The 55,775-nt window shown below is 67.0% G+C and carries 55 protein-coding genes (1 of these 55 running past the window's edge); 37 read left to right on the top strand and 18 right to left on the bottom strand.

Annotation, left to right across the window (positions count from 1 at the left end):
• A protein-coding gene (locus N8A90_RS14060; protein ID WP_262075544.1) for a catalase crosses the window boundary here: on the bottom strand, positions 1-1,460 show its 5' portion. The gene continues 982 nt to the left of window position 1, outside the view; the window shows 1,460 of its 2,442 coding nt (coding positions 1-1,460); its start codon is at positions 1,458-1,460; its stop codon lies off the left edge, out of view.
• Between the two features lie 137 nt (positions 1,461-1,597).
• Between N8A90_RS14060 and N8A90_RS14055 the strand changes: the two genes are divergently transcribed.
• The 4 genes from N8A90_RS14055 (at position 1,598) to N8A90_RS14040 (ending at position 7,225) form a co-directional block, all read left to right on the top strand.
• The gene (locus N8A90_RS14055; RefSeq protein ID WP_262075543.1) at positions 1,598-2,923 is read left to right on the top strand and encodes an Nramp family divalent metal transporter; all 1,326 of its coding nucleotides are present in this window, start codon (positions 1,598-1,600) and stop codon (positions 2,921-2,923) included.
• Positions 2,924-3,165: 242 nt separating this feature from the next.
• A complete protein-coding gene (locus N8A90_RS14050; protein WP_262075542.1) occupies positions 3,166-3,669 on the top strand; it encodes a (2Fe-2S)-binding protein in 504 nt (167 codons plus the stop codon).
• The gene (locus N8A90_RS14045; protein ID WP_262075541.1) at positions 3,666-5,921 is read left to right on the top strand and encodes a xanthine dehydrogenase family protein molybdopterin-binding subunit; all 2,256 of its coding nucleotides are present in this window, start codon (positions 3,666-3,668) and stop codon (positions 5,919-5,921) included. Before N8A90_RS14050 ends, N8A90_RS14045 begins: the two co-directional genes overlap by 4 nt.
• Positions 5,918-7,225 (top strand): c-type cytochrome, encoded by a 1,308-nt coding sequence (locus N8A90_RS14040; RefSeq protein WP_262075540.1) that lies wholly within the window; start codon positions 5,918-5,920, stop codon positions 7,223-7,225. The genes N8A90_RS14045 and N8A90_RS14040 overlap by 4 nt, the downstream gene beginning before the upstream one ends.
• Before the next feature lie 48 nt (positions 7,226-7,273).
• Here the strand turns inward: N8A90_RS14040 and N8A90_RS14035 are convergent, their stop codons facing one another.
• The 10 genes from N8A90_RS14035 to N8A90_RS13990 form a co-directional block, all read right to left on the bottom strand.
• Positions 7,274-8,473, bottom strand: a complete 1,200-nt coding sequence (locus tag N8A90_RS14035) for an ABC transporter substrate-binding protein (protein ID WP_262075539.1) — start codon at positions 8,471-8,473, stop codon at positions 7,274-7,276.
• Positions 8,474-8,510: 37 nt separating this feature from the next.
• Complete coding sequence (locus tag N8A90_RS14030; RefSeq protein ID WP_262075538.1) at positions 8,511-9,218, bottom strand: ABC transporter ATP-binding protein; 708 nt, start codon at positions 9,216-9,218, stop codon at positions 8,511-8,513.
• Positions 9,205-9,993 (bottom strand): ABC transporter ATP-binding protein, encoded by a 789-nt coding sequence (locus N8A90_RS14025; protein WP_262075537.1) that lies wholly within the window; start codon positions 9,991-9,993, stop codon positions 9,205-9,207. The genes N8A90_RS14030 and N8A90_RS14025 overlap by 14 nt, the downstream gene beginning before the upstream one ends.
• Positions 9,986-11,002 carry a branched-chain amino acid ABC transporter permease gene (locus tag N8A90_RS14020; protein WP_262075536.1) on the bottom strand — a complete coding sequence of 339 codons (1,017 nt, stop codon included), beginning with the start codon at positions 11,000-11,002 and terminating at the stop codon, positions 9,986-9,988. Before N8A90_RS14020 ends, N8A90_RS14025 begins: the two co-directional genes overlap by 8 nt.
• A complete protein-coding gene (locus N8A90_RS14015; RefSeq protein ID WP_262075535.1) occupies positions 10,999-11,868 on the bottom strand; it encodes a branched-chain amino acid ABC transporter permease in 870 nt (289 codons plus the stop codon). Before N8A90_RS14015 ends, N8A90_RS14020 begins: the two co-directional genes overlap by 4 nt.
• Positions 11,869-12,115: 247 nt before the next feature.
• Positions 12,116-12,286 (bottom strand): hypothetical protein, encoded by a 171-nt coding sequence (locus tag N8A90_RS14010; RefSeq protein ID WP_262075534.1) that lies wholly within the window; start codon positions 12,284-12,286, stop codon positions 12,116-12,118.
• A gap of 35 nt (positions 12,287-12,321) precedes the next feature.
• Positions 12,322-13,719 (bottom strand): ATP-dependent RNA helicase DbpA, encoded by a 1,398-nt coding sequence (dbpA, locus tag N8A90_RS14005; RefSeq protein WP_262075533.1) that lies wholly within the window; start codon positions 13,717-13,719, stop codon positions 12,322-12,324.
• Positions 13,720-13,738: 19 nt separating this feature from the next.
• The gene (infA, locus tag N8A90_RS14000) at positions 13,739-14,002 is read right to left on the bottom strand and encodes a translation initiation factor IF-1 (RefSeq protein WP_068631262.1); all 264 of its coding nucleotides are present in this window, start codon (positions 14,000-14,002) and stop codon (positions 13,739-13,741) included.
• Positions 14,003-14,052: 50 nt separating this feature from the next.
• On the bottom strand, positions 14,053-14,454 hold the full coding sequence (locus tag N8A90_RS25495) for a hypothetical protein (RefSeq protein ID WP_410087682.1): 402 nt from the start codon (positions 14,452-14,454) through the stop codon (positions 14,053-14,055).
• A gap of 216 nt (positions 14,455-14,670) precedes the next feature.
• Positions 14,671-15,726, bottom strand: a complete 1,056-nt coding sequence (locus N8A90_RS13990) for a sugar phosphate isomerase/epimerase family protein (RefSeq protein ID WP_262075532.1) — start codon at positions 15,724-15,726, stop codon at positions 14,671-14,673.
• Between the two features lie 224 nt (positions 15,727-15,950).
• Between N8A90_RS13990 and N8A90_RS13985 the strand changes: the two genes are divergently transcribed.
• A complete protein-coding gene (locus N8A90_RS13985; RefSeq protein WP_262075531.1) occupies positions 15,951-16,838 on the top strand; it encodes a gamma-glutamyl-gamma-aminobutyrate hydrolase family protein in 888 nt (295 codons plus the stop codon).
• A 3-nt stretch (positions 16,839-16,841) separates the two neighbouring features.
• Here the strand turns inward: N8A90_RS13985 and N8A90_RS13980 are convergent, their stop codons facing one another.
• Positions 16,842-17,015, bottom strand: coding sequence for a hypothetical protein (locus tag N8A90_RS13980; protein ID WP_262075530.1), 174 nt, complete (start codon positions 17,013-17,015; stop codon positions 16,842-16,844).
• Between the two features lie 17 nt (positions 17,016-17,032).
• Entirely contained in the window at positions 17,033-19,963 is a 2,931-nt protein-coding gene (locus tag N8A90_RS13975) for a DNA topoisomerase III (protein WP_262075529.1), read from the bottom strand.
• Positions 19,964-20,051: 88 nt separating this feature from the next.
• On the opposite strand from N8A90_RS13975, the gene N8A90_RS13970 reads away from it, so the two are divergent.
• Genes N8A90_RS13970 through N8A90_RS13960 form a run of 3 tightly spaced genes read left to right on the top strand, consistent with a single transcriptional unit; the run spans position 20,052 to position 21,675 of the window.
• On the top strand, positions 20,052-20,687 hold the full coding sequence (locus tag N8A90_RS13970; protein ID WP_262075701.1) for an SET domain-containing protein: 636 nt from the start codon (positions 20,052-20,054) through the stop codon (positions 20,685-20,687).
• Entirely contained in the window at positions 20,684-21,496 is an 813-nt protein-coding gene (locus N8A90_RS13965; RefSeq protein WP_262075528.1) for a biotin--[acetyl-CoA-carboxylase] ligase, read from the top strand. The genes N8A90_RS13970 and N8A90_RS13965 overlap by 4 nt, the downstream gene beginning before the upstream one ends.
• Positions 21,493-21,675, top strand: a complete 183-nt coding sequence (locus N8A90_RS13960) for a sporulation protein (RefSeq protein ID WP_262075527.1) — start codon at positions 21,493-21,495, stop codon at positions 21,673-21,675. The genes N8A90_RS13965 and N8A90_RS13960 overlap by 4 nt, the downstream gene beginning before the upstream one ends.
• A gap of 15 nt (positions 21,676-21,690) precedes the next feature.
• Here N8A90_RS13960 and N8A90_RS13955 read toward each other — a convergent pair whose 3' ends face one another.
• The 3 genes from N8A90_RS13955 to N8A90_RS13945 form a co-directional block, all read right to left on the bottom strand.
• The gene (locus N8A90_RS13955; protein ID WP_262075526.1) at positions 21,691-23,127 is read right to left on the bottom strand and encodes a sensor histidine kinase; all 1,437 of its coding nucleotides are present in this window, start codon (positions 23,125-23,127) and stop codon (positions 21,691-21,693) included.
• Between the two features lie 15 nt (positions 23,128-23,142).
• Complete coding sequence (locus N8A90_RS13950) at positions 23,143-23,817, bottom strand: response regulator transcription factor (RefSeq protein ID WP_262075525.1); 675 nt, start codon at positions 23,815-23,817, stop codon at positions 23,143-23,145.
• A 107-nt stretch (positions 23,818-23,924) separates the two neighbouring features.
• Positions 23,925-24,407: a MarR family winged helix-turn-helix transcriptional regulator gene (locus tag N8A90_RS13945; RefSeq protein ID WP_262075524.1), complete on the bottom strand. Its 483-nt coding sequence runs from the start codon at positions 24,405-24,407 to the stop codon at positions 23,925-23,927.
• Positions 24,408-24,553: 146 nt separating this feature from the next.
• Here N8A90_RS13945 and recA point away from each other — a divergent pair, with 146 nt between their 5' ends.
• The 14 genes from recA to N8A90_RS13875 all read left to right on the top strand — a co-directional run bounded on the left by recA (position 24,554) and on the right by N8A90_RS13875 (position 38,615).
• A complete protein-coding gene (recA, locus tag N8A90_RS13940) occupies positions 24,554-25,678 on the top strand; it encodes a recombinase RecA (RefSeq protein ID WP_262075523.1) in 1,125 nt (374 codons plus the stop codon).
• A 15-nt stretch (positions 25,679-25,693) separates the two neighbouring features.
• The gene (gene recX, locus N8A90_RS13935; RefSeq protein ID WP_262075522.1) at positions 25,694-26,158 is read left to right on the top strand and encodes a recombination regulator RecX; all 465 of its coding nucleotides are present in this window, start codon (positions 25,694-25,696) and stop codon (positions 26,156-26,158) included.
• Positions 26,159-26,266: 108 nt separating this feature from the next.
• The gene (locus N8A90_RS13930) at positions 26,267-27,217 is read left to right on the top strand and encodes a bestrophin family protein (RefSeq protein WP_262075521.1); all 951 of its coding nucleotides are present in this window, start codon (positions 26,267-26,269) and stop codon (positions 27,215-27,217) included.
• 64 nt (positions 27,218-27,281) lie between these two features.
• The gene (locus tag N8A90_RS13925) at positions 27,282-28,778 is read left to right on the top strand and encodes an acetyl-CoA hydrolase/transferase family protein (protein WP_262075520.1); all 1,497 of its coding nucleotides are present in this window, start codon (positions 27,282-27,284) and stop codon (positions 28,776-28,778) included.
• A gap of 144 nt (positions 28,779-28,922) precedes the next feature.
• Complete coding sequence (locus N8A90_RS13920) at positions 28,923-29,882, top strand: MurR/RpiR family transcriptional regulator (protein WP_262075519.1); 960 nt, start codon at positions 28,923-28,925, stop codon at positions 29,880-29,882.
• On the top strand, positions 29,879-30,820 hold the full coding sequence (locus N8A90_RS13915) for an isoaspartyl peptidase/L-asparaginase family protein (protein ID WP_262075518.1): 942 nt from the start codon (positions 29,879-29,881) through the stop codon (positions 30,818-30,820). The genes N8A90_RS13920 and N8A90_RS13915 overlap by 4 nt, the downstream gene beginning before the upstream one ends.
• Before the next feature lie 11 nt (positions 30,821-30,831).
• Complete coding sequence (locus tag N8A90_RS13910; RefSeq protein WP_262075517.1) at positions 30,832-32,727, top strand: dipeptide ABC transporter ATP-binding protein; 1,896 nt, start codon at positions 30,832-30,834, stop codon at positions 32,725-32,727.
• Positions 32,728-32,782: 55 nt separating this feature from the next.
• On the top strand, positions 32,783-34,321 hold the full coding sequence (gene gsiB / locus N8A90_RS13905; RefSeq protein ID WP_262075516.1) for a glutathione ABC transporter substrate-binding protein GsiB: 1,539 nt from the start codon (positions 32,783-32,785) through the stop codon (positions 34,319-34,321).
• A 25-nt stretch (positions 34,322-34,346) separates the two neighbouring features.
• Positions 34,347-35,267: a glutathione ABC transporter permease GsiC gene (gene gsiC / locus N8A90_RS13900; RefSeq protein ID WP_262075515.1), complete on the top strand. Its 921-nt coding sequence runs from the start codon at positions 34,347-34,349 to the stop codon at positions 35,265-35,267.
• A 10-nt stretch (positions 35,268-35,277) separates the two neighbouring features.
• A complete protein-coding gene (gsiD, locus tag N8A90_RS13895; RefSeq protein ID WP_262075514.1) occupies positions 35,278-36,162 on the top strand; it encodes a glutathione ABC transporter permease GsiD in 885 nt (294 codons plus the stop codon).
• Between the two features lie 2 nt (positions 36,163-36,164).
• Positions 36,165-37,226, top strand: a complete 1,062-nt coding sequence (locus tag N8A90_RS13890) for a P1 family peptidase (protein ID WP_262075513.1) — start codon at positions 36,165-36,167, stop codon at positions 37,224-37,226.
• Positions 37,223-38,041: a M55 family metallopeptidase gene (locus tag N8A90_RS13885; RefSeq protein ID WP_262075512.1), complete on the top strand. Its 819-nt coding sequence runs from the start codon at positions 37,223-37,225 to the stop codon at positions 38,039-38,041. Before N8A90_RS13890 ends, N8A90_RS13885 begins: the two co-directional genes overlap by 4 nt.
• A 66-nt stretch (positions 38,042-38,107) precedes the next feature.
• Complete coding sequence (locus N8A90_RS13880) at positions 38,108-38,383, top strand: BrnT family toxin (protein ID WP_262075511.1); 276 nt, start codon at positions 38,108-38,110, stop codon at positions 38,381-38,383.
• Between the two features lie 10 nt (positions 38,384-38,393).
• Positions 38,394-38,615 carry a BrnA antitoxin family protein gene (locus N8A90_RS13875; protein WP_262075510.1) on the top strand — a complete coding sequence of 74 codons (222 nt, stop codon included), beginning with the start codon at positions 38,394-38,396 and terminating at the stop codon, positions 38,613-38,615.
• 9 nt (positions 38,616-38,624) lie between these two features.
• Here the strand turns inward: N8A90_RS13875 and argC are convergent, their stop codons facing one another.
• Complete coding sequence (gene argC, locus N8A90_RS13870; protein WP_262075509.1) at positions 38,625-39,548, bottom strand: N-acetyl-gamma-glutamyl-phosphate reductase; 924 nt, start codon at positions 39,546-39,548, stop codon at positions 38,625-38,627.
• Positions 39,549-39,724: 176 nt separating this feature from the next.
• Between argC and sucC the strand changes: the two genes are divergently transcribed.
• The 11 genes from sucC to istB all read left to right on the top strand — a co-directional run bounded on the left by sucC (position 39,725) and on the right by istB (position 50,661).
• Positions 39,725-40,888, top strand: coding sequence for an ADP-forming succinate--CoA ligase subunit beta (gene sucC / locus N8A90_RS13865; protein WP_262075508.1), 1,164 nt, complete (start codon positions 39,725-39,727; stop codon positions 40,886-40,888).
• Positions 40,889-40,898: 10 nt separating this feature from the next.
• Positions 40,899-41,792, top strand: coding sequence for a succinate--CoA ligase subunit alpha (gene sucD, locus N8A90_RS13860; RefSeq protein ID WP_262075507.1), 894 nt, complete (start codon positions 40,899-40,901; stop codon positions 41,790-41,792).
• An 87-nt stretch (positions 41,793-41,879) separates the two neighbouring features.
• The gene (locus N8A90_RS13855) at positions 41,880-42,566 is read left to right on the top strand and encodes a TerC family protein (RefSeq protein WP_262075506.1); all 687 of its coding nucleotides are present in this window, start codon (positions 41,880-41,882) and stop codon (positions 42,564-42,566) included.
• 29 nt (positions 42,567-42,595) lie between these two features.
• On the top strand, positions 42,596-43,408 hold the full coding sequence (locus tag N8A90_RS13850; protein ID WP_262075505.1) for a Stp1/IreP family PP2C-type Ser/Thr phosphatase: 813 nt from the start codon (positions 42,596-42,598) through the stop codon (positions 43,406-43,408).
• Positions 43,409-43,472: 64 nt separating this feature from the next.
• Positions 43,473-44,126 (top strand): FHA domain-containing protein, encoded by a 654-nt coding sequence (locus tag N8A90_RS13845; RefSeq protein ID WP_262075504.1) that lies wholly within the window; start codon positions 43,473-43,475, stop codon positions 44,124-44,126.
• 36 nt (positions 44,127-44,162) lie between these two features.
• Positions 44,163-46,433, top strand: coding sequence for a CHASE2 domain-containing protein (locus N8A90_RS13840; RefSeq protein WP_262075503.1), 2,271 nt, complete (start codon positions 44,163-44,165; stop codon positions 46,431-46,433).
• Positions 46,434-46,449: 16 nt separating this feature from the next.
• Positions 46,450-47,259: a 3',5'-cyclic-nucleotide phosphodiesterase gene (locus tag N8A90_RS13835; protein ID WP_262075502.1), complete on the top strand. Its 810-nt coding sequence runs from the start codon at positions 46,450-46,452 to the stop codon at positions 47,257-47,259.
• A gap of 232 nt (positions 47,260-47,491) precedes the next feature.
• The gene (locus N8A90_RS13830) at positions 47,492-48,001 is read left to right on the top strand and encodes a pilin (protein ID WP_262075501.1); all 510 of its coding nucleotides are present in this window, start codon (positions 47,492-47,494) and stop codon (positions 47,999-48,001) included.
• 86 nt (positions 48,002-48,087) lie between these two features.
• On the top strand, positions 48,088-48,246 hold the full coding sequence (locus N8A90_RS13825; RefSeq protein ID WP_262075500.1) for a hypothetical protein: 159 nt from the start codon (positions 48,088-48,090) through the stop codon (positions 48,244-48,246).
• Between the two features lie 95 nt (positions 48,247-48,341).
• Positions 48,342-49,865 (top strand): IS21 family transposase, encoded by a 1,524-nt coding sequence (gene istA, locus N8A90_RS13820; protein ID WP_262075499.1) that lies wholly within the window; start codon positions 48,342-48,344, stop codon positions 49,863-49,865.
• Entirely contained in the window at positions 49,858-50,661 is an 804-nt protein-coding gene (gene istB, locus N8A90_RS13815) for an IS21-like element helper ATPase IstB (RefSeq protein ID WP_262075497.1), read from the top strand. The genes istA and istB overlap by 8 nt, the downstream gene beginning before the upstream one ends.
• A 309-nt stretch (positions 50,662-50,970) precedes the next feature.
• Here the strand turns inward: istB and N8A90_RS13810 are convergent, their stop codons facing one another.
• Positions 50,971-51,210 (bottom strand): plasmid stabilization protein, encoded by a 240-nt coding sequence (locus N8A90_RS13810; RefSeq protein ID WP_262075496.1) that lies wholly within the window; start codon positions 51,208-51,210, stop codon positions 50,971-50,973.
• Positions 51,211-51,639: 429 nt separating this feature from the next.
• Between N8A90_RS13810 and N8A90_RS13805 the strand changes: the two genes are divergently transcribed.
• The 4 genes from N8A90_RS13805 to N8A90_RS13790 all read left to right on the top strand — a co-directional run bounded on the left by N8A90_RS13805 (position 51,640) and on the right by N8A90_RS13790 (position 55,622).
• Complete coding sequence (locus N8A90_RS13805; protein ID WP_262075495.1) at positions 51,640-52,620, top strand: hypothetical protein; 981 nt, start codon at positions 51,640-51,642, stop codon at positions 52,618-52,620.
• Positions 52,621-52,850: 230 nt separating this feature from the next.
• On the top strand, positions 52,851-53,987 hold the full coding sequence (locus tag N8A90_RS13800) for a tetratricopeptide repeat protein (protein ID WP_262075494.1): 1,137 nt from the start codon (positions 52,851-52,853) through the stop codon (positions 53,985-53,987).
• A gap of 24 nt (positions 53,988-54,011) precedes the next feature.
• Positions 54,012-54,455: a hypothetical protein gene (locus tag N8A90_RS13795; RefSeq protein WP_262075493.1), complete on the top strand. Its 444-nt coding sequence runs from the start codon at positions 54,012-54,014 to the stop codon at positions 54,453-54,455.
• A gap of 36 nt (positions 54,456-54,491) precedes the next feature.
• On the top strand, positions 54,492-55,622 hold the full coding sequence (locus N8A90_RS13790; protein WP_262075492.1) for a hypothetical protein: 1,131 nt from the start codon (positions 54,492-54,494) through the stop codon (positions 55,620-55,622).
• Positions 55,623-55,775: the final 153 nt, after the last annotated feature.

Genomic DNA, 55,775 nt, shown 5'->3' with positions numbered 1-55,775 from the left:
GCGTTGATCGGCAGCTCGTGGAAGTTCGGCCCGCCCAGACGGCTGATCTGCGTGTCGGCGTAGGAATGGATGCGGCCGGCCAGCAGCGGGTCGTTCGTGAAGTCGATGCCCGGCACGACGTGTGCGGTGCAGAAGGCCACCTGTTCGGTCTCGGCGAAGAAGTTGTCGGGGTTGCGGTTGAGCACCATGCGCCCGACGATCTGCACCGGCACCAGTTCTTCCGGCACGATCTTGGTGGCGTCCAGCACGTCGAAGCTGAAGCGCTCGGCCTGTTCTTCGCTGAAGATCTGCAGGCCCAGTTCCCATTCGGGGTACTCGCCCGCATCGATGGCTTCCCACAGGTCGCGGCGGTGGTAGTCCGGATCGGCGCCGGAGATCTTCACCGCCTCGTCCCACACCAGCGAATGCGTGCCCAGCTTGGGTTGCCAGTGGAACTTGACGAAGACCGAGTCGCCGGCCTCGTTCACCAGGCGGAAGGTGTGCACGCCGAAGCCCTGCATCATCCGGTAGCTGCGCGGGATCGCGCGGTCGCTCATCTGCCACATCAGCATGTGGGTCGACTCGGGCATCAGCGAGACGAAGTCCCAGAAGGTGTCGTGGGCCGACGCGGCCTGCGGCATGGCGTGGTGCGGCTCGGGCTTGACGGCATGGACCAGGTCGGGGAACTTGATCGCGTCCTGGATGAAGAAGACGGGCATGTTGTTGCCCACCAGGTCCCAGTTGCCTTCGTCGGTGTAGAACTTGACGGCGAAGCCGCGCACGTCGCGCGCCGTGTCCTTGGAGCCGCGCTCGCCGGCCACGGTGGAGAAGCGCACGAACACCGGCGTGACCTTGCCGGCTTCCTGGAACGGTGCCGCCTTGGTGTATTTCGTGAGCGGCTCGTAGGCCTCGAAGAAGCCATGCGCGCCCGAACCCCGGGCGTGCACGATGCGCTCGGGGATGCGCTCGTGGTCGAAGTGCGTGATCTTCTCGCGCAGGATGAAGTCTTCCAGCAGCACCGGGCCGCGGGCGCCGGCCTTCAGCGAGTTCTGGTTGTCGGCGACGGGCACACCCTGGTTGGTCGTCAGGCGCTGGCCGCTCGAATCGACGCGCACGCGGTCGAGCGTGTCGATGGTGGCGTTCACGCCTTCGGCGGCCACGGTGCCGGTCTTGTCCGATGCGTTGGCCTCCGACAGCGTGCTGCCGCCCGGCAGGCGCGAGGACGGCGTGGCCGTGAGGCCCGGCGGCGCCTTCAGCGCATTCGCCTCGCCATGCTCCAGCGCCTTGTTGGTGTTGGCCGGCATCGCGGCGGCGAGCGCCTGCGTGTCGGCAGCCTTCTGCGCAGGCAGGTCGCCCGGCGCGGCGCCCGGCGGTGCCGGGTGGGCGGGGCCGCTGTCGGTGTTGCGGGCGGCGGCCTTGGCGGTGTGGGCGGTGACGGGATCGACGGGCGATCGAGACGGAGCGCGAGGGGTTTTGGCCATGGTGGGGTTCTCTGGAAATGGCGTGCGGTTCAGGGGTCGTTCGGCGTGAGCGGCCCCGAAAAATAGGCAAACCCCTGCGGCCTCCGCGTAGGACGCCGCGCCTGCTTTGCCGACGTGCGCACCTATCATCGGGCGCCATGTTTTCGCTGCCTCGCACCGCCACCGCGCCCTTCTGCCCCTCCGAAGTCAAAGGCAGCATCGCCGTCGACGCCGGGCTGCCTTTCCACAAGAAGCTCTGGCGCTACGCCGGCCCCGGCCTGCTGGTGTCGGTCGGCTACATGGACCCGGGTAACTGGGCCACCGACATCGAGGCGGGCTCGAAGTTCGGCTACGGCCTGCTCTTCGTCGTGCTGCTCGCGAGCCTCGCGGCGATGCTGCTGCAGACGCTGTGCGTGCGGCTCGGCCTGGTGGCGCAGAAGGACCTGGCACGCGCCTGCCGCGAGCGCTATTCGCCGCGGGTCAACCGCTTCCTGTGGCTGGGCGCGGAACTCGCCATCGTGGCCTGCGACCTGGCCGAGGTGCTGGGCAGCGCGCTGGCGCTGCACCTGCTGTTCGGCGTGTCGATCCCGGTCGGCATCGGCATCACCGCCTTCGACACGCTGCTGGTGCTGGGCCTGCAGGGCGCGGGCTTTCGCCGCGTGGAGGCGATCGTGCTGGGCCTGGTGACGACCATCGCCGGTTGCTTCGCGGTCGAGCTTTTCATGTCGCAGCCCAACTGGTTCGGCGTGGCGATGGGCTTCGCGCCCAGCCTGGAGCGGCTGCAGCAGCCCGGTGCGCTGTACCTGGCGATCGGCATCGTGGGCGCGACCGTGATGCCGCACAACCTGTACCTGCACTCGTCGATCGTGCAGACGCGGCTGGTGGCGAAGACGGATGCCGCGCGGCGCGAGGCGGTGCGCTTCTGCACGCTCGACGCGGTGGTGTCGCTGTCGTTGGCGCTGCTCGTCAACGCCGCGATCATGGTGCTGGCGGCCAGCGCGTTCAACGCGAACGGCCACCGCGAGGTCGCGGACATCGAGGACGCGTATCACCTGATCGAACCGCTGGTCGGCAGCGCGCTCGCCGCCACGCTCTTCGGCATCGCGCTGCTCGCCTCGGGCCAGAGCTCGACCTTCACCGGCACCATCGCCGGCCAGATCATCATGGAGGGCTTCCTCGACCTGAAGATCCCGTGCTGGCAGCGCCGCCTGATCACGCGCGCGCTGGCGCTGGTGCCCGCCTTCGTCGGCGTCTGGTGGCTCGGCGACGGGGCCATCGGCAAGATGCTGGTGGCGAGCCAGGTGGTGTTGAGCTTCCAGCTGCCCTTCGCGATCTGGCCGCTGGTGCGCTTCACCAGCGACCGCGCGCTGATGGGCGAGTACGCCAACGGGCCGTGGCTCAAGACCGTGGCCTGGGGCCTGTTCGGGGTGATCGCCGTGGCCAACGTGTGGCTGGTGGTCTCGGTGGTGGGCGGCCTGGGCTGACGCACCGTCGGCGCCTTCTACCAGCTTTGCCCTGCCTCCGACGGGGCAGCCGTGCATCGCCCGATGGAGGTTCTGCGGCTCTCTCGGGCGTCGTGCGCCGTCCGGCGGAAAAAGCGCGAAACTGCAACGGCCGCTTCGCGGCATTCGACGGGTGTCTCGAGGAGGCCTGTCGCAGCGAACGGCGCCACCATAAATACAAGCGAGCGCATCACCCGACCGCGCCCACCACACGAGGAAACCCCATGATCGATCTGAACATCAACGGCAAGCCCCATGCCGTGAACGTCCCCCAGGACATGCCGCTGCTCTGGGTCCTGCGCGACGTCGTCGGCCTGACCGGCACCAAGTTCGGCTGCGGCATCGCGCAGTGCGGCGCCTGCACGGTGCACCTCGACGGGCAGCCGGTCCGCTCGTGCGTGCTGCCGGTCGGTGCGGTCGGCACGAAGCCCATCACCACCATCGAGGGCGTGGCCGAGACGGCCAGCGGCCGGCAGGTGCAGAAGGCCTGGCTCGACGTCGACGTGGTGCAGTGCGGCTACTGCCAGTCGGGCCAGATCATGTCGGCGGCAGCGCTGCTCAAGCGCGTGCCGAACCCGAGCGATGCCGACATCGACCTGGCCATGGCGGGCAACGTCTGCCGCTGCGCGACCTACGTGCGCATCCGCGCGGCCATCAAGCAGGCGGCCACGGGCAAGCCCGAACTGCTGCAGTCGATCGTCACCGCACCGGCCGGGAGCGCATCGTGAACGCGCCCGCCACCGTCGATCGTCGGACCCTGCTCCAGGCCGGCGGCCTGGCCATCGCCTTCACCTGGCTCGGCGGTGCCGGCAAGGCTGCGGCGGCGATCAACGCCCGGCAGCAGCCCGGCGATGCCGCCGCCGCTTTGGCCGACGGCAACCCACCCTTTGCGCCCAATGCCTTCATCCGCGTGGACGCCGACGGCGGCGTGCGCCTGGTCATGCCCATGGTCGAGATGGGGCAGGGCATCTACACCGGCTCGGCCATGATGATCGCCGAGGAGCTGGGCGTGGAACTCGACCAGGTGCGCGTGGAGCATTCGCCGCCCAACGAGGCGCTCTATGGCATGCCGCTGCTGGGCGGCCAGATCACCGGCGGCTCGACCAGCACGCGCGGCACCTACGGCGTGCTGCGTGAAGCGGGCGCGGTGGCGCGCACGCTGCTGGTGGCGGCCGCTGCTGCGCAATGGAAGGTGGACCCGGCGAGCTGCACCGTCGCCCGCGGCGTGGTGCGCCATGCACCCTCGGGCCGGCAGGCGGGCTTCGGCGCCCTGGCGGCGAACGCGGCCAGGCTGCCGATGCCGGGCAAGGTCGCGCTCAAGGACCCCAAGGACTTCACCGTGATCGGCAAGCCCTTGCGGCGGGTCGATTCACCCGACAAGGTGAACGGCACGTCGCAGTTCGGCATCGACATCCGGCTGCCCGGCATGAAGGTCGCGACGGTCCAGGCCTGTCCGACGCTCGGCGGCGTGCTGGCGTCGGTCGACGACAAGGCGGCGCGCGCGGTGCCGGGGGTGATCGACGTCCTGCGCATCGCGAACGCGGTGGCCGTGGTCGGCGAGCACTTCTGGGCGGCCAAGCAGGGGCTCGATGCGCTGAAGATCCAGTGGACGCCGGGCGCGAACGCCGGACTCACCACCCAAAAGCTGCGCGACGCGCTGGCCGACAGCCTGGCCAAGGGCCAGGCCATTCTCGGCCGCGAGGTCGGCCAGCGGCCCGAGGGCACCCTGGTCGAGGCGACCTACCAGCTGCCGATGCTGGCGCATGCCACGATGGAGCCGCTGAACACGACGGTGCACGTCACACCCGGCCAGTGCGAGATCTGGGTCGGCACGCAGGTGCCCGCGCGCTGCGTGGCCGTCGCGGCCAAGATCACCGGCCTGCCCGAAGCCAAGGTCGTGCTGCACAACCAGTACCTGGGTGGCGGCTTCGGCCGCCGGCTGGAGACCGATTCGGTGGAGCAGGCCGTGGCCTTCGCCAGGCAGGTGCCGTATCCGCTCAAGGTGGTCTGGACCCGCGAGGAAGACATCCGCCACGACATCGTGCGGCCGATGTACCACGACCACATCTCGGCCGTGGTGGACGCCAACGGCAAGCTGCTCTGGTTCGGTGACCGCATCAGCGGCGGCACCGTGCTCGGCCGCTGGGCGCCGGCGTTCATGGGCAAGGACGGCATGGACAGCGACCTGATCGAATGCGTTGCCGAGCCCGCCTACGACTTCCCGAACCTGAAGGTCGAATGGGTGCGCCACGACATGCCGCCGGGCCTGGATGTGGGCTGGTGGCGCGGCGTGGGGCCGACACACAACCTCTTCGTGCTCGAGGGCTTCATCGACGAACTGGCGCAGCGCGCCAAGCAGGACCCGGTGGCCTACCGCCGCGCCATGCTGCAGAAGAACCCGCGCACGCTGGCGGTGCTCGATCTGGCGGCCAGCAAGATGGGCTGGGGCCAGGGCACGCTGCCGGCGCGCGTCGGCCGGGGCGTGGCCGTGGGCGATCCGTTCGGCAGCCGGGTCTGCGCGATGGTCGAGGTCGAGGTCACGCCGCAGGGCGAGGTGCGGCTGCGGCGCGCCGTGGTGGCGCTCGACTGCGGCATCGCCATCAACCTGGGCTCGATCGAGGCGCAGGTGCAGGGTGGCCTGCTCTTCGGGCTGAGCGCGGCGCTCTTCAACGAGATCACGATCGAGAACGGCGCGATCCAGCAGAGCAACTTCCACGACTACCGGAGCTTGCGGATCAACGAGACGCCGCCCGTCGAGGTCCATACCGTCAAGAGCGGCGAAGCGCCCGGCGGGCTCGGCGAGGTCGGCACGGCCATCGCGGCACCAGCGCTGGCCAACGCCATCTTCGCCGCCACGGGCGTCCGTTTGCGTGAACTGCCGGTGAACCGTGCGCTGCTGGTGCAGGACAAGGCGGCACTCAAGAAGAAGGTCGCCGATGCGCGGACGAACGACATGACGATCGAAGGGAGCGCAGCATGAAGCGGCTCGCCATGGTGATCGCCGCGCTGCTGGTCGCAGGCGCCGCGCTCTATGTGTTCCTGAACCGTACCGATCCGTCGGCGGGCCAGGCCCCGGTGCTGGCCGGCGCGCCGGCCGATGCGTCGGTGCTGGTGCGCGGCGAATACCTCATGAAGGCGGCGGACTGCATCGCCTGCCACACGGTCCCCGGCGGCAAGGGGCAGCCCTTCGCGGGCGGCGTGCCCTTCAAGCTGCCCTTCGGCACGATCTATTCGTCCAACATCACGGCCGACCCGGACACCGGCATCGGCCGGTGGACCGACGACCAGTTCGTGCGCGCGGTGCACGACGGCGTGCGCAGCGACGGCCAGCGGCTGTACCCGGCGTTCCCGTACACCTCGTACACGCAGTTGAGCCGCAGCGACGTGCTGGCGATCAAGGCCTACCTCTTCAGCCTGCCGACGGTGAGCCAGCCGAACCAGCCCGCCGACCTGAGCTTTCCGTTCAACCAGCGCTGGGCCATGGGCTTCTGGAACGCGGCGTTCTTCAAGAGCGAGCGCTTCGCGGCCGACCCGGCCAAGCCGGCCGAGTGGAACAAGGGCGCGTACCTGGCGACCGCGCTGGGGCATTGCGCCGAATGCCACACGCCGCGCAATCTGGCCTTTGCGATGGACAAGGGCAACGACCTGGCGGGCGCCGAGCTTCAGGGCTGGCGGGCCTACAACATCACCTCGGACCCGAAGGCCGGCATCGGCGCGTGGAGCGACGCGCAACTCGCCGGCTACCTGTCGAGCGGCCACGCCGACGCACGCGGCTCGGCCGGCGGACCGATGGGCGAAGCCGTCGAGCACAGCCTGCGGCACCTCAAGCCCGAAGACGTAGCGGCGCTGGTGACCTACCTGCGCAGCGTGCCGGCCCGGCAAGGCCAATCACCGATCGACATCGACCCCAAGGCCCCGTGGGCCGTGTCGGCCAGCGCCGCGGCGCCGGCCAGCAACACGGCCGAAGGCCATGAGATGGGCTTGAGGCTGTTCGCGGCGGCGTGCGCCAGTTGCCACCAGTGGAACGGCCAGGGGCAGCAGACACCCTATGCCGCGCTGCTCGGTACGCGCGGCGTGAACGACCCCGAGGGCTCGAACGTCACGCAGATGATTTTGCAGGGCGTGAACATGCACGTGGGCGACAACCACGTGTACATGCCGGCCTTCGGGAAGGCCTACACCGACACCGAAGTCGCCGCGCTGGCGAACTACGTGATGGCGCAGTTCGGCAACAAGGCGGGGCGGGTGACGCCGGAAAAGGTGGCGGCGCAGCGCACGAAGTGACCGGCCGCGGCGAGGGCCGTATGGCCCCGCCGCCGTCGCCGTCACTTGTCACTTCATCAGGTCGCTCAGGTTCACCGGCTTGATCTTGCCGCCCTCGATGGTGGCGACCAGCGGGTCGAGCAGCGTGCCGCCGGTGGGGTCGACGCCGCGGAAGTCGCCGGCGTTGGTTTCCTTCGGCAGCTTGGCCAGCGCGTCGCCGATCTTGGCGCGGATGGCGGCGGCGTCGGTGGTGGTGCCGGCCATCTTCATCGCGCTGGCGAGCGCGTGGGTCAGCGTGTAGTTGTACGAAGACTCGGTGGTGGGCGACTTGTCCTCACCGTAGGCCTTGCGGTAGGCCGCGGCAAAGGTCTTGGCGCCGATGCGCACGTCGTCGGACACCGGCAGCACGCCGATCGAGCCTTCGAGCATCGCCAGCCCTCCGGTGACCTTGGCCATCTCGTCGAACTTGGCCTGGTCCATGATCAGGAAGCCGCCCTTGAAGCCGAGCTCGCGCGCCTGCTTGGCGACCAGCGCGGTCGGCTCCGACGGGCCGCCGACGAAGAGCACGTCGGGCTTCTCGGCCAGCACGCGGCTCACGCCGCTGTAGAAGTCGGCCGAGCGGTTGTACGACATGGGGTTGTTCGATACCACCGTGCCGCCGGCCTGCTTCCACGCGGGCTCGAACAGCGCGCTCCAGTTCTTGGCGTACTCGTGGTCGCCCGGCAGCATGCCGACCTTCTTGCCGAACTTGCCCATCTCGTAACGCGTGAAGGGCGCGATGTAGCCGGCGAAGGTCGGCGGGATGCGGATGGTCAGCTTGTTGCCGGTTTCGGTGATCTTCGGCGTGCTCGAGTACGCCATCACGATGAACTTCTCCTGCTCGTTGAAGGCCTGCATCGCGTAGATGCCGCCGGAGTGCGGCACGAAGACGGCCGGCGTCTGGTACTGCTGCACCAGGCGGCGGGCGTTGATGGCGGCTTCGGCCGGCGCGTACTTGTCGTCGAGCGACACCAGTTCGAGCTTGACCTTCTTGCCGCCGACCTCGAGCCCGGCCGCGTTGATCTCCTTGATGGCCATCTCGATGCCGTTGACCACATTCTTGCCGTAGAGCGCGGCACCGCCCGAGAGCGGGCCGGTGAAGCCGATCTTCACGGTGTCCTGGGCCGATGCGGCGCTGGCGCCGAAGGCGGCCGCCAGGGCGAGGGCGAGGGGGGCGGCGGCGAAGCGGCGGCGGGTGCTGCGGGGGCGGTCGGTGGAAGCGATCTGCATGGGTTTGTCTCCGGGTGCGGGTTGGAAGGAAATGGCGTCAGGCGCCGATGTACGCGGCTCTGACGGCCTCGTTGTTGAGCAGGGATTCGCGGTCGCCCTCGAGCGCGATGCGGCCGCGTTCGATCACGTAGGCGCGGTCGGCGATGGCGAGGGCCGAGTAGGCGTTCTGTTCGGCCAGCAGCACGGTCGTGCCGGCCCGGTGGATGCGCTGGATCACCTCGAAGACCTGCTTGACCACCAGCGGCGCCAGGCCGAGCGAGGGCTCGTCGAGCAGCAGCACCTTGGGCCGGCCGAGCATCGCGCGGCCGATCGCCACCATCTGCTGCTGGCCGCCCGAGAGCGAGCCGGCCGCGTCGTGCTGCTTCGTCGCGAGGATGGGGAACAGGCCGAACACCTCGTCGATCGAGCGCTGGATGCCGGCCTTGTCGCTGCGGTGCACGTACGCGCCGAGCTCCAGGTTCTTGCGCACCGACATCAGCGGGAACAGCTTGCGGCCCTCGGGGCAATGCACCAGGCCCGACTGCACGATCTGCGCCGGGCGCATGCCGACCAGCTCCTGCGTGTCGAAGCGGATGCTGCCGCGGCTCGGCTTCTCGATGCCACTTGCGGCCATGAAGATCGAGGTCTTGCCCGCGCCGTTGGCGCCCAGCAGCACCACCAGTTCGCCGGCCTCGGCGTGCAGCGACACGTTCTCCAGCGCACGGAAGCTGCCGTAATGCAGGTCGACGTTCTCAAACCGCAGCATGTTCGGCTCCTTGCTCGGCGCGATGGTCGGTGCCCAGGTAGGCCTCGATCACGTGCGGGTCGCGCCGGACTTCCGAGGGCGTGCCCTCGGCGATCTTCGCGCCGTTGTTGAGCACCACGATCTTGTCGGCCAGCCGCATGATCATGTCCATCTTGTGTTCGATCAGGCACACCGTCTTGCCGTGATTGACCAGCTTGCGGATGAGTGCGGCCAGGCCGACCGTCTCTTCCGGGTTCACGCCGCCCGCGGGCTCGTCGAGCAGCAGCAACTCGGGGTCGGTGGCCAGCGCCAGCGCGAAGGCCACGCGCTTGCGCTCTTCCTGCGTGATGTCGGCCGCGATGCGGTTCGCCACATGCGACAGGCCGACGAAGTCGAGCGCCTCGCGCGCCTTCTCGCGGCACAGGCGCTCTTCGCTTTGCAGCCGGCGCGAATTGATCAGCACGTCCCACAGGCCCGAGTGCGTGCGCAGCCGGTGGCCGACGATCAGGTTGTCGAGCACCGTCGCGTTGTCGAACAGGTGGGTGGTCTGGAAGGTGCGCGCGATGCCCAGGCGCGCCACGTGGTCGGGCCGCATGCCGGTCACGTCCTGGCCGTTGAAGACGATGCGCCCCGAGGTCGGCGGGTGCGTGCCGGCGATCAGGTTGAAGAAGGTGGTCTTGCCCGCGCCGTTGGGGCCGATGATCGCGCTGACCTGGCCGCGCTCGAAGTGGGTGGTGATGTGGTCGACGGCCGTGAGGCCGAAGAACTGCTTGGTGAGGTCGGTGATCTCAAGCATGGGAGCGGCCCTCCTGCGCGGACGGCGCCACCGACGTCGGCGCGGCCGGCTTCGACGCCGCCTGGGCATCGGCGCGCCGCGCACGCCGCTTGAGCCAGGTGCCGACCAGCCCGTCGGGCAGGAAGATGATCAGCGCGATCAGCACCGGCCCGAACACGACCATGCGGTAGTCCTGCAGGAACTGCAGGCTCTGCGTGAGGTAGGTGACCAGCACCGTGCCGACCAGCGGCCCCAGCAGCGTGCCGACGCCGCCGACCAGGATGAACATCACCAGGTCGAAGGTGACGACTTCGCTCGCCAGGTCGGGGCCGAGGAAGCGCACCTGGCCTGCGTACAGCGCGCCCGCGAAGCCCGCGTAGACCACAGAGAGCACGAAGGACAGCGTCTTGGTGCGCATCAGGTCGACGCCCAGCGCTTCGGCCAGCAGGTCGCTGTTGCGCACCGCCATGAAGCTGCGCCCGAGCAGCGAGCGCACGATGCGCGCCATGATCCAGATGCCCAGCACCAGGAAGGCCAGCACCAGGTAGTACTGCGACAGCGGTGTGCCGAACTGCAGCGGCCCGATGCCCGTCGGCGCCGGGATGCCCATGATGCCCACCGGCCCGTGCGTGAGGCTCTCCCACTTCTCGATGAGCAGGAACATGATGTAGCTCACGCACAGCGTGAAGATCGAGAAGTAGTGGCCCTTCAGGCGCAGCGACAGCAGGCCGACGAAGTAGCCCAGCAGCGCGGTCACACAGCCCGCGAGCAGGAAGGCGATCCAGAACGGCACCTGGTGGTCGACCGTGAGGATGCCCACCGTGTACGCGCCCACCGCCATGAAGGCGCCGTGCGCCAGGTTGAACTGGCCGGTGTAGCCGGTGATCAGGTTCAGGCCCAGTGCGGCGATCGCCATGATGAAGGTCTGCGTCGCGACCGAGATCAGGTAGTTGTTCTGCGCGAACAGCGGGAACACCAGCGCGATCGCGGCCAGCAGCGCCCAGCCGGTCTTGCCTTCGAGCAGCTTCATGCGCGGGCTCCCTTCGGCGTGAACAGGCCCTGCGGGCGGAACGACAGGATCACCACCAGCAGCACGAAGGCGATGATGTCCTTGTAGTCGGTCGAGAAGTAGAAGCCGCCGAAGCTCTCGGCCAGGCCGATGATCAGCCCGCCGACGATGGCGCCCGGGAAGCTGCCCATGCCGCCCAGGATGATGATCACGAAGGCCTTGGTGATCACCAGGTGGCCCATCGCCGGGTACACCAGGTTGATCGGCGCGTAGAGCACGGCGGCGATGGCGGCCAGCGCGCCGGAGATCGCGAACACCAGCAGCTTGACCCGCGTGGCGTCGATGCCCACCAGCGCGGCGCCCTTCGGGTCCTGCGCCATCGCGACGATGGTCGAGCCCGTGACGGTGCGCGTGAGGAAGAGATGCAACACCACCATCAGCGAGAAGGCGCCGGCGATGATCAGGAGCCGCTGCAGCGGCGCCGTGAGGCCGAAGATCTCGACGATCTGGCCGTAGGGCGTGGGCATGCGGTGGAAGTCGGCGCCGAACATCGCCTGCGCGCCGGCCTCGAGGAACAGCAGGATGCCGATGGCGGCGATCATGTCGTGCAGCTCGGGCGCGTTGCGCAGCGGGTGGAACACCAGCCGGTCGGCCAGCATCGCGATGACCGCCACCACCGCGGCCGCGCCCGCCATGGCGACCCAGTAGTTCAGGCCCAGCTTCGTCATGAAGTAGTAGCCCGCGAAGGCCCCGGCCATGTAGAAGGCGCCGTGCGCGAAGTTGGGCACGTGCAGGATGCCGTAGACCAGCGTGAGGCCGAGCGCGACCAGGCTGTAGACGCCGCCGACCGTGAGGCCGTTCAGCAATTGCTGGAAGAAAAGTTCCACATCGATCCTCGGGGAAGCGGGGACAAGAGCCAACACCGCACGGCGCGGTGCGGCGGTCCAGCGAGGCATTGTGGGGATCGGTCGGCGATGGGTCGACTGAGGTTTGCCCGCGGTCGCGTCGCGTCCGCGACTTCTACCGGGCGGTAGGTGCGGTGACGTTGCGCCAACGAAAAACGCGCCCGGAGGCGCGTTTTTCGTGGAAGCGGACAGAAGGGGGAAGGTGCGGGGGGCGTGACCCCCGCGCGCTTCAGCCGCCCTTCTTGGCGCGCTTGCCGGGGTTCTTCTTGCTGCGGGTCGCGGTGCCGCGTTCCAGGCTCACCTTCTGGCCGCCACCCATCTTGGGCAGGGCGTAGCCGGAGAGCGGCGTGGGGGCGGGAGTGGCGATACGGTCAGCCTCGGTACGGATCTTCTTGGGCATGATGGCTCAGGGTAGTGAAAGTTCGAAGGGCGTAATTAGGCCACATCGTCGAGCAGACGCACTTTGACGCTCTTGCCCTTGACGCGGCCGGTGGAGAGTTTGTGGGCCGCCTCCCGCGCGATGCGCCGGTCGACCGCCACGTAGGTGGAGAACTCGTTGACGTTGATCTTGCCGACCTGCTCCTTGGCGAAGCCGGCGTCGCCGGTGAGCGCGCCCAGCACGTCGCCGGCACGAATCTTCTCCTTGCGGCCGCCGACGATCTGCAGCGTCGACATGGGCGGGCGCAGCGGCTCGCCGGTGCCGGGCGTGAGTTCGGCCAGCGGGCGCCAGTCGGATTCGCGGCCCTGGAGCTGCTCGATCTTGCCGACGAAACCCATCTCGTCCATGCTGGCCAGGTTGAGCACCAGGCCTTCGGCATCCGCCCGGCCGGTGCGGCCGATGCGGTGGATGTGGATCTCGGCGTCGGGCGTCACGTCGACGTTGATCACGGCTTCGAGCTGGGCGATGTCCAGGCCGCGGGCGGCCACGTCGGTCGCCACCAGCACGGAGCAGCTGCGGTTGGAGAACTGCACCAGCACCTGGTCGCGCTCGCGCTGCTCCAGCTCGCCGAACAGCGCCATCGCGCTGAAGCCCTGCGCCTGCAGCACGGCGACCAGGTCGCGGCACTGCTGTTTGGTGTTGCAGAAGGCGAGCGTGCTGGCCGGGCGGAAGTGGTCGAGCAGCATCGACACGGTGTGCAGCCGCTCGCTGTTCTTCACCTCGTACCAGCGCTGGACGATCTTGCCTTCCTCGTGCTGCGAGGCGACCGTGATCTGCTGGGGCGCCTTCATGAACTGCGCCGCCAGCTTGGCGATGCCGTCGGGGTAGGTGGCCGAGAAGAGCAGCGTCTGGCGCTCCGGCGGGCACTGGCGCGCCACCGTCACGATGTCCTCGAAGAAACCCATGTCCAGCATGCGGTCGGCTTCGTCGAGCACCAGGGTGTTGAGCGCCTCGAGGCTCAGGTTGCCGCGCTCGAGGTGGTCCATGATGCGGCCGGGCGTGCCGACCACGATGTGGGCGCCGTGCTCCAGGCTGGCGGTCTGGCCGCGCAGGGCGACGCCGCCGCACAGCGTGACGACCTTGACGTTCTCTTCCGCGCGCGCCAGGCGGCGGATTTCGGTGGTCACCTGGTCGGCGAGTTCGCGCGTGGGGCACAGCACCATCGCCTGCACGGCGAAGCGGCGCGGGTTCAGGTTGGCCAGCAGGGCAAGGGCGAAGGCGGCGGTCTTGCCGCTGCCCGTCTTGGCCTGGGCGATCAGGTCGCGGCCGAGCAGCGCCACCGGCAGGCTGGCCGCCTGGATGGGTGTCATCTGCACGTAGCCGAGCTGCGTGAGGTTGGCGAGCGTCTGCGGCGCGAGCGGCAGCGTGCCGAAACCGGTGGCGGGACCTGTCACTGGGAGGCTTCTGCTGCGATCAGCGACGCTGGGCGCCGCTGTTGACCGGCGGCGGTCCGCGGCGTTCCAGGTGGCGGAAGGTGATCCGGCCCTTGGTCAGGTCGTAGGGCGAGAGTTCGAGCGACACCTTGTCGCCCGCCAGGATGCGGATGTGGTGCTTGCGCATCTTGCCGCCGCTGTAGGCGATCAGCTGGTGACCGTTGTCCAGCGTGACGCGGTAGCGCGAGTCGGGCAGGACTTCGGTCACTGCGCCGTTCATTTCGATCAGTTCTTCCTTGGCCATGAATTACCTCTGAAAAGTTGTCGGGATGATGATGAAAAACCGGGTGCCGCTCAAGCGGCGCAAATCGTTGGCGTCGGTCGGACGGCGGTGCGTTCACGCACCCAGTGCAGTCCTTCGTCGACGGCGTAGCGCAGGGCGGCGGCATGGCTGGCGAAGTGCGGGGTGAAGCGCATCACGCGGTCGTGCATGCCGCTGCCGCGGCCCGAGCGGATCGAGACGGCTGCTGCGAAGCGGCCGTCGTCCAGGTTCTTGATGAGAGGCGACACGAGGTACTTGCCCACCGTGTGTTGAATGTTGTCCATGAAAGCCTTGGCGTTTTGCGACACCGCAAGACGCTGAAAATAAGTGAAAACGAGCGCAGGTGCACCGGGAGAGGCGCCCGAAACGGGCGCGCACGGCGCAGACAGCGCGGAATTCGCTTCAACAGGAACGAAGGCAGTGGTGGCAATCATGGGCGCCCGGTCTGGCGCTCCAACACACTGTATGAGCCGGCTGGAGAATGAAGGGCCTGGCAAATCCGTAGATGGTCCAAGTCAGCCGGCGATAAGACGAAAGTGCTTCGTCGTGGTATCGAAACGAACCGCGTATTCTACTCGATCGGGCACAAGTGTTGCTAATCGATGTGGTTATTTGCCCGCGGTCGTCCTGTCGCCGGGTTCAGGCCGGGCTTAATCCAGGCCCAGCATGCGCCGGTTGGCGGACTGGTCGACATCGCCGGCCGCGAAATCGTCGAAGGCCCGATCGGCCACGCGGATGATGTGCCGGTCGATGAAGGGCGCGCCCTCGCGGGCACCGTCTTCCGGGTGCTTGATGCAGCATTCCCACTCCAGCACCGCCCAGCCGGGGTAGTCGTAGGCCGCCATCTTCGAGAAGATCGCGCCGAAGTCGACCTGGCCGTCGCCCGGCGAGCGGAAGCGGCCGGCGCGGTTCAGCCAGGGCTGGAAGCCGCCGTACACGCCCTGCTTGCCGTTCGGCTTGAACTCGGCATCCTTCACGTGGAAGGCCTTGATGCGCGCGTGGTAGTGGTCGATGTAGGCCAGGTAGTCGAGCTGCTGCAGCAGGAAGTGGCTCGGGTCGTAGAGCAGGCAGGCGCGCGGATGCTGGCCCACGCGGTCGAGGAACATCTCGTAGCTCACGCCGTCGTGCAGGTCCTCGCCGGGATGGACCTCGTAGGCGACGTCGACGCCGGCGTCGTCGAAGGCATTGAGGATCGGCAGCCAGCGCCGCGCCAGTTCGTCGAAGGCCTCGTCGATCAGGCCCGGCGGGCGCGGCGGCCACGAATAGAGATAGGGCCAGGCCAGCGCACCGGAGAAGGTGGCGTGCGCCTTCAGCCCCAGGCGCGACGAGGCGCGGGCCGCCAGCATCAGCTGCTGCACCGCCCACTGCTGCCGCGCGGCCGGGTTGCCGCGCACCGCAGGCGCCGCGAAGCCGTCGAAGCCGGCGTCGTAGGCCGGGTGTACCGCGACCAGCTGCCCCTGCAGATGGGTCGACAGTTCGGTGATCTGCAGCCCGTGGCGCGCCAGCGTGCCGCGCACCTCGTCGCAGTAGGTCTCGCTCTCGGCGGCCTTCTGCAGGTCGAACAGGCGCGCGTCCCAGGTCGGGATCTGCACACCCTTGTAGCCGAGCCCTGCGGCCCAGCCGGCGATGGCGTCCAGCGAATTGAAAGGGGCGGCGTCGCCGGCGAACTGCGCCAGGAAGATTCCCGGGCCCTGGATGGTCTTCATCGCGTTGTCCTCATGGGGTGTCTCCGTGATCTCTTGTGGCTGAAAGCATACTTGGCGCGTCGTCCGACTCGCCGCGCGCGGGCCGTGACGCCACAATGGTCGCCTGTCTTTCCCTCACCGCTTCGCCCGCGCTCCCAGGATGAAACCCCCACGCTCATCGCTTCGCGTATCGCTGCCCCCCGAGGGGGCGCATCAGTGCCTTCGGGCGGCCGGGCGCCACTGACATGCCACAGACCGTCGCCGGCCGCCTCAAGATCGGCCTTTCCGCCTGCTTCCAGCACGCCGACCCGGCGCGGTCTCTTTTCACCAACAAGACCTTGCAGTACGTCGAGCAGTCCATCGCGCACTGGCTGATGTCGGCCGGTGCGATGGTCGTGATGGTGCCCTGCCCGACCGGCGAGACCGCGCGCGGCGACACCAAGCTGTCGCACTACGCCGAATGGCTCGACGGCGTCGTGATGCACGGCGGTGCCGACGTCTGGCCCGGTAGCTACGGCGAAGTGCCGCTGCGCGATGCGTGGGTCGGCGACCGCATCCGCGACCTGTACGACCTGGCGCTGGTCGAGGCCTTCGAGCAGGCCGGCAAGCCGATCTTCGGCGTCTGCCGTGGCCTACAGCTCATCAACGTGGCCTTCGGCGGCACGCTGTTCCAGGACATCGAGACGCAGCATCCCCACGCGCTGCGCCACCGCGACCCGGAGAGCTACGACCAGAACTTCCACGACATCGTGATGGTGGAGGGCACCCAGCTCTCGCGCATGTACCCCGGCGTTCAGCACGCGCGGGTCAACAGCATCCACCACCAGGGCATCAAGGACCTGGCGCCCGGCTTCGAGGTGGAAGCCTGGAGCTACCCGGACCGGGTGCCCGAAGCGATCCGCCGCGTGAGCGGCCGTGCCGGGCGCGGGTACATCGCGGCCACGCAGTGGCACCCCGAGTTCCACAAGGCCGGCAGCACCATCAGCACGGTGGACGACACGGCCATCCTCAACGACTTCCTCGGCGCCTGCGCCGCGGCGCGGGTGCAGCCGCACCGCCCGCACCACAGCACGCCCGGCAAGATCCGGGACCGCGCCGCGCGGATGCTGCGGCAAGCGCTGCTAAGACGCTGACGTCTAGCGCTTCGTATCGGTCCGGCCCACGCCGGCATCGATGGTGCCGAACACCTCGACGCCGCTGCGCGAGGCGCCGGCGGACCGGCTGTCGCCTGCCGGCAGGCCGCTGCAGCCCGAGGCCAGCAGCGCCATCAACAGGGCGGGCACAAGCAAGAGGCGGGTCGAGGTTGTCATGGTCGGCTCCAAAGAGTTCAACTGCTCAGGTGCTTGCCCACGATGCCCGCCAGCTCGAACATCGTCACCTGGTCCTTGCCGAAGACGGGCTTGAGCTTGGCGTCGGCATTGATGGCGCGCTTGTTGGCCGCGTCCTGCAGGCCGTTGGCCTTGATGTAGTCCCACAGCTTCTTGATGACTTCGGTGCGCGCCACCGGTTCGGCGCCGATCACCGCGGCCAGCGCCTCGCTCGGCTTCAGGCCGGCGCCGGGCTTGCGCGGCGCCTTGGGTGCTGCGGCCTTCTTGGCGGCGGGCGTCTTCGCTGCGGCGGTCTTCTTGGCGGCGACCTTCTTCGCCGGCGCGGCCTTGCCGAAGGTCTTGCGCGGCGGGAACTTGCTGCCGCCTTCGCGCGGCGCGAACTCGAAGGTCACCTTGCCCTCGTCCTTGTTCCAGACCAGGAAGGCCTTGAAGGCACGGCGGGTGCGCATCGAGACGAACTTGTCGAGCAGGTCGGTCTTGCCGGTGGCCAGCAGCTTTTCCATCTGCGCGGGTTCCACCGGCTGCGTCAGGATGACCTTGCCGGTCTTGAAGGTGCAGCTCGGCGTCGGCTGCGCGTTCGTCGGCACCGACTTCTCGCAGACGTAGTTGGCGCCATGCTCGAACACCGGCGCGCCGCAGATCGGGCAGGGGCCGAGCGTGTCCTGCGCGCTGAAGTCGACGATTTCGCCGCTGTCGGCGTCGTCGTCGCCGAAGTCGAACTCCAGCTTCCAGTTCTTGCTTTCCTCGGCGTCGTACTTGAGGATGATCTCGGCCGTGAACGGCCAGCCCGCCTTGGAGCGGAAGCCTTCCAGCGGGCCGATGTGCTTGTCGCGCAGCAAGGCTTCTGCCTCGACCACCTCGAAGGTGCGGCCGGCCGGTGACTTGCCGAAGGAGAAGCCGCAGGGTTCCTGGCCCGGCTTGCCGGTGCAGGTGTAGCGGCGGTAGTTCTCCTTCACCACGCCGCCGCAGTTGGGGCAGGGCGTCGAGAGCGTCGCGTAGTCGCCCGGCACGGTGTCGCGGTCGTACTCCTTGGCCTTCTTGACGATGTGCTGCGTCATCTCGGCGATCTCGCGCATGAAGTCGGCACGGCTGAGCGCACCCTTCTCCATCTGCGCCAGCTTGTACTCCCACTCGCCGGTGAGTTCGGCCTTGGAGAGTTCCTCCACGCCCAGGCCGCGCAGCAGGGTCATCAGCTGGAAGGCCTTGGCCGTGGGGATGAGCTCGCGGCCTTCGCGCAGCATGTACTTCTCGGCGATCAGGCCTTCGATGGTGGCCGCGCGCGTGGCGGGCGTGCCCAGGCCCTTCTCCTGCATGGCCTCGCGCAGCTCGTCGTCGTCGATGGTCTTGCCGGCGCCTTCCATGGCGCCGAGCAGCGTCGCTTCGGAGTAGCGGGCGGGCGGCCGGGTCTTGAGCGCCTTCAGGTCGGCCGATTCGGTCTTCACCGTTTCGCCCGGCTTCACCACCACCAGGTTCTTGCCGTCCTTCTCGTCGTCGTCGTTGACGGCTTCCTTGCCCCAGATGGCGAGCCAGCCCGGCTTGACGAGCACCTTGCCGTCGCTGCGGAAGGGGTACTTCTTGCCGTTCGTCTCGACCGTGCTGATGCGCGTGGTCACCAGGAACTCGGCGCTCGGGAAGAACACCGACATGAAGCGCCGCACCACGAAGTCGTAGAGCTTCTGCTCGGCCTCGCTCAGGCCGCTGGGCGCCTGCAGCGTGGGGATGATGGCGAAGTGATCCGACACCTTGGCGTTGTCGAAGATGCGCTTGTTCGGCTTGACGTAGTTGCCGTCGACCGCCTGCCTGGCGAAGGGCGCAAGATGCTTCATGCCGCTGTCGGCCAGCATCTTCATCGTGTCCTTGACGACCGGCAGGTAGTCCTCGGGCAGTGCGCGCGAGTCGGTCCGCGGGTAGGTCAGCGCCTTGTGGCGCTCGTACAGGCTCTGGGCCAGCGCCAGCGTGGTCTTGGCCGAGAAGCCGAAGCGGCCATTGGCCTCGCGCTGCAGCGAGGTCAGGTCGAACAGCATCGGCGAGGCCGACGTGGTGGGCTTGCTTTCCTCGGTGACCGTGGCCGGCTTGCCGCGGGCGGCGTCGGCGATCTCCTTCGCCTCGCGCTCGCTCCACACGCGGTCGGCGCGCATCTCGGGGTCGGCCACGCCATCCGGACCGGGCGGCGGCTTCTTGAAGTTCGCATCGAACCACTTGCCCGGGTACTGGCCGGCCTCGGCCTGGAAGGCGCCGTGGATTTCCCAGTAGTCGCGGCTGACGAACTTGCGGATCTTCTCCTCGCGCTCGACCACCACCGACAGCGTGGGCGTCTGCACCCGGCCCACGGTCGTGAGGAAGAAACCGCCATCGCGCGAATTGAAGGCCGTCATGGCGCGCGTGCCGTTGATGCCCACCAGCCAGTCGGCTTCGGAGCGCGAGCGCGCGGCGTCGGCCAGGCCCTGCATCTGCGCCTCGGTGCGCAGCGACTCGAAGCCGTCGCGGATCGCCTGCGGCGTCATCGACTGCAGCCAGAGGCGCCGGACCGGCTTGTTCAGCGGGGTCTTGCCGCCGGCGTACTGCTCGATCAGCCGGAAGATCAGCTCGCCCTCGCGGCCCGCGTCGCAGGCGTTGATGAGCTGGGTCACGTCCTTGCGCTTGGCCTGCTTGACCACCGCGTTCAGGCGCGTCTTGGTCTTGTCGACCGGTTTCAGGTCGAAATGCGGCGGAATGACGGGCAGGTTGGCGAAGCTCCACTTGCCGCGCTTCACATCGAATTCTTCCGGCGCCTGGATCTCGACCAAGTGGCCGACGGCGCTCGTCACGACGTACTGCTCGCTCTCGAAGTATTCATCGTGCTTCTCGAACTTGCCCGCCGTGGGCGTGAGGGCGCGGACGATGTCCTGCGCCACCGACGGCTTTTCTGCAATTACCAACGTCTTTGTCATCTGGGCTCTCTCTATACTTCGCTGCTCTCGCGTGCGTGCATACGCGCACGCGCACATGTGTGCACATTCAAACTATCAGACTTCGGCGATGCCTTCAAAAACCCCTCCGCTTCGTGGCCGCCGCATCCAGACCCGTCGATCGGGCGTCCATGGCAAAGGCGTGTTCGCCGCCCAGGACATCGCCGAGGGCGAAACGCTCATCGAATACCTGGGCGAGGTGATCAGCTGGAAGGAGGCGCTGCGCCGCCATCCGCACGACCCGGCCCAGCCGAACCACACCTTCTACTTCCACATCGACGACAAGCGTGTGATCGACGGCAAGGTCGACGGCAACGCCGCCAAGTGGATCAACCATTCCTGCGACCCGAACTGCGAAGCCGACGAAGTCGACGGCCGCATTTTCATCAAGGCGCTGCGCGACATCCCGGCCGGCGAGGAGCTGAACTACGACTACGGGCTGGTCATCGACCTGCCCTACACGCCGGAACTGCTGGCCGACTTCCCCTGCTGGTGCGGCTCGGCCAGTTGCCGCGGCACGCTGCTCGCGCCGAAGGACGAGGACAAGAAGAAGTCGAAGAAGCAAAAGAAGAAGGCCAAGGCCAAAAAATTGGAAAAGAAGGCCGACAAGAAGAAAGCCGAGAAGAAGGCAGAGAAGAAAGCGGGCAAGAAGTTGCGCAAAGACGCATCGCCCGGTCTGGCCATCGAGGCCGCGGCGCTGGTGTGACGCGCGCCGTGGCCGGGTCGGGGTTCGACGACCAGATCGCCGCCGCAGTGGCGCCGCACTGCCCGGGCTTCGCGGTCGAGCGCGTCGAGGAGATCGATTCCACCAACACCGAACTGATGCGCCGTGCGCGCGCCGGTTCCCAGGCGCCGGTGCTGCTGGTGGCCGAGCGCCAGACGGCCGGCCGCGGCCGCCTCGGCCGCCCCTGGCAGAGCGCCCAAGACACCGCGCAACCGGCCTCGCTGACCTTCTCGCTCGGCCTGCCGCTCGCGCCCAAGGACTGGTCCGGTCTGTCGCTGGCCGTCGGGGTGAGCGTGGCCGAAAGCCTCGATCCGGCATCATCGGCCGGCGTGCGCCTGAAGTGGCCCAACGACCTGTGGGTGAACGACCGCAAGCTCGTCGGCATCCTGATCGAGACGGCCGTGCCGCAGGGCGATGCGGCGCAGCGCTACGTGGTGATCGGCATCGGTGTGAACGTCGGCCCGCGTGAGGCCGATGGCTTGCGCATGCCACCGGCCTGGGTCCAGGAATGGCGGCCGGATGCGACCCCTGGCGAGTTGCTGTTCGATGTGGTGCCGCCACTGATCGCCACCGTGCAGGTCTTCGCCGAGCGCGGCTTCGCGCCTTTCGCCGAACGCTTCGCCGCGCGCGACGCCCTGCGCGGGCGCGAGGTGCAGTTGAGCGACGGCACCACCGGCCTGTGCGAAGGCGTCGGCTGGGGCGGCGAGCTGCGCGTGCAGACAGCGGCCGGCCTGCAGAGCATCACCAGTTCCGACGTCAGCGTGCGGCCGCGCGGCCTGGCCCTGCCATGAACACCCGCTGGCGTGTCGTCGCGATCCTGCTGGTGCTGGTCAACCTGGGCTACTTCGCCTGGAGCCAGGGCGCCTTCTCGGCCTTCGGCTTCCAGCCGGCCCGCTTCACCGAACGCGAACCGCACCGCCTCGACCAGCAGGTGCGGCCCGAGCTGCTGCAGATTCGCAAGGCGCCCTGAGCTTTCCCGCGGCGTTCACGCCGCGAGCTCGAAGCGCACGGTGACCCGCGTCCCCGCGGGATGCTCGCCGGGGTGGGCGTCTTCCAGATGCACGGTCGCGCCGTGCTGGCGCGCGATCTCGCGCACGATCGGCAGGCCCAGGCCCGAGCCGTCGGCCTCGTTGCCCAGCACGCGGTAGAAGGGCTCGAAGACCAGTTCCCGGTCGGCCTCGGCGATGCCGGGCCCGTTGTCCTCCACCTGCAGCAGCACGATGCGTCCGAAGGGGTCGGCCAGCACGCGCGCCGTGACGATGCCGGTGCGTTCCAGGGCCGACGGCGTGTAGTTGAGCGCGTTGTCGACCAGGTTGCGCACCATCTCCTTGAGCAGCGTGGCATTGGCGCGCAGCACCACGCCGGCCGTCCCCGCTTCGGCGCCGTCGTAGCCCAGGTCGATGCGCTTCTCGATGGCGCGCGGCACCGCCTCGCGCACCACCTCGATCGTCAGCCGCGCCAGGTCGCAGTTCTGCCAGCCGATGACCGCGCCGCTGCTTTCGGCGCGCGCCAGGGAGAGCAACTGATTCACCGTGTGCGTGGCGCGCACGCTGGCGCGGCCGATCTGCTTGAGCGACTGCTTCAGCTCCTCGGCATTCGCGCCTTCGCGCTGGGCCAGGTCGGCCTGCATGCGCAGCCCGGCCAGCGGTGTCTTGAGCTGGTGGGCGGCATCGGCGAGAAAGCGCTTCTGGGTGGCGATGGAATCGTGCAGCTTGTTGAGCAGCTCGTTGACCGAAGACACCAGCGGCACCACCTCCAGCGGCACGGCCGACTCGTCGAGCGGGCTCAGGTCGTCGGGCCGGCGCTCGCGGATGCGCGCCTCCACCACCGACAGCGGCTTGATGCCGCGCACCAGCGCCAGCCAGATCAGCAGCACCGCCAGCGGCAGGATGGCGAACTGCGGCAGCAGCACGCCCTTGATGATCTCGGTGGCCAGCACCGACTGCTTCTCGCGCGTCTCGGCCACCTGCACCAGCGCGGGCGGCGCGTCGGGCGTGGCGCCGGCGACCCACAGCGAGCCGATGCGCACCGCCTTGCCGCGCATCGTCGCGTCGTGCAGATAGACCACGCCGGGCGCTGTCGGCTCGTCGAGCGTCGGCGGCGGCACGTCGCGTTCGCCGCTGAGCAGGCGGCCGCTCCCGTCGAGCACCTGGTAGTAGACGACGTCCATGTCGTCGGCGCGCAGGATGTCGCGCGCGGGCTGCGGCAGCGCGAACTGGATGCGCCCGTCCTGCATCACCAGCAGCCGCGCCAGCGTCTGCACGTTGTTCTCGAGCGCCCGGTCGAACGGGGCGTTGGCGATGCCCTGCGCCACCAGCCAGGTCACGCCGATGCTCACCGGCACCAGCAGCAGCAGCGGCGTGAGCATCCAGTCAAGGATCTCGCCGAACAGGGAGCGCTGCGCGCGCTGAAAAAGTTTCATCGCGCGGGAAATGGCTCAGGGTTGGATCTTCTCGAGGCAGTAGCCGAGGCCGCGCACGGTGGCGATGCGCACCGGGCCCTTCTCGATCTTCTTGCGCAGGCGGTGGATGTACACCTCGATGGCGTTGATGCTCACCTCTTCGCCCCATTCGCAGAGCCGTTCGACCAATTGGTCCTTGCTCACCAGCCGGCCGGCGCGCTGCAGCAGCACTTCGAGCAGGCCGAGTTCGCGGGCCGAGAGTTCGATCATCTTGCCGTCGATGGTGGCCACGCGGCCGGCCTGGTCGTAGACCAGCGGGCCGTGCTTGATGGCGTTGCTGGTGCCGCCCATGCCGCGCCGCGTGAGGGCGCGCACGCGGGCTTCGAGTTCCTGCAGCGAGAAGGGCTTGGCCATGTAGTCGTCGGCGCCATGGTCGAGGCCCTTGACGCGTTCTTCCACGCTGTCGGCGGCGGTGAGCACCAGCACCGGCAGTTGCGAGCCGCGGGCGCGCAGGCGCTTGAGGATCTCCAGGCCGTGCATGTTGGGCAGGCCGAGGTCGAGGATCAGCAGGTCGAACTCGCTGTTGGTCATGAGCGCGGCATCGGCCTGCGTGCCGGTGGCCACGCGGTCGACCGCCGCGCCCGAGGTTCGCAGGCTGCGCAGCAGGGCGTCGGCCAGCACCTGGTCATCTTCTGCAATGAGGATCCGCATGAGCCACCTCCGGCTTGTGGGGCGCGTGTCGCGCTCGTTGTTTGTCTCCGCGGCGGATTCTAGGGGCCGGGTCGGCGGCCGTGCTTGTTCTGGCGCAGGTCTTCGTGCTAACCCGCGTAGGCTTCCAGCCCCAGGGTGACCACGGTGGCGACCTCGTCCCCCACGCTCGCGCGGAACTCCCCTTCGGCCTGCGCCACCGCCTTGCGGAACGCCTCCAGCCACGCGAGCCCGTCGGCCGTGAAGCGCACGCGCCGCGCCCGCGCGTCCAGCGGGTCGGGCTCGCGCGTGACCAGGCCCCAGGCCTCGCACTGGTCGACCAGCGTGCCCATCGCCTGCTTCGTCATGCCGGCGCGCTCGGCCAGTTCGGTCAGGCGCGAGCCGCCGCGCGACAGGTGCCGCGTGATGTGGATGTGCGCCGCGCTGACCTGCGCCCGCGCTGCCAAGTTCGACAGCGCTAGCGGCACGTCGGCGTCGTGCGCCATCAGCGCGAGCACGCGCTCGTCGAAGCGGCGCATCGCATGGCCGAGCAGGCGGCCCAGGTGGGTCTGGCGCCAGGCGTCGGGATCGGTGGGAAAGAGGGGCTCGGCCATGGCGCCAAATGGTAAATCAAACTGACCATAAATCGGGTTTACTTCAAAGTACCGATGGCTACACTACTGTTCAAGCATCCAGGCCTGTGGTTAAAAGCAGCGGGATGATTTCCAACACAACCCGTTGATATTCAAGGAGTTTTCTCATGGACGCACTCGTCAAGGGCAGCAGCATCTCGGTCGCCGGCAGCGAAAAGGCCAAGGCCCTGCAGGCCGCACTCGCACAGATCGAAAAGCAGTTCGGCAAGGGCACGATCATGCGGCTGGGCGAGGGCGAGGCGCTGGAAGACGTGCAGGTCGTCTCGACCGGCTCGCTCGGCCTGGACATCGCGCTGGGCGTCGGCGGCCTGCCGCGCGGCCGCGTCATCGAGATCTACGGCCCGGAATCGTCCGGCAAGACCACGCTCACGCTGCAGGTCATCGCCGAAATGCAGAAGCAGGCCGGCACCTGCGCCTTCGTCGACGCCGAGCACGCGCTCGACGTGCAGTACGCCCAGAAGCTCGGCGTCAACCTGTCCGACCTGCTGATCAGCCAGCCCGACACGGGTGAGCAGGCGCTCGAGATCGTCGACTCGCTGGTGCGCTCGGGCGCCGTCGACCTGATCGTGGTCGACTCGGTCGCCGCGCTCACGCCCAAGGCCGAAATCGAAGGCGAGATGGGCGATTCGCTGCCCGGCCTGCAGGCCCGCCTGATGAGCCAGGCGCTGCGCAAGCTGACCGCCACCATCAAGAAGACCAACTGCATGGTCATCTTCATCAACCAGATCCGCATGAAGATCGGCGTGATGTTCGGTTCGCCCGAAACCACCACCGGCGGCAACGCGCTCAAGTTCTACGCCTCGGTGCGCCTGGACATCCGCCGCATCGGCACCATCAAGAAGGGCGACGAGGCGATCGGCAACGAGACCAAGGTCAAGGTCGTGAAGAACAAGGTGTCGCCGCCGTTCAAGACGGCCGAGTTCGACATCCTGTTCGGCGAAGGCATCAGCCGCGAGGGCGAGATCATCGACATGGGCGTGAACGCCAAGATCCTCGACAAGTCGGGCGCCTGGTACGCCTACAACGGCGAGAAGATCGGCCAGGGCCGCGACAACGCACGCGAATTCCTGCGCGAGAACCCGGCGCTGTCGCGCGAGATCGAGAACAAGGTGCGCGAGTCGCTGGGCATCCCGCTGCTGGCCGCCGAAGCCGGCTCGGCGGAAGCCAAGGCCGAAAGCGACGCCAAGGCCAAGGCCGACGCCAAGGCCGCCAAGGCGGCAGCCAAGGAATGAGCAGGTCCTGAATAGATGGGCTTTGCCGCACCGTCGCTCAAGGGCCGCGCCCTGCGGCTGCTGAGCCAGCGCGAGCATTCGCGCGCCGAGCTCGAGCGCAAGTTGGCGAAGTACGAGGACGAGCCCGGCACGCTGGCAAAAGCGCTCGACGAGCTCGCTGCCAAGGACTTCATCAGCGAGGCGCGGGTCGTGCAGTCGGTCGTGCACCAGCGCGCGCCGCGCATGGGTGCGGCGCGCGTGCGGCAGGAACTTCAGCAGAAGGGCATCGCGCCCGAAGCCATTGCCGACGCGGTGGCCGGCCTGCAGGAAAGCGAGGCGTCGCGCGCCTTCGAGGTCTGGCGCCGCCGCTTCGAGGCGCCGCCGCAGGACGCGAAGGAGCGCGCCAGGCAGATGCGATTCCTGATGGCGCGGGGCTTTTCCGGCGCCGTCGTGGCGAAGGTGCTGCGGATGGACCCGGCGGAGCCCGACGCGTTCGGCTGAGCTTGCCGCGCTGCGCCCTGGGGCGCCTTGTAGGACAATGGCGACTCCCGTCCCCGCCCAGCACCGCTGCGGCCGCCCTCGCTCCATGCCTCCTCGACCCCGCTGCCCATGATCGTCCGGAACCGCCCTTCCGGGCTGAAGATGTTTCTTCTCTGGCGCGGCTCGATCCTGTGGCGCATCGGTCCCGCGCTGCTGGTCAACCTCATCGTCGCCATCTTCGTGACGCTGGCCCACGGCCATCTGGGGCAGTTCAAGATCCCGATCGGCACCGTCCCCTTCACGCTCATCGGCCTGCCGTTGGCCATCTTCCTGGGCTTTCGCAACAGCGCGGCCTACGACCGCTTCTGGGAGGCGCGCAAGCTCTGGGGCGAGGTGGTGCTGCGCGCCCGCAACCTGGCGCGGCAGTGCCAGAGCCTGATCGACGGCGACGGGCCGGCCCGCCTGGAAGGCCCGGGTTCTGGCGGCCTGGACGACCCGCGCGTGCGCATGACCCTGCGCGCCGCCGCCTTCGCGCATGCTCTGCGCCACCAACTGCGCGGCAGCGATCCGATGGCCGACGTGCAGCGCTTTCTGCGCGAACCGGAACGGCAGGCGATGCGCGCCTTCTCCAACCGGCCGCACTTCCTGATGCTGCGCATGGGCGACGACCTGCAGGAGGCGCTGCGCACGCGCCGCATCGACCCCTGCCTCGCGGTGGCGGTCGACGGCACGCTGTCGGCCCTGGGCGCCGCGGCCGCCGCCTGCGAACGCATCCGCGGCACGCCCATCCCCTTCTCGTACACGCTGCTGCTGCACCGCACCGCGTACCTGTATTGCTACCTGCTGCCCTTCGGCCTGATCGACTCGATCGGCTTCATGACGCCCTTCGTCACGCTGATCATTGCCTACACCTTCTTCGGCCTCGACGCGCTGGGCGACGAGATCGAGGAACCCTTCGGCATCGAGCCCAACGACCTGCCGCTCGAGGCCATCTGCCGCACGCTGGACATCGACCTGCTGGAGACGGTCGGTGCGCCCGCGCCGCCGCCGCTCCAGCCGTTCGACTACCGGCTGCAATGAGTCCTGCGCCCTTCCCCTTTCCCTTTCCCTTCCCCGTCCGCTGCCCCGTCCACGAGAACCCGCCATGTCCTACGAAAGCCGCATCCGCCTGCCCGAACTGTTGAGCCGCGTCACCAGCGCGGACGCCGCCGCCGAATGGATCCGCGACGGCATGGTCGTCGGCATGAGCGGCTTCACGCGCGCCGGCGACGCCAAGGCGGTGCCGCTGGCCCTGGCCGAGCGCGCCCGCCGCGAGCCGCTGAAGATCACGCTCATGACGGGCGCCTCGCTCGGCAGCGACATCGACCGCACGCTGGCCGAGGCCGGCGCCATCGCGCGCCGCATGCCCTTCCAGGCCGACCCGACGCTGCGCGCCGCGATCAACCGCGGCGAGGTGATGTTCATCGACCACCACCTGTCGGAGACGGTCGAACTGCTGCGCACCCGGCAGATCCCGCCCATCGACATCGCCGTGATCGAGGCGGTGGCCATCACCGAGACCGGTGCCATCGTGCCGACCACCTCCATCGGCAACAGCGCCAGCTTCGCGATCCTGGCGGACAAGGTCATCATCGAGATCAACACCTCGCAGTCGACCGCACTCGAAGGCCTGCACGACATCTTCATTCCCAAGCATCGCCCGCAGCGCGAGCCGATGCCGCTCATGACGCCGTACGACCGCATCGGCACCACCGCCATCGAGATCCCGCCGGAGAAGATCGTCGCCATCGTCATCACCGACAAGGCCGACAGCACCTCGACCGTGCTGCCCGCCGATGCCGAGACGGCGGCCATTGCCGGGCACCTGGTCGAGTTCTTCCAGCGCGAGGTCGCGCAGGGCCGGCTCACCGAGCGGCTGCTGCCGCTGCAGGCCGGCATCGGCACCGTCGCCAATGCCGTGATGTCGGGGCTGGGCGCCGGCCCGTTCCGGCACCTGAGCATGTACTCGGAGGTGCTGCAGGACTCGACCTTCGACCTGTTCGATGCCGGCAAGCTCGACTTCGCGTCGGGCTCGTCGATCACGCTCTCGCCGACGCGCGCCGCGCAGGTGTTCGGCCACCTCGATGCGTACAAGGACCGGCTGGTGCTGCGCACGCAGGAGGTCAGCAACCACCCCGAAATCATCCGCCGGCTCGGCATCATCGCGCTCAACACGGCGCTCGAGGCCGACATCTACGGCAACGTCAATTCGACGCATGTGCTCGGCACGCACATGATGAACGGCATCGGCGGCTCGGGCGACTTCGCGCGCAACGCCTACCTGTCGATCTTCGCGACCAAGTCGGTGGCCAAGGGCGGCGCGGTGTCGAGCATCGTGCCGATGGTCTCGCACGTGGACCATATCCCGCAGGACGTGGACATCCTGGTTACCGAAGTCGGCCTGGCCGACCTGCGCGGCCTGGCCCCGCGCGAACGGGCGCGCCTGATCATCGCCAACTGCACGGCCCAGCCCTACCGCGACATGCTGCTCGCGTACCACGAAGAAGCCGTCGCCACGCGCGGCGGGCAGACGCCGCATGTGCTGGAGAAGGCGTTGTCGTGGCATGTGCGCTACCGCGATACGGGCAGCATGCTCGGCTGACGCCCCGACCCGGGCTCCCCTGACGCGACCGGCCGCGGGCCCGGAATTTGCGTCACGCATGGAAATGACCAAAAGTTTTCTTTGCGCAGGTATATTTGTAATGAAATTTACTTTTATGCCCGCAAAGCGTGCATCCATCGAGGCATGACCCCGCTTCCTACTCCCGTCAGCAGCACCACGGTGGCGCAACGCATCGCGCAGGAACTGCCGCGCCTGACGCGTTCGCACCGGCAGGTGGCCGACTACGTGCTCACGCACCCGCTGCAGGTCGCCACGCTGCCGATCGACGAGCTGGCGGTAGCGGCGGGCGTGTCGGTGGCGACGGCCAACCGCTTCGCGCGGGCGTTGGGCTACGAGGGCTACGCCAGCTTCCGGGCCGAGCTGGTGCGGGGGTTCGAGCCGCTGATCGCACCGGTGGAGCAGCTGCGCGGCAACCTGGCGCAGCCGTCGACCGTGGCGGAGGTGTTCGCCACGGCGCTGGAAGAAAGCCACCGCAACATCGAGGCGACCCGCCGCACGCTGGACTACGGCGCCTGCGAGCGGGCGGTGCAGCACATCCTCGACGCCCGCACGGTCTACATCGCCGGCTTCGGCGCCAGCGCCTGGCTCGCCGGCCTGCTGCACCACGGGCTCGACGCCTACTGCGCCGACCTGCGCCTGCTGCCCACGCCCAGCGGCGTGACGCACGGCGCCCGCTCGGTGGCGCGCGGCACCGAGCGCGACCTGCTGGTGGCCATCGGCTTCCCGCGCTACCTGACCGACACCGTCACGCTCGCCGGCATCGCGCGGGCGCACGGCGTGCGCGTGCTGGCGCTGACCGACCGGCCCAGTTCCCCGCTGGCGCCGCTGGCCGACGTGGTGCTGTATGCGCAGAGCGAAACCCGCTACCGTCCGAACTGCGAGACCAGCGCGCTGGCCGTGATCGAGGCGCTGACCAGCGCCGTCGCGCTGCGCACGCCGGGCGCGTTCCAGATGGCCGGCAGCGTGATGGAGTCGGTCGTGCCCTGGCTGCACGGGGCGCAGGGCCTGCGCGCCGACGCGGCCGAGCGCGCCCGTGACACCGCCGCCTCCGGGTCGACACGCAAGAACGAGACACCATCATGAACACCACCCCCGTGATCGCCATCCATGGCGGCGCCGGCACCATCGCTGCCGTGGCACCGAATTCCGCCAGCGCCCAGCCCTACCGCGATGCGCTGCACGCGATCGTCGCTGCCGCCCAGGCGGCGCTGCTGCGCGGCGCGAGCGCGCTCGATGCGGTCTGCCTGGCGGTCGAGATGCTGGAGGACTGCCCGCTGTTCAACGCCGGCCACGGCGCGGTGTTCACGCATGACGAGACGCACGAGCTCGACGCCGCCGTGATGAACGGCGCCGACCGGCGCGCCGGTGCGGTCGCCGGCGTGAGCCGCATCCGCCGACCGGTGCACGCCGCGCGTGCCGTGATGGAGGACGGCGCCCATGTGCTGCTGGCCGGCGCGGGCGCCGAAGCCTTCGCGCGCCAGTGGGGCCTGGAAATGGTCGAGCCGAGCTACTTCTCGACCGAGGCGCGGCGGCAGCAGCTGATGCAGGCGCTCGCGACCGACCGCGTGGCGCTCGACCACGACGGTCCGCCGCTGGTCGAAGGCAGCAAGTTCGGCACGGTCGGCGCGGTCGCGCTCGACATGCACGGCCACCTGGCCGCGGCCACGTCGACCGGCGGCATGACGAACAAGCGCGTCGGCCGCATCGGCGATTCGCCGCTGATCGGCGCCGGCACCTACGCCGACGACGCGACGGCCGCGGTGTCGTGCACCGGCAGCGGCGAGATGTTCATGCGTGTGGTCGCGGCCTACGACGTCTGCGCGCGCATGCGCTATGCCGGGCAGACATTGCAGGAAGCGACCGACGCCGTCGTCCTGCAGAGCTTGCCGGCCATCGGCGGCCGTGGCGGGCTGATCGCGGTCGACCGGCTCGGCAACCTGTGCCTCCCGTTCAACACCGAGGGCATGTACCGCGCCCATGCCCGGGGCGCCGAAGCGCCCCACACCGCCATCCACCGTTGAAACGGGTCGCCATGTCTGCCGTCCTCACCGCGCCACCGCCTGCCCTTGCTTCCGCTTCCACGCTGACCTTGCCCGACAGCCAGGTGCTGGCGGTCGACGACCTCACCGTCCGCTTCTCGACCTCGGAGCGCGTCGTCGACGCGGTGCGCAACCTCTCGTTCCACGTCGAGCGCGGCGAGACGCTGGCCATCGTCGGCGAATCGGGTTCGGGCAAGTCCGTGACCTCGCTGGCGCTGATGCGGCTGGTCGAATACGGCGGCGGCCGGATCATCGACGGCCGCATGGCCTTCCGCCGCCGCAACGGCCAGGTGCTCGACCTGGCGCGCGCGTCCGACGCCACGATGCGCGGCATCCGCGGCGCCGACATCGCGATGATCTTCCAGGAGCCGATGACCTCGCTGAACCCCGTGTTCACCGCCGGCGACCAGATCGCCGAGGCCATCGCGATCCACCAGAACAAAGACCGCGCCGCCGCGCGCGCCGAGGCGCTGCGCATGCTCGAACTGGTGCGCATCCCCGAAGCGAAGAACGTGCTCGACCGCTTCCCGCACCAGCTCTCGGGCGGCATGCGCCAGCGCGTGATGATCGCGATGGCGCTGTCGTGCAAGCCGTCGCTGCTGATCGCCGACGAGCCGACCACCGCGCTCGACGTGACCATCCAGGCGCAGATCCTCCAGCTCATCCGCGAACTGCAGACCGAGATGCAGATGGGCGTGCTCTTCATCACGCACGACATGGGCGTGGTGGCCGAGGTGGCCGACCGCGTGCTCGTGATGTACCGCGGCGACAAGGTCGAGGCCGGCCCGTCGGAAGCGGTCTTCGCGCAGCCGCGCCATGCCTACACGCGCGCCCTGCTGTCGGCCGTGCCGCAGCTGGGCGCGATGCGCGGCACCGACCTGCCGGCCAAGTTCGAGCTGCTGCGGGTCGACGAGAACGCCACGCCGACCGCCGCCGTGCCGCAAGACACCGTGCGCCAAGACCAGCCGCCCATCCTGCGCGTCAAGGACCTGGTCACGCGCTTCGACCTGCGCAGCGGCATCCTCGGCCGCGTCACGCGCCGCGTGCATGCGGTGGAGAAGCTGAGCTTCGACCTGCACGCCGGCGAGACGCTGGCGCTGGTGGGCGAGTCGGGCTGCGGCAAGTCGACCACCGGCCGCTCGCTGCTGCGCCTGGTCGAGAGCCAGCGCGGCGCGATCGAATTCAACGGCCGCAACATCCTTGAACTGCCGAAGAAGGACGTGCAGGCGCTGCGCCGCGACATCCAGTTCATCTTCCAGGACCCGTTCGCCTCGCTCGACCCGCGCGTGACGGTGGGCTACTCGATCATGGAGCCGCTGCTGGTGCACGGCATCGCCAGCGGCGACGAAGCGCAGGCGCGCGTGCGCTGGCTGCTCGAGAAGGTCGGCCTGCCGGCCGACCATGCACAGCGCTACCCGCACGAGTTCTCCGGCGGCCAGCGGCAGCGCATCGCCATCGCGCGCGCGCTGGCGCTGAACCCCAAGGTCGTGGTGGCCGACGAATCGGTGTCGGCGCTGGACGTGTCGATCCAGGCGCAGATCGTCAACCTGCTGCTCGACCTGCAGCGCGAACTGGGCGTGGCCTTTCTCTTCATCTCGCACGACATGGCCGTGGTCGAGCGCGTGAGCCACCGCGTGGCCGTGATGTACCTCGGCCAGATCGTCGAGATCGGCCCGCGCCGCGCGATCTTCGAGAACCCGCAGCACGACTACACCAAGCGCCTGATGGCCGCGGTGCCGGTGGCCGACCCGACGCGGCGGCACATCGGCCGCACGCTGCAGAAGGGCGAGATCCCGAGCCCGGTGCACCCGGTGGGCTACGAGCCCGACGTGCAGCCGCTGGTCGAGGTCGGCCCGGGCCACTTCGTCGCGCGGCATCCGGTCGTCTGACCCGTTTCAGTTTTCGTTTTCATCCCCACCCAACCGACTTCAAAGGAGTCTTCGCATGTTCACCCAACGCCTTTCCCGAATCGCAGGCGCGCTGGCCCTGGCCGGTGTCGCGCTGTCCGCCCATGCCGCCAAGGACATCGTGGTCGCTGTGCAGTCGAACTTCACGACGACCGACCCGTACGATGCGAACGACACGCTGTCGCAGGCCGTGGCCAAGTCCTTCTACCAAGGCCTCTACGGCTTCGACAAGGACATGAAGATGGTGCCGGTGCTCGCCACCGGCTACACGGTCAGCCCGGACGGCCTGGTCTACACGATCAAGCTGCGCAGCGGCGTCAAGTTCCACGACGGCACCGACTTCAACGCCGAAGCGGTGAAGGCCACCTTCGACCGCGTGACCAACCCCGACAACAAACTCAAGCGCTACAACCTCTACAAGAACATCGCCAAGACCGAAGCGGTCGACGCGACCACGGTCAAGTTCACGCTCACCGAGCCCTTCTCGCCGTTCATGAACACGCTGGCGCATCCGTCCGCCGTGATCATCTCGCCGGCGGCGCTCGCCAAGTTCGGCAGCAAGGGCATCGCGCAGAACCCGGTCGGTACCGGCCCCTTCAAGTTCGTCGAATGGAAATCGACCGACTACCTGAAGGTCGCCAAGTTCGACGGCTACTGGCGCAAGGGCTACCCGAAGGTCGACTCGATCACCTGGCGTCCGGTGGTGGACAACAACACGCGCGCCGCGATGATGCAGACCAACGAGGCGCACTTCGCCTTCCCGATGCCGCCCGAAGCCGCACAGAACCTGCAGGGCAAGCCCAGCCTGGAAGTGACGGCCGCGCCGTCGATCATCCAGCGCTACATCTCCTTCAACACGCAGCAGAAGCCCTTCGACAACCCGAAGGTGCGTGAAGCCATCAACTACGCGATCAACAAGGAAGCGCTGGTGAAGGTGGCCTTCTCGGGCTACGCGATCCCGGCCGAAGGCGTGCTGCCCAAGGGCGTCGACGGCGCGGTCAAGCTGGGCCCGTGGCCCTACAACCCGACCAAGGCGAAGGAGCTGCTGAAGGAAGCCGGTTACCCGAACGGCTTCGAGAGCATCCTCTGGTCGGCCTACAACTACACGACCGCGCAGAAGGTGATCCAGTTCGTGCAGCAGCAGCTGGGCCAGGTCGGCATCAAGGTGCAGGTGCAGGCGCTTGAAGCGGGCCAGCGCGTCGAACGCGTCGAGAGCGCGCAGGACCCGGCCACCGCGCCGGTGCGCATGTACTACGTGGGCTGGTCCTCGTCGACCGGTGAAGCCGACTGGGCGCTGCGTCCGCTGCTGGCCTCCGAGTCGTTCCCGCCGAAGCTCTTCAACACGGCTTACTACAAGAACGACGAGGTCGACGCCGGCATCAAGAAGGCGCTGGTGACGACCGACCTGCCGGCCAAGGCGAAGATCTACGCGGACGTGCAGCAACGCATCTGGAAGGATGCACCCTGGGCGTTCCTGGTGACGGAGCAACTGCTGTCGGTGCGCGCGCGCAACCTGGCCGGCTTCTACGTGATCCCGGACGGCAGCTTCAACTTCGACGACGTCGACCTGAAGTAAACGCGTCAACGTAGTTTCCGCGACGATGACTTCCTACATCCTCAAGCGCCTGCTGGGTCTGCTGCCGACGCTCTTCATCGTCGCGGTGCTGGTGTTCCTGTTCGTCCACATGCTGCCGGGCGATCCGGCGCGGCTCGCGGCGGGCGTCGACGCCGGCCCCGAGACGGTCGAACTGGTTCGCCAGGACCTGGGGCTCGACAAGCCCCTGCCCCAGCAGTTCCTCAACTTCTTCGTGAACATCGTGCAGGGCGACTTCGGCACCTCGCTGCGCTCCAAGCGCCCGGTGTCGACCGAGATCGCCGAGCGCTTCATGCCCACGCTGCTGCTCACCCTCACCAGCATGGTGTGGGCGGTGGTCTTCGGCATGGTCATCGGCATCGTGTCGGCCGTGTACCGCAACCAATGGCCCGACCGCATCGGCATGACGCTGGCGGTCTCGGGCATCTCCTTTCCCGCCTTCGCGCTGGGCATGCTGCTGATGCAGGTGTTCTCGGTGCAGCTGGGCTGGCTGCCCACCGTCGGTGCCGACTCGTGGCGCCACTACATCCTGCCCTCGCTCACGCTGGGGGCCGCCGTCGCGGCCGTGATGGCGCGCTTCACGCGCTCGTCCTTCATCGAGGTGATCCAGGAAGACTTCGTGCGCACCGCGCGCGCCAAGGGCGTGAGCGAGAAGTGGGTGGTGCTCAAGCACTGCCTGCGCAATGCGCTGATTCCCGTCGTCACCATGATGGGCCTGCAGTTCGGCTTCCTGCTCGGCGGCTCGATCGTGGTCGAGGCCGTCTTCAACTGGCCGGGGCTGGGCCGTCTGCTGGTCGACGCGATCGAGATGCGCGACTACCCCATCATCCAGACGCTCGTGCTGCTGTTCTCGCTCGAGTTCATCCTGATCAACCTGGTGGTCGACGTGCTGTATGGCTTCATCAACCCGACCATCCGCTACAAGTGAAGCCCCGACCATGACGACTTCTTCCACGGTCGCTGCCGACCACACGGTGCGCACGCCCTGGCGCGAGTTCTGGCGCAAGTTCCGCATGCAGCATGTGGCCTTCGGCGCGCTGATCTTCGTGGGCCTGCTGGTGCTGATCGCGGTGCTCGCGCCGTGGATCGCGCCCTACGACGCCGAGAATTTCTTCGACTACGACCGCATCAACCAAGGCCCGTCGCTGGTGCACTGGTTCGGTGTCGACCCGCTGGGCCGCGACATCTTCAGTCGCATCCTGATGGGCACGCGCATCTCGCTGGCCGCGGGCTTCTTCTCGGTGGTGCTGGGCGCCATCGTCGGCACCGTGTTCGGTTTGCTGGCCGGCTACTACGGCGGCTGGTGGGACCGTATCGTCATGCGCATCTCCGACGTGCTCTTCGCCTTTCCGGGCGTGCTGCTCGCGCTCGGTGTGGTCGCCATTCTCGGCAGCGGCATGGTCAATGTCGTGATCGCCGTGTCGGTGTTCAGCGTGCCGGCCTTCGCGCGCCTGGTGCGCGGCAACACGCTGGTGCTCAAGAACCTGACCTACATCGAGGCCACGCAGAGCATCGGCGCGAGCGACCGGACCATCCTGCTGCGGCACATCCTGCCCGGCACCATCTCGGCCATCGTCGTGTACTTCACGATGCGGCTGGGTACCTCGATCATCACGGCGGCGAGCCTGTCCTTCCTCGGCCTGGGCGCGCAGCCGCCGACGCCGGAGTGGGGCGCGATGCTCAACGAGGCGCGTGCCGACATGGTCAACGCGCCGCACGTCGCGCTGTTCCCGTCGCTCGCGATCTTCCTCACCGTGCTGGCCTTCAACCTGCTGGGCGACGGCCTGCGCGACGCGCTCGATCCGAAGATCGACCGGCTGTAGCCATGGCCCTCCCGGTCCCGCGCATCGGCAGCTTGCCTTCGGGCACGCGCGATGCAATCACCGACGTGGCGGGCGTCACCGTCGGCCACGCGACGCTCGACGAAGGCGACGTGCACACGGGCGTGACCGTGGTGCGCCCGCACGGCGGCGACCCGTACCTGCAGCGCGTGCCCGCGGGCTTCGCGGTGCTCAACGGCTTCGGCAAGAGCGTGGGGCTGGTGCAGGTCGAGGAGCTCGGCGTGCTCGAGACGCCGATCGCGCTGACCAACACCTTCTCGGTGCCGGCCGTCGCCGCCGCGCAGATCCGCCAGTGCGTCGCGGCCCACCCCGACTGCGGCCGCGACCTGCCGACGGTGAACCCGCTGGTCTTCGAGTGCAACGACGGCTTCCTCAACGACATCCAGCGCATGGCGGTGGGCGAGGCTGACTATCTGCGGGCCTGGTCGGACGCCGGCGAGGTCTTCGCGCAAGGCTCGGTGGGGGCAGGGCGCGGCATGACCAGCTTTGCGCTCAAGGGCGGCATCGGCAGCGCCTCGCGCCGCAGCGGCGCGCACACCGTCGGCGCGCTGGTGCTGGCCAACTACGGGCGGCTCGACAACCTCGTCATTGCCGGCCACGCGGTCGGCGCGCAGATCGCGACGCAACTGAGCGACACGCCGCCGGCCGGGCCCGAGAAGGGCTCCATCATCGTTCTGATCGCGACCGATGCGCCGCTGGACGCGCGCCAGCTGCGCCGGCTGTCGCTGCGCGCCGGCGCGGGCCTGGCGCGCACCGGCTCGGTTTTCGGCCACGGCAGCGGCGACATCGCGCTGGCCTTTTCGACCGCCTACACGCTGCCGCAGTGGCCGACCGCGCCCATGCCCGCCGTCACGCTGCTGCACGACGCGCTACTCGACGGCCTGTTCCAGGCCGTGGCCGACAGCGTGGAGCAGGCCATCCTGCACGCGCTGTGGCGGGCGAGCGCCTTCGTCGGGCGCGACGGCCACGTCCGGCCGGCGCTGACCGAGCTGCTGCGCGACTGGCCGCACGCTGCCTTCGCCCCCTTCACCTTCAAGCCCTCATGAAAATCCTGATCTCCACCGACATCGAAGGCGTGGCCGGCGTCTACCACCCGCAGCAGACGCGCGCGGGCAATGGCGAATACGAACGCGCCCGCCGCTGGATGACCGACGAAGCCAACGCCGCCATCGCCGGTGCCTTCGACGGCGGCGCGACCGAGGTCTACGTGAACGACTCGCACGGCGACTTCCGCAACCTGCTGCCCGACGCGCTCGACCCGCGCGCGCAGGCGATCCAGGGCAAGCCGCGCTACCTGAGCATGGTGGCGGGCGTGGAGCTGGGCATGGACGGCGTCTGCATGGTTGGCTACCACGCGCGCGCGCAGGGCGCCGGCATCCTCGCGCACACCATCAACAGCTTCGCGTTCGCAGCCATCGAGTTCGACGGCCAGCCGATGAGCGAGGCCGGTCTCTACGGCGCGCTCGCCGGTGAATACGGTGCGCCGGTCTTGATGGCCAGCGGCGACGACCTGTTCATCGCCGAGAACCGGCCGCTGTTCCCGCATGCGACCTTCGTGCAGACCAAGCGCGCGACGGGGCAGACCAGCGGCATCTCGCTGTCGCCCGCGCAGTCGTGCACGGCGATCCGTGCGGGCGTCGCCGAGGCGCTGGCCGCGCGGGCAGCGGCCCGGCCGCTCGTGTGGCCGACGCCGCTGCGCGTGACGCTGCGCACGCAGACCCCGGCGCTGGCCGACCTGTTCTGCCAGTGGCCCACCTTCGAGCGCGTCACGCCGGTCGAACTGCGCTTCGCCGCACCGAGCGTCGAGCATGCGGTGCGCATGCTCAACAGTTGTTCGGCGATGTCGGCCATGCTGCGTTGATGCGACGCGCCCGGCAAGCGCCGAAACAAGCTTGCCCAGTCAGGTTATTGTAGATACGATAACCTCGTGCGAATCAGGTTCGACCCGGCCAAGCGAGACAAGACGCTGGCGGAGCGCGGGCTGGACTTCGCCGATGCCGCTCAGGTCTTCGCCGGCGTGACACTGGAGGTGGAAGACATCCGGCAGGACTACGGTGAGCCACGCATCATCTGCTATGGCCTCCTGGACGGCCGGATGGTGGTCGTGGGCTACACACCGCGTGGCGCGGATCGCCATGTCTTCAGCATGAGGAAAGCCAATGAACGCGAACAAGCCCGCATCACGCCCCTCCTTCAAATCTGACCTGAATCGCGTGGACGCGCATACCGTCAGCGCTGGCGAGTACGACGAGCTGCCCGAACTCACGGACGGCATGCTGGCCCGCGCCAAGGTCAACAAGGGCGGTCGACCGGTGTCGGCGCACCCGCGCAAGCTGATCTCGCTGCGCTTGCCCGTCGACGTCATCGAGCGCTGGAAGGCGACCGGCCCTGGCTGGCAAACCAGAATGGCCGAGCGGCTCAGCCAAGGCCACTAGCAGAGGCGCTCAGAGCCCCAGCATCAGCTTGAGGTTCTGCACCGCCGCGCCGCTGGCGCCCTTGCCCAGGTTGTCGAGCCGGGCGATCACCACGGCGTGGCGATGGTCCTCGTTCGGGAAGACGCGCAGTTCGAGCTGGTTGGTGTCGTTCAGGGCCGTGGGCTCGAGCTTGCCGTCCGGCGTGGGCGGCAGCACCGTGACGAACTTCTCGGGCGTGTTGCTCTGCGCGTAGTGCGCGGCCAGGGCGTCGTGCAGGTCGGCCGCCTTGGGCCGGCCCGGCAGGTCGTCCAGGTGCAGCGGCAGCTGCACCAGCATGCCCTGCTTGAAGTTGCCCACCGAGGGGATGAAGACCGGCCGGCGCGTGAGGCCGGTGAACTTCATGATCTCGGGGATGTGCTTGTGCTTGAGGCCCAGCGCGTAGGTCTCGAAGGGCGGCGCCTCGCCCTGCTCGTAGGCCTCGATCATGGTGCGGCCGCCGCCCGAGTAGCCGCTGACGGAGGGCAGCGCGATGGGGAAGTCGGCCGGCAGCAGCCCGGCATCGACCAGCGGGCGCACGATGGCGATCGCGCCGGTGGCGTAGCAGCCGGGGTTGCCCACGCGCTGGGCCTTGGCGACCGCCTGCCAGTGGCCTTCGGCCAGCTCGGGGAAGCCGAACACCCAGTCGGGGTGCGTGCGGTGCGCCGTCGAGGCGTCGATGATCTTGGGCTTCCTGCCCGGCAGCTGGTCGATGAGCGCGACGGATTCGATGGCCGCGTCGTCGTGCAGGCAGAGGATGACGAGGTCGACACCGGCCATCAGGTCGCGCTTGGCGTTCGCGTCTTTTCGCAGCTCGGGCGCGATGCTGACGAGTTCGATCTGGGGCATCTTCGCGAGCCGCTCGCGAATCTGGAGGCCGGTGGTGCCGGCTTCGCCGTCGATGAAGACCTTGGCCATGGTGGTGGGTACCGATGAGGGGCTACGTGATGACCGCAGGCGCGCAGGCGCCATTGGTGCGGCGCACCATGATACAGTCGCCTGTTGTTCGCCGCCCCCGCCCTGCGGAGCGCCGTGGCCCGCGAACAACAGCGCATCCCTCTCCTGTTTTCAACCTCCGTTCCGAGAGACACCTCATGAAGATTCACGAGTACCAAGGCAAGGAAATTCTTGCCAAGTTCGGCGTGCCCGTGCCGCGCGGCATTCCGGCATACACGGTCCAGGAGGCGGTCGAGGCCGCCCAGAAACTTGGCGGCCCCGTGTGGGTGGTCAAGGCCCAGATTCACGCGGGTGGCCGCGGCAAGGGCGGCGGCGTCAAGGTCGCCAAGAGCATCGAAGACGTGAAGAAGCTCGCCGGCGAGATCCTCGGCATGCAGCTCGTCACGCACCAGACCGGCCCCGAAGGCCAGAAGGTCCGCCGCCTGTACATCGAAGACGGCGCCGACATCCAGAAGGAATACTACGTGTCCGCCGTGACCGACCGCGCCACGCAGAAGGTCGCGTTCATCGCCTCGAGCGAAGGCGGCATGGACATCGAAGAAGTGGCGCACTCGTCGCCCGAGAAGATCATCACTGTCTACGCCGACCCGCTGCTGGGCCTGACCGACGCGCAAGCCAAGGAAATCGCCGACGGCATCGGCATTCCGGCCGACTCGACCGCCCAGGCCGTCGACGTGTTCAAGAAGCTCTACACCTGCTACATGGAGACGGACGCCTCGCTGGTCGAGATCAACCCGCTCAACCGTGACAGCAAGGGCAACATCATGGCGCTCGACGCGAAGTTCAACTTCGACCCGAACGCGCTGTTCCGCCACCCCGAGATCGTCGCCCTGCGCGACCTCGACGAAGAAGATCCGGCCGAAGTCGAAGCCTCCAAGTTCGACCTCGCCTACATCTCGCTGGACGGCAACATCGGCTGCCTGGTCAACGGCGCCGGCCTGGCGATGGCCACCATGGACACCATCAAGCTGTTCGGCGGCGAGCCGGCCAACTTCCTGGACGTGGGCGGCGGTGCCACCCCCGAGAAGGTGACCGAGGCCTTCAAGATCATGCTCAAGAACAAGAACGTCAAGGGCATCCTGGTCAACATCTTCGGCGGCATCATGAAGTGCGACACCATCGCCACCGGCGTGATCGCAGCCTGCAAGGCCGTGAACCTCTCCGTGCCGCTGGTCGTGCGCATGAAGGGCACGAACGAAGTCGAAGGCAAGAAGATGCTGGCCGATTCGGGCCTGCCCATCATCAGCGCCGACACGATGGCCGACGCGGCCCAAAAAGTGGTTGCGGCAGTCGCCAAGTAAGGAACAAGTCATGTCGATCTACATCAACAAAGACACCAAGGTCATCACCCAGGGCATCACCGGCAAGACCGGTCAGTTCCACACGGAAAAGTGCCAGGAATACGCGAACGGCAAGAACGCCTTCGTCGCAGGCGTGAACCCGAAGAAGGCCGGCGAGTCGATCTTCGGCATTCCGATCTTCGGTTCGGTGAAAGAAGCCGCATCGCAGACCGGCGCCACCGTGTCCGTCATCTACGTGCCGCCACCCGGCGCCGCCGCCGCCATCTGGGAAGCCGTCGAAGCCGACCTGGACATGGCGATCTGCATCACCGAAGGCATCCCGGTCAAGGACATGCTCGAAGTGCGCAACAGGATGAAGGCCAAGGAAGCCGCCGGCGGCAAGAAGACGCTGCTGCTCGGCCCGAACTGCCCCGGCCTGATCACGCCCGACGAGATCAAGATCGGCATCATGCCCGGCCACATCCACCGCAAGGGTCGCATCGGCGTGGTCTCGCGCTCGGGCACGCTGACCTATGAAGCCGTGGCGCAACTGACCGAAATCGGCCTCGGCCAATCGTCGGCGGTCGGCATCGGCGGCGACCCGATCAACGGCCTCAAGCACATCGACGTGATGAAGGCGTTCAACGACGATCCGGACACCGACGCGGTCATCATGATCGGCGAGATCGGCGGCCCGGACGAAGCCGACGCCGCCCGCTGGTGCAAGCTCAACATGAAGAAGCCGGTCGTCGGCTTCATCGCCGGTGTCACGGCGCCTCCGGGCAAGCGCATGGGCCACGCCGGCGCGCTGATCTCCGGCGGTGCCGACACGGCCGATGCCAAGCTCGCCATCATGGAAGAGTCCGGCTTCACCGTGACGCGCAACTTCTCGGAACTTGCCAAGCTGCTCAAGGCCAAGCTGTAAGACTCGCGTTTCGCACCACACACAAACGAAGAGCGCTCGCAATCCAATTGCGGGCGCTTTTTCTATACATAACAGTGGAATAGAGACATGGAACTCCTTCAAAGCGCCGACTTCTGGATCGGCCTGATCAAGATTGTCTGGATCAACATCATTCTTTCGGGCGACAACGCGGTGGTGATCGCGCTGGCCGCCCGCTCGCTGCCGCCCGCGCAGCAGAAAAAAGCCGTGCTCTTCGGCTCGGGCGCGGCCGTGGTGCTGCGCATCGTGCTGACGGTGGTGGCGGCCAAGCTGCTGAGCCTGCCCTTCCTGCAGGTCGTCGGCGGCCTGCTGCTGCTGTGGATCGGCCTGCAACTGCTCGGTGACGAGGAAGAGGGCGAAGGCGAAAGCAAGGAATACGGCAGCCTCATGGCGGCCGTGCGCACCATCCTGATCGCCGACCTCGTGATGAGCCTGGACAACGTGATCGCCGTGGCGGCTGCCGCACAGGGCGACACCACGCTGCTGATCCTGGGCCTGGCCATCAGCATTCCCTTGGTGATTTTCGGCAGCACGCTCATGATCAAGCTGATGGAACGCTTCCCCATCATCGTGATGCTCGGCGCGGCACTCATCGGCTGGGTCGGCGGCGAAACCATCGTCAGCGACGTCTTCCTGCGCGACGTGCTGGCCGCCAACCCGTGGCTGCACTACGCGGCTGCGGCTGCCGGCGCCGCCTTCGTGGTGTTCGTCGGGCGCTGGCTGGGGCGCCGCGGCGCCCACGCGCCGGCCCACTGACGCACCGCACGCCCTTGCCGTAGCCCCCCATGAACCGCCCTGACCTCACCCCTTCGTCCTCCGAGGACAGCATCCGGTCATGGGATTTCGCCGCGCTCACCGACGCGGGCCGGGTGCGGTCCAACAACGAGGACGCCATTGCCTTCGACGCCTCGCTCGGCCTGGCCATCCTGGCCGACGGCATGGGCGGCTACAACGGCGGCGAGGTGGCCAGCGGCATGGCGATCGCCCTGCTGCAGGCCAGCTTCGGGCGCTGGCTGGCGCATGCCGGTGTCGATGCGCATGTGCGGGCCATCAAGCGCGCCCTGCAGGCCGGCACGGACGAGGCCAATGCCGCGATCCTCGAGGCCGGTGTCGCGAACATGCAACTCCAGGGCATGGGCACGACGCTGGTGCTGGGCGCCTTCGGGCCGCAGCGGGTGGTGGTTGGCCACATCGGCGACTCGCGCTGCTACCGGCTGCGGGCCGGCCGGCTCGACCTGCTGACACGCGACCATTCGCTGCTGCAGGAGCAACTGGATGCCGGCCTCATCACGCTGGCGCAAGCGGCGCAGTCGCCGCACCGCAACCTCGTGACCCGCGCACTGGGCATCGAGGCCTCCGTCGACCTGGAGATGCACGACCACGAGGCGCAGGTCGGTGACCTGTACCTGTTCTGCTCCGATGGCCTCAGCGAGATGGTGAGCGACGGGGAGATTTGCACGCTTCTGTTACAAAATTGCGACTTATCCCAGAAAGCACTACTTTTGGTTGCAGCTGCGAACGACAATGGCGGCAGGGACAATATTTCGGTCGTCCTGGCGAGGGCTGCCGGTGATGAACTGGTGCGAGCCCAGGGGTAACGAGGCCCAGGAATCTGCCGTTCCACAGGCCCGCTGATACAAACAGGCAGTTCAGGAGTCGGCCATGCCGAAAATGATCGTTTCGATCGACGGGGTTGTCATCAAGGAGGTGACGCTCGCCAAGGACCGAACCACGCTGGGCCGGCGGCCTTACAACGACATCGTGATCGACAATCTGGCGATCAGCGGCGAGCATGCCGTGCTGCACATGATCGGCGGCGACGTCTACCTTGAAGACCTCAACAGCACCAACGGCACGTACGTCAATGCCCGCGCCATCAAGAAGCAGGCGCTGGAGAACAACGACGTCATCGAAGTCGGCAAGTACAAGATCCGCTACCTGGCCGGCGGCGAGCCGTGCGCCGTCGCGAGCGGCCCCGTGCGCGTCGGGCCCCCCATCACCTCCGGCCCCATTCCCCTGTCGAGCGCACCCACCGTGTCGTCGCCGCTGGGCGGGCCGGTCGCTGCGGCGGCCATCCGCGTGCTCTCCGGCGTCGGCGCCGGACGCGAACTATCCCTGGAGAAAGTCGTCACCACCATCGGCAAGCCCGGCGTGGCAGTCGCCGCCGTCACGCGGCGTCTGCACGGCTACGTCGTCGCCCCGATCGACGGCGGCACCACGCTCAATGGCGAACTGCTGGGCACCGAGGCCGTCGCCCTGCAGGATGGCGACGTGCTCGAGCTGGGCGGCACGCGCATGCAGTTCATCCACGCCTGAGGCGGCGCGGCCCCACCGAGATCGGCGCCGCGCGCCATGAAAGCGCTGCGCCGGCACTGGCTGCGCATCCTCATCACGCTGATTCCCGTGGCCATGGCCCTGGCCCATGCGACGGGCGCGTGGCGCTCTCCCTTCGTCGAGCCCTTCGACAACTTCATCTACGACAAGCGGCTGCGGCTGAGCATGCCGCGCACGCTCGACCCCCGCATCGTCATCGTCGACATCGACGACCCCAGCCTCCAGCAGCTGGGCCAGTGGCCGTGGAGCCGCGACAAGCTGGCGCGCCTGACCGACGAGCTCATGGGCCGGCAGCAGGCGGCCGTGCTCGGCTATGACGTGCTCTTCGTCGAAGCCGACGGCAGTTCCGGCCTGGCCACCCTGCGCGGCCTGGCCGAAGGCCCGCTGCGGCACGACCCCGCTTTCGCGGCGGAGTTGGAACGCATCGCGCCGAGCCTCGACTACGACGCCACCTTCGCCCAGTCCCTGGCCGAGCGGCGCGTGTCGCTCGGCTACTACTTCACGCAAACCGCCCAGCCGCATGCCAAGGGCGTGCTGCCGGCGCCGGTGCTGTCGACCGAAGCCTTCCCGCGCGGCCAGGCCTATGCCACGCGCTGGAACGGCTTCGCCGGCAGCATCGCACCACTGGCCGCCGCCGCGCCGGCCAGCGGCTTCATCAACGTGCTGATCGGCGTTAGCGAAGACGGCGTGGTGCGCGCCGCGCCCCTGCTCGCGCGCTACGACGGCGACGCCGCGACGCCGGGCTTCTACGAATCCCTGGCCCTGGCCATCTACCGCCAGGCGCGCGGCATGCCCGCGGTCCGGCCTTCGTTCGCGCCCCGCAGCCTGCCGAGCGCGCCGATCCTGCTGGAGGCGGTGGTGCTGAGTTCGTCGACGGCCGTGCAGTTGCGCGTGCCCGTCGACCAGAGCGCCAGCCTGCTCGTGCCCTACCGCGGGCGCGGCGGCCCGCGGGGCGGGTCGTTCCGCTACGTGGCCGCGGCGGACGTGCTGACCGGCAAACTCGCCCCCACCGAACTCAAGGGCAAGATCGTCCTGGTCGGGGCCACGGCCCCGGGCCTGCAGGACCTTCGTGCGACACCGGTAGGCGCCACCTTCCCTGGCGTGGAAGTGCACGCCAACATCATCTCCGGCCTGCTCGATGGGCGGCTGCCCTTCGTGCCCGACTACGCCCCCGGCTACGACGTGCTGGTGCTGCTCGTCGCCGGGCTCACGCTGGCCTTCGGCATGTCGCTGCTGCCCGCCTCGCGTGCCGTGCTGCTCGGCGCGGCCGTCGGCACCGTGGTCATCGGGCTGAACGCCGCGCTCTTCGCCAGCTTCGGCCTGGTGCTACCCCTGGCGGTCGCGTTGATGATGCTCGCCATGGCCTTCGTGCTCAACATGAGCTGGGGCTATTTCGTCGAGGCGCGTGCCCGGCGCGGCCTGGCAAGGCTCTTCGGCACCTACGTGCCGCCGCAACTGGTCGACGAAATGCTCGAGCGCCCCGAGCGCTACAGCATGCGCGCCGAGAGCAAGGAACTCACCGTCATGTTCTGCGACATGCGCGGCTTCACGCAGCTTTCCGAAACCATGGCGCCGGCCGAACTGCAGGCCTTTCTCAACGCCGTTTTCAGCCGGCTCACCGACATCATCAACGCCCACCGCGGCACCGTCGACAAGTACATGGGCGACTGCGTCATGGCCTTCTGGGGTGCGCCGGTCGACACGCCGGACCACGCCACCCTGGCCGTCCAGGCGGCCGTCGAGATGGCCGCCGCCGTGCGGGAACTCAACCTGACCCACCGCGAGGCCGGCCGCCCGGAGATCAGTGTGGGCATCGGCCTGAACACCGGCGTCATGAGCGTCGGCGACATGGGCTCCGCCGTGCGCCGCAGCTACACCGTCGTTGGCGACGCCGTCAACCTGGCCGCCCGCCTCGAAAGCCTCGGCACCCACTACGGCGCCCAGATCCTCGTGGCCGAGAGCACCCGGCGCGCCGCGCCCCTCTACGTCTGGCAGGAGCTCGACCGCGTCTACGTCCGCGGCAAGGCCCGCGCCGTGGCCATCTTCACGCCGGTCGGGCGCAGCGGCGACGTGGGCGTGGCCCAGCTGGCCCAGCTCGAGCGCTGGGCATTGGTGCTTTCGGCTTACCGCGCGCAGCAGTGGGCGGAAGGGCGGACCCTGCTGGCTCCTTTACTGGCCGGAGATACGAAAAAAGTCCTTTACCACCTTTACGCGAAGCGTTTAGCCTCCATGGCATTGCAGCCCAAGGACCCGGACTGGGACGGCGCAATCCGCTTCGACACCAAGTAACCGAGGGTCTTTCACAATGCAGGTGCGTGTGCTCGGCTGTTCCGGCGCCATCGCCAAGGACTGCCGCACGACATCCTTTCTGGTCGACGACGACCTCCTCGTCGACGCCGGCACCGGCGTCGGTGACCTCACGCTCGAGCAGATGGCCGGCATCGACGACGTGCTGCTCACGCATTCGCACCTCGACCACATCGCGGCGCTCCCGCTCATGATCGACGCCATCGCCTCCCGCCGGGCCCAGCCCCTGCGGGTGCATGCGCTGCGCGCCACCATCGAGGCCCTGCGTGCCCACGTCTTCAACAACGTCATCTGGCCCGACTTCGCCAGCATCCCCAGCCGCGAGGCACCCTTCGTCAGCTTCCACGACATCGCCATCGGCCAGACCCTGCAGCTCGGCGCCCGACGCCCCAAGGCCATCGAGGTGCTGCCCGCCGTGCACACCGTGCCGGCCTGCGGCTTTGCCGTGCGCTGCGCCAACGGCCAGGGGCCGCACTGGGTTTTCAGCGGCGACACCGAGCGCAACCCGCCCTTCTGGGACCGCGTGAACGCCCTCGACGTGGCCATGCTCGTCATCGAAACCGCCTTCAGCGACCGCGAGAAGGCCCTGGCCCAGCGCAGCCTGCACCTGTCACCCGCCAGCCTGGTCGACGAGCTGGCCCACATCGCGCCCGGCCGGCACTACCCCATCTACATCACCCACACCAAGCCGGCCGAAACCGGCGAGATCATGAGCCAGATCGACGCCATCACGGCCGACTGGCAGGCGCGCGGCGTGGCGCAGCACGACATCCGCTGGCTGCAGACGGCGAGCGTGCTGACCGTTTGAATCCGCTGGCGCGGCCGAAGGGACAGGCATCGTCACTATCGGCCGGCATGACAAGTTTTGTCAGGGCGTGAGGCGCGTGAACAACGAAATATGTCACTCTGTGTAAGCAAAGCGTGAAGAACTGCACGCGAAGAGGCGGTTACGGGGCTTCTGGCCCCTGGCACGGTAGCTGCGGAGAGAAGACTGCGCCGGGGCAACAACCCGGGCCCCGTCAACCAACCTGGAGTAAGTAATGAACCGTCATTCCATCGCACGCAACGTGCAAAAGGGCTTCACCCTGATCGAGTTGATGATCGTTGTGGCGATCATTGGTATCTTGGCTGCTGTGGCGCTGCCGGCGTATCAGGATTACACGATCCGCGCCAAGGTCACCGAAGGCTTGGTGTTGGCATCGTCTGCAAAGCAAGCCGTGGCGGACAATGCCGCCAACTCCAAGCCTTACGACGCAGGATTCACTCCTATTTCCGCTACAAATGCGACGAAAAATGTTTCCGCTCTGACTATCGCCAACGCCACCGGCCAAATCACGATCACTTACACCGCTGCAGCTGGTGGCGGCACTTTGATCTTGCGTCCTTACACTGGCATTCCTGCGACGCCGGTCGCACTGGTCGATTCCTCCACCGCAGGCTATGCACCACCCGGCGACAATATTAAGTGGGCATGCGGCGCCCTTGGTGCTGCCGCTCCTGCAGTGGCTGGCACTCTGGTCGCCAAGTACGCCCCGAGCGAGTGCCGCTAAGCGATTTTCAGCACGATTGCGAGCCGCCTTTGGGCGGCTTTTTCACGTCTGTCATTTAGTCATCATCTCGCAGAGATAAGCCTTTGATGGATGCTCATGCCAATCCGATAGAAGCTGCCCGTAAAGGCAATGCCAGTCAGGACGGATCAAACCTGAAGTGCGACACTCCAGATTTGATGAATCAGGGCGGAAGACCGGGAAGTTCTGAGCAGCAATTGTCAGTGTTGGCGCCGGCCGAAAATTGACCCATCTGTGAGGGTTGTACCGCTTCAAATTTGACCCGGGTGTTCAGCCTACCCTGCTGCTTTTTTAAGCGGTGGGGGTATGAGGAGTGATCACCATGGCCATGATTGGCAAGGTCCTGCGGATGCACCACCGCGAGAACAAATCGGTGCGAGAGATCGCCAGGGCGACGAGCCTGTCGCGCAACACGGTGAGGAAGTACCTGCGCACGCCGGTGGCGTCGCCACCGAGGTACGAGCGCCGCGCGGTTTCCACGAAGCTGACGCCGTTCGTCGAGATGGTGAAGACGGCCTTGCTGGCCGATGCGCGCCGTCCGAAGAAGGAGCGGCGAACGGCCAAGGCGCTGCTCAAGCAGATTGCCCAGGCGGGCTACGAAGGCGGCTATACCCAGCTGACCGACTTCATCCGCGCCTGGCGCGCCAGCCAAGGCGGCGTTGCAGTTGGCAAGGCCTTTGTGCCGCTGACCTTCGAGCTCGGCGAGGCGTTCCAATTCGATTGGAGCGACGAGGCGCTGGTGATTGGCGGGATCTACCGCAAGCTGCAGGTCGCGCACATGAAGCTGTGCGCGAGCCGGGCGTTCTGGCTGGTGGCGTACCCGAGCCAGGGCCACGAGATGCTGTTCGACGCCCACACCCGGTCGTTCGCCGCGCTCGGCGGTGTGGCGCGTCGGGGCATCTACGACAACATGAAGACGGCCGTGGACAAGGTGCACAAGGGGAAGGCCCGCACCGTCAACGCGCGCTTCGCGGTGATGTGCGCGCACTACCTGTACGACCCGGACTTCTGCAACGTTGCTTCGGGTTGGGAGAAGGGCGTCGTGGAGAAGAACGTCCAGGATAGCCGCCGGCGCATCTGGATCGACGCGCGTGAGCGGCGCTTCGCCAGCTTCGACGAGCTCAATGCCTGGCTGGGCGAACGCTGCCGGGCACTGTGGGAGGAAGTGCGGCATCCCGAGCACAAGCAGTTCAGCGTTGCCGAGATGCTCGAGCACGAGCGGGTGCAGTTGATGCCGATGCCGGCCGCGTTCGATGGCTACGTCGAGGAGGTGGCCCGGGTGAGCAGCACCTGCTTGGTGTCGGTAGCGCGCAACCGCTACTCGGTGCCGTGCGAGCTGGCCGGGCAGATGGTCAGCACGCACCTGTACCCGACGCGCGTGAAGGTGGTGGCCGGCGATGGCGTCGTCGCCGAGCATGAGCGTCTGACGGACAAGAGCAAGACGCGCTACGACTGGCAGCACTATGTGCCGCTGGTGCAGAGGAAGCCGGGGGCGCTGCGCAATGGCGCACCGTTCACCGATCTGCCCGAATCATTGCAGCGGTTGCGTCGTGCACTGTTGCGCGAGAGCGGAGGCGACCGGCTGATGGCCCGGGTGCTGGCCTTGGTGCCGACAGCGGGACTGGAGGCGGTGCTGGTGGCCGTGGACCTCGCGCTGGACGGCGCACCGCCCTCCGGGCGTGTGAGCGTCGAACACGTCATCAACGTGCTTGCACGCCTGAACGCGGCGCCGCGGCCAGAGAACGTGGAGACGCCGCTGCAGGTGATGACACCGCCGATCGCCGACACGGCGCGCTACGACCGGCTGCGCAACTTGAACAAGACAAGGGAGGCCGGTCATGCGTGACGTCATCGCTGAACTCAAGGCGCTGCGCCTGCACGGCATGGCCGGGACCTGGGCCGATCTGATGGAGCAGAACGCCGCCGAGCTGGAGCGTTCGCGCTGGCTGGTCGAGCAGATGCTGCGTGCCGAGACCACCGAGCGCGCCACGCGCTCGGTCACTCACCCGGTCACTCACCAGATGAACGCGGCGAAGTTCCCTGTGCACCGGGACCTTGCCGGGTTCGACTTCGAGGTGTCGCCGGTCGACCGCAAGCTGGTGGTGCAACTGGCCGAGATGGCCTTCACCGATGAGGCGCACAACGTCGTGTTGGTCGGTGGGCCCGGCACCGGTAAAAGCCATCTGGCGACTGCCATCGGCGTGGCGGGCATCACGAAGCATGGCAAGCGCGTGCGGTTCTACTCGACGGTCGATCTGGTCAATGCGCTGGAACAGGAGAAGGCTCAGGGCAAGGCTGGGCGCATTGCGGCGAGCATGCTGCGCCTGGACGCGGTGGTGCTCGACGAGATGGGCTACCTGCCCTTCAGCCAGGCTGGCGGGGCGCTGCTGTTCCACCTGCTCTCGAAACTGTACGAGCACACCAGCGTCGTGGTGACGACCAACCTGGACTTCGCCGAATGGAGCAGTGTGTTCGTGGATCCGAAGATGACCACTGCGTTGCTGGATCGGCTCACGCATCACTGCCACATCGTCGAGACAGGCAACGACAGCTACCGGATCACGCACGCCACGGCGAACTCGAAGAAGCGCATCAGGGCTCGCGAGCAGGAGCGCAAGGACTCGTCTGGAAACGCTCGTTGAACTGCCACGCACACGGGGACAAGGCGCTGCGGGCTTCGCCCTCCGCGCCTTCTTCGTGCAGACGATCTGACATCAGAAAGGAAAGCGAGAAAGCACGAAGGCGGTAGAGTTATACACAGCCGGCATCCACGATGCCGGCTTCCATCCCCGGGTCAAAGTTCAAACGGCAGGGTGGGTCAAAGTTCAACCGGCGCAGACATGCATAGACATCCATTACCGATTGGCGCCCTGTTTTTATACGATAAGGATTATGTTAAATAAGCTATCGACCATCCTAACATTATAGGTTATTTAAATCTTCCTGTCAGGCTATGGTGAGTCGTTCCAGGGGTTGACCAGTGGCACCCCTGACGCTTCGAAGTGCTTGACGTTGCGCGTTACCACCGTCGCGCTGTGCACCAGTCCTGTCGCGGAGATCAGTGGGTCGCGGTAGTCGCGGGCGTCGCCCCACGTCAGGCGCGCCGCTCGCCTGGCCACCAGGTGGTCGATCGGCAGAACCCGGCCGGCGAAGGCCGGCAACACCATGTCTTCCAACCAGCGATTCAGCACCGCTGCCTGCAGTTCGTCGCCGCGCAGCGCGACCTGGCTGATGCCGCGCTGGATCTCCAGCGAAGTCTGCTGGCGTGACCATGTCGTAGTTCATTGGCGGTCCTGTATCCATAGTACATTTGCACCATTGTGACGCCTTGTAACTTCGTCGAGAATTCCCCAAACTGATTTGAGGAAGCATCGCCCATTGGAACAGGAATCAACCTATGAAGCTTTTAGCCGTACCCGACAGCGCCTCGCTTGTATTTGCAATCGGCGCGAGCTTTGCGCAGTTAAATTTTCAGGGTATCAGGCAGGTGACTTAACTCTCGGAAAACGGTAGAACGAGGTCATATGCACTCAACTTCAGCACTCAAGTTACTGACCGCATGCCTTTTGTCGGTAATTTTCATATCTGGTCAAGCCGCCGCCACTTCTGATTTGACGCAAATGACCGAGCAACTTGATCAGTTGGACATGCTCGACTTTCAGGACGCGGTTGCGAAAGCTGAAAAATGCACGAAGGCACACGATTTCACTTGCACCGAGGCAAAACTGGCCAAAGCACGCAGGGTGGCAGTTGGTACGGCAGCCAAAAACACCCTGCGCCTGGCCGAAAAGAATCTTGCGGTAGAAAAAGAAGCAGTCGTCGTTGCGAAGCGCAAGGCAGAGGAAGAAGATGAAACCAGCTCGGCGAATCGAACGAAAGTTTGCGAGAGGGAATGTACGGGTAGGGACCTATATTCATTGTGTTTAGATGCGATTTGGAAAACGGACTACTTTGAAGAGATCCGAGCGAGATGCTCTGCACCTCAGCAGGCCAGAGAGGTCGAAACAGACTCCTCCCCTGGCGTGCTCGCTGCAGTGCAGGGCGCACTGGCCAACAGCCGCCAGTCGGCAGCGCAGCTAGCCGGCATCCACAACCAGATGGTCGCCAACCTCGCCCAGCAAGATGCAAATCGTCGTGAGGCGGCCCGCCGCGTTAGCGAAATCAATAACAGAGCGGTGGCAGCCGCCAATGAGCAGGCCGCCAGAAACAACGCACAACAGGCGGCTGAGCAAGCGCTGCAAGAGCGCGTGCAAGCCCAGCAGGTCGCTCAGCAACGCGCTGATGAGACACGTAAAACAGCATCGACCAGTTCTGAGGAAAAGGACATCTTTGAACCTAATCCGGATTTTGGCGGCAAGAATTGGCAATACGGGGGGGGCGAGGCGACTAGAACACCTGTTGCATCAAGGAATGAAGCGTGCCGCCAGGCAGAGCGCGATAGGGAACAACAGATTTCGATTAACGCGCAGGATCGGCGGGATTCTGGCGTTGCGCAAAGATCGAATTGCTCCTGCAGTTATTTCGCCAGAAATAAAGTCTGGTCTTGCCGAGTCTGGTTTTTGCCTGGAGCCCATTCGACTAGCAACTCGGCAGATCGATAGAAATGGCTGGACCCGAGCCGTGAAATCTGGAGTACACGGTGAGGTCTCCCAACCTCCCTATCTCGCTACCTCGTTCAATTTTCATAAACGGCTCGAATGCATACGTACCAGGGATGAAACAGAAGTACCGCTACCACTCTTGATGCGTTGCCAGTTTTGACCAAACTCACGATCAATTCACGATCAATTCACGATCAGGAAAATCCAGTATGCGTACGTGCAACTATTCCATGGCCTTGTCCCTTGCTCTTCTGGCGTCCTCGCCTTCCGCTTTTGCGCAAACGTCAGCCGCATTGCGCATCGCATGTGATGGCGAAAACGCTGGTGCGACAATCAGCATCAATGACGTGGTTAAAGGCGATTGCCCGGTGGATGTCTCGGTTGCACCCGGCAACATCCGACTGCGGGCCAGCAAAAAAGTGAATGAGGCGCAGGAGCGCGTATTTGAACGGGAATTCACGATGGCAGCCGGTACCGGCAAACGGGTCGATGTAGAGCTGGGAGAGCCCAGGGCCAGTCTTGCTGCCCTGAAGCGTATTGACGACGAAGTAGAGGCCGACGCCCGGCCAAAGGAGGAAGAGCAACTGCGCGCGCTTCCGGCGCTGATCAAGAAAGCCGAAGGGGGAGACTCGGCGGCCATGCTTCGTGCCGGCCAAGTGTATGAATGGGGTCTTGCGGGCAATGTTGATTTCAAGCAAGCCGCCAAATGGTATGAACGTGCAGCGCGGGCCGAAAACCCGGCAGGGATGTCCGCTTACGCCACCTACCTTTCCTCCTACCATAGCATGGGTGGCGTATCACGCAATCCCTCTGAAGCTATTGCAATGTGGGAAAAGGCCGCCGCGCGTGGAGACGGTTCAGCCATGAACAGATTAGGTTTTCTCCGGCTATTTGGAAGCGATGTGATGGGGGTTCCAGAAAATCGTGAACAAGCAAAAATCTGGTTTGAAAAAGGGGCGAATGCGGGAAATTACGAGGCAATGAACGCCTTGGTCAGCTGGAAATTGACTTCGGATAAGGCAGCAAGGGATCAGTTAAACAAAATGTCGTATCCAATTATGGAGTCTCTGGCTTTCGAGGGCTATCCAATAGCCATCAAATCGCTGGCGCTTGAGTACGAGTGGGGTGTTCTCGTTGCAATGAATCCAGAGCGCGCTAGAAAACTCTACGCTCAGTATTTGCGCTACGCAAAAAAAGCAGCGGCTTCTGGCGATCTGAATTCAGTTTTGATGCTGGCCTCGATGTACGAGGAAGGCAAGAGTGGCGCCCCGAAGGATAAGGCCGTGGCCGTACAACTGGCCCGCAAGGCTGCGGAGCAAGGCGATAAAGATGCAAATACGTACTTGCAGAAGTTGCTGGCGCCGTGATGCGCTGCATATCTTAGCAACCTGATGACAAACCTGCAGGCGCAACAGGCCGAGCGGCAAAGCCGCGCGCAGCAGCAGCCACGGCAACAACAACAGGAACAACAACGCGCCCCGGACCGCGCCCCCGCGCTGGCCAGCCAGCAACAGCAGCCAACAGCCGTCGCATCGAGCGAGTCGCAGGGCGGGCAGGCGCCGGCAAAATCCTATCCAGGCTACCCCAGAACGGAAGAAAGCACCTGGTGGGCTTCCGGAATCAACAAGGCTTCCATCGACGGCTGGTGCGCGAAATGGATCAAGCGTGTTCGCGACGACCTCAAGGCGGCCAACAACGAACTTGTCAGCACAGAAACCTGCGGATGCAAGCTGGATGCGAGCGCACCGACAAACTCTGTCGGCATGTTCGAGAAGGAGTACTACTGCCAGTTTCCGTATGTCATGAAGCTGAACAGCCCAGGCAACTCCCGTTGATTGTTTCACTCCAGAAAACCAGACACTCTCCAGAACATGACTTCACCCACTCTCCGGTTTGCCGCCTGCTTGCTCCTCACCGTCGCGAGCGCCGCACAAGCACAGACACAGACCCCGGCAAGGAAACCTCTCACGAAACAGCCGGCGAAGTCGGCCCCCGCGGCGCCCGTAGAAAAAGCCGTCCTGCGCGTCGGCTGCGAGGGTGATAGCGCAGGCGCTGAAGTCAGCGTCAATGGCGAGATTAAGGGTCAATGCCCGCTCGACATGCAAATCCCTGTGGGCGTGGTGCGCATCTGGGCGGCCAAGCCGGCGGGGCCGGACCGGGAGCGGGTGTTTGAAAAAGAGATGCGCCTGGGCACGGGCGTGGTCCAGCGGGTCGACATCGTTGTGGGCTGGTACCAGACGACCGCTGAAGCAATCAAACGCTGGGAGCGCGCCGCGAATGCGGGCGATGCGCAGTCCATGTACCAGCTGGGTTGGGCCTACGAATGGGGCACGGCCGGGGTCGTTGATTTTGCCAAGGCATCGGCCTGGTACGGACGGGCCGCGGAAGCGGGGAATGCCGCCGCCATGGAAGCGTACGGCGCAGCCATCGTCAGAGGCAGCGCGGCTGAAAAGTCACCGGAGGTTGCAAAAGCCTGGTTTGCAAAAGCCCTTGCCAAGGGCGACGGTGCCGCCCTGGCCTACCAGGCCATGCACTACAAGTACAGCAAAGACCCGCGGGAAGTGGCCCAGAGCCCCGCTCTCTATGCCAGGGCGGCGCAGGCCGGACAATGGGGTGCCCTGAATGAATTGCTGGACTCGGAACCTGATCCCGATAAAAAGCTCAGCCTGAGAAGGCAAATCAACCAGATCCAGCTGACCCTTGCTGAGGCTGGGAGCGCGCTCGAAATGCAAATCATCAGTTCCAGATACGCGCGTGGAGAGAGCGGGCTTCCCAAAGACACCGCCAAGGAAAATGCACTCTCGCAACGCATGTTCACGTATGCCGAAAAGGCAGCGGCAACGGGTGATGCGGAGTGGCTGAAGAAGCTTGCGGACTACTACCGGTTTGGATCGGATTGGAATCCCAAAGACAAGGTGATGGCTGAAAAGCTGTACCGGGAGGCGCTCGCCAAAGGCGAGCCGGACGCGCAGCGGGGCCTGGACATGTTGATGAAAGAGTAGCCAGCGCGAAGCCGTGGCCGTTCGTTCCATCCTCCACAAAAATCCCATGCATTTCCAGATGACTTCAACGGTTCGCTAACAGGCTGCTGAAATACTCCCCTCCAGTCGACGCGCGGCGCGGCACAAGCGTTGGAAGTTGATCCCCCGACAGTT

This window comes from Variovorax sp. N23, assembly GCF_025486315.1.
Lineage (GTDB): Bacteria > Pseudomonadota > Gammaproteobacteria > Burkholderiales > Burkholderiaceae_C > Variovorax.
The sequence above is the reverse complement of the archived record's forward strand: the minus strand, read 5'-3'. Positions and strand labels throughout refer to the sequence as shown.

What these genes read in the sequence shown, in the direction of transcription:
- N8A90_RS14055 (WP_262075543.1), top strand. Translation starts at nt 1,598, where the DNA reads ATGTTTTCGCTGCCTCGCACCGCCACCGCGCCCTTCTGCCCCTCCGAA.
- N8A90_RS14050 (WP_262075542.1), top strand. Translation starts at nt 3,166, where the DNA reads ATGATCGATCTGAACATCAACGGCAAGCCCCATGCCGTGAACGTCCCC.
- N8A90_RS14040 (WP_262075540.1), top strand. Translation starts at nt 5,918, where the DNA reads ATGAAGCGGCTCGCCATGGTGATCGCCGCGCTGCTGGTCGCAGGCGCC.
- N8A90_RS14035 (WP_262075539.1), bottom strand. Translation starts at nt 8,473, where the DNA reads ATGCAGATCGCTTCCACCGACCGCCCCCGCAGCACCCGCCGCCGCTTC.
- N8A90_RS14030 (WP_262075538.1), bottom strand. Translation starts at nt 9,218, where the DNA reads ATGCTGCGGTTTGAGAACGTCGACCTGCATTACGGCAGCTTCCGTGCG.
- N8A90_RS14025 (WP_262075537.1), bottom strand. Translation starts at nt 9,993, where the DNA reads ATGCTTGAGATCACCGACCTCACCAAGCAGTTCTTCGGCCTCACGGCC.
- N8A90_RS14020 (WP_262075536.1), bottom strand. Translation starts at nt 11,002, where the DNA reads ATGAAGCTGCTCGAAGGCAAGACCGGCTGGGCGCTGCTGGCCGCGATC.
- N8A90_RS14010 (WP_262075534.1), bottom strand. Translation starts at nt 12,286, where the DNA reads ATGCCCAAGAAGATCCGTACCGAGGCTGACCGTATCGCCACTCCCGCC.
- infA (WP_068631262.1), bottom strand. Translation starts at nt 14,002, where the DNA reads ATGGCCAAGGAAGAACTGATCGAAATGAACGGCGCAGTGACCGAAGTC.
- N8A90_RS25495 (WP_410087682.1), bottom strand. Translation starts at nt 14,454, where the DNA reads ATGATTGCCACCACTGCCTTCGTTCCTGTTGAAGCGAATTCCGCGCTG.
- N8A90_RS13990 (WP_262075532.1), bottom strand. Translation starts at nt 15,726, where the DNA reads ATGAAGACCATCCAGGGCCCGGGAATCTTCCTGGCGCAGTTCGCCGGC.
- N8A90_RS13985 (WP_262075531.1), top strand. Translation starts at nt 15,951, where the DNA reads ATGCCACAGACCGTCGCCGGCCGCCTCAAGATCGGCCTTTCCGCCTGC.
- N8A90_RS13980 (WP_262075530.1), bottom strand. Translation starts at nt 17,015, where the DNA reads ATGACAACCTCGACCCGCCTCTTGCTTGTGCCCGCCCTGTTGATGGCG.
- N8A90_RS13975 (WP_262075529.1), bottom strand. Translation starts at nt 19,963, where the DNA reads ATGACAAAGACGTTGGTAATTGCAGAAAAGCCGTCGGTGGCGCAGGAC.
- N8A90_RS13970 (WP_262075701.1), top strand. Translation starts at nt 20,052, where the DNA reads ATGCCTTCAAAAACCCCTCCGCTTCGTGGCCGCCGCATCCAGACCCGT.
- N8A90_RS13960 (WP_262075527.1), top strand. Translation starts at nt 21,493, where the DNA reads ATGAACACCCGCTGGCGTGTCGTCGCGATCCTGCTGGTGCTGGTCAAC.
- N8A90_RS13955 (WP_262075526.1), bottom strand. Translation starts at nt 23,127, where the DNA reads ATGAAACTTTTTCAGCGCGCGCAGCGCTCCCTGTTCGGCGAGATCCTT.
- N8A90_RS13950 (WP_262075525.1), bottom strand. Translation starts at nt 23,817, where the DNA reads ATGCGGATCCTCATTGCAGAAGATGACCAGGTGCTGGCCGACGCCCTG.
- N8A90_RS13945 (WP_262075524.1), bottom strand. Translation starts at nt 24,407, where the DNA reads ATGGCCGAGCCCCTCTTTCCCACCGATCCCGACGCCTGGCGCCAGACC.
- recA (WP_262075523.1), top strand. Translation starts at nt 24,554, where the DNA reads ATGGACGCACTCGTCAAGGGCAGCAGCATCTCGGTCGCCGGCAGCGAA.
- recX (WP_262075522.1), top strand. Translation starts at nt 25,694, where the DNA reads ATGGGCTTTGCCGCACCGTCGCTCAAGGGCCGCGCCCTGCGGCTGCTG.
- N8A90_RS13930 (WP_262075521.1), top strand. Translation starts at nt 26,267, where the DNA reads ATGATCGTCCGGAACCGCCCTTCCGGGCTGAAGATGTTTCTTCTCTGG.
- N8A90_RS13925 (WP_262075520.1), top strand. Translation starts at nt 27,282, where the DNA reads ATGTCCTACGAAAGCCGCATCCGCCTGCCCGAACTGTTGAGCCGCGTC.
- N8A90_RS13920 (WP_262075519.1), top strand. Translation starts at nt 28,923, where the DNA reads ATGACCCCGCTTCCTACTCCCGTCAGCAGCACCACGGTGGCGCAACGC.
- N8A90_RS13915 (WP_262075518.1), top strand. Translation starts at nt 29,879, where the DNA reads ATGAACACCACCCCCGTGATCGCCATCCATGGCGGCGCCGGCACCATC.
- N8A90_RS13910 (WP_262075517.1), top strand. Translation starts at nt 30,832, where the DNA reads ATGTCTGCCGTCCTCACCGCGCCACCGCCTGCCCTTGCTTCCGCTTCC.
- gsiB (WP_262075516.1), top strand. Translation starts at nt 32,783, where the DNA reads ATGTTCACCCAACGCCTTTCCCGAATCGCAGGCGCGCTGGCCCTGGCC.
- gsiC (WP_262075515.1), top strand. Translation starts at nt 34,347, where the DNA reads ATGACTTCCTACATCCTCAAGCGCCTGCTGGGTCTGCTGCCGACGCTC.
- gsiD (WP_262075514.1), top strand. Translation starts at nt 35,278, where the DNA reads ATGACGACTTCTTCCACGGTCGCTGCCGACCACACGGTGCGCACGCCC.
- N8A90_RS13890 (WP_262075513.1), top strand. Translation starts at nt 36,165, where the DNA reads ATGGCCCTCCCGGTCCCGCGCATCGGCAGCTTGCCTTCGGGCACGCGC.
- N8A90_RS13885 (WP_262075512.1), top strand. Translation starts at nt 37,223, where the DNA reads ATGAAAATCCTGATCTCCACCGACATCGAAGGCGTGGCCGGCGTCTAC.
- argC (WP_262075509.1), bottom strand. Translation starts at nt 39,548, where the DNA reads ATGGCCAAGGTCTTCATCGACGGCGAAGCCGGCACCACCGGCCTCCAG.
- sucC (WP_262075508.1), top strand. Translation starts at nt 39,725, where the DNA reads ATGAAGATTCACGAGTACCAAGGCAAGGAAATTCTTGCCAAGTTCGGC.
- sucD (WP_262075507.1), top strand. Translation starts at nt 40,899, where the DNA reads ATGTCGATCTACATCAACAAAGACACCAAGGTCATCACCCAGGGCATC.
- N8A90_RS13855 (WP_262075506.1), top strand. Translation starts at nt 41,880, where the DNA reads ATGGAACTCCTTCAAAGCGCCGACTTCTGGATCGGCCTGATCAAGATT.
- N8A90_RS13850 (WP_262075505.1), top strand. Translation starts at nt 42,596, where the DNA reads ATGAACCGCCCTGACCTCACCCCTTCGTCCTCCGAGGACAGCATCCGG.
- N8A90_RS13845 (WP_262075504.1), top strand. Translation starts at nt 43,473, where the DNA reads ATGCCGAAAATGATCGTTTCGATCGACGGGGTTGTCATCAAGGAGGTG.
- N8A90_RS13840 (WP_262075503.1), top strand. Translation starts at nt 44,163, where the DNA reads ATGAAAGCGCTGCGCCGGCACTGGCTGCGCATCCTCATCACGCTGATT.
- N8A90_RS13835 (WP_262075502.1), top strand. Translation starts at nt 46,450, where the DNA reads ATGCAGGTGCGTGTGCTCGGCTGTTCCGGCGCCATCGCCAAGGACTGC.
- N8A90_RS13830 (WP_262075501.1), top strand. Translation starts at nt 47,492, where the DNA reads ATGAACCGTCATTCCATCGCACGCAACGTGCAAAAGGGCTTCACCCTG.
- N8A90_RS13825 (WP_262075500.1), top strand. Translation starts at nt 48,088, where the DNA reads ATGGATGCTCATGCCAATCCGATAGAAGCTGCCCGTAAAGGCAATGCC.
- istA (WP_262075499.1), top strand. Translation starts at nt 48,342, where the DNA reads ATGGCCATGATTGGCAAGGTCCTGCGGATGCACCACCGCGAGAACAAA.
- istB (WP_262075497.1), top strand. Translation starts at nt 49,858, where the DNA reads ATGCGTGACGTCATCGCTGAACTCAAGGCGCTGCGCCTGCACGGCATG.
- N8A90_RS13805 (WP_262075495.1), top strand. Translation starts at nt 51,640, where the DNA reads ATGACCGAGCAACTTGATCAGTTGGACATGCTCGACTTTCAGGACGCG.
- N8A90_RS13800 (WP_262075494.1), top strand. Translation starts at nt 52,851, where the DNA reads ATGGCCTTGTCCCTTGCTCTTCTGGCGTCCTCGCCTTCCGCTTTTGCG.
- N8A90_RS13795 (WP_262075493.1), top strand. Translation starts at nt 54,012, where the DNA reads ATGACAAACCTGCAGGCGCAACAGGCCGAGCGGCAAAGCCGCGCGCAG.
- N8A90_RS13790 (WP_262075492.1), top strand. Translation starts at nt 54,492, where the DNA reads ATGACTTCACCCACTCTCCGGTTTGCCGCCTGCTTGCTCCTCACCGTC.